This is a genomic window from Streptomyces ferrugineus, from assembly GCF_015160855.1.
Lineage (GTDB): Bacteria > Actinomycetota > Actinomycetes > Streptomycetales > Streptomycetaceae > Streptomyces > Streptomyces ferrugineus.
Map to the genome: position 1 here is coordinate 7,475,428 of NZ_CP063373.1, position 57,671 is coordinate 7,533,098.

The 57,671-nt window shown below is 71.6% G+C and carries 46 protein-coding genes (2 of these 46 only partly in view); 25 read left to right on the plus strand and 21 right to left on the minus strand.

Annotation, left to right across the window (positions count from 1 at the left end):
• Positions 1 to 512, minus strand: the 5' portion of a protein-coding gene (locus tag IM697_RS33395) for an LLM class F420-dependent oxidoreductase (protein ID WP_194039812.1). 412 nt of this gene lie to the left of the window's left edge; the window shows 512 of its 924 coding nt (coding positions 1-512); the start codon lies at positions 510 to 512; its stop codon lies off the left edge, out of view.
• A 245-nt stretch (positions 513 to 757) separates the two neighbouring features.
• Between IM697_RS33395 and IM697_RS33400 the strand changes: the two genes are divergently transcribed.
• Positions 758 to 940 carry a hypothetical protein gene (locus tag IM697_RS33400; RefSeq protein ID WP_194039813.1) on the plus strand — a complete coding sequence of 61 codons (183 nt, stop codon included), beginning with the start codon at positions 758 to 760 and terminating at the stop codon, positions 938 to 940.
• Positions 941 to 1,049: 109 nt separating this feature from the next.
• Here the strand turns inward: IM697_RS33400 and IM697_RS33405 are convergent, their stop codons facing one another.
• The 4 genes from IM697_RS33405 to IM697_RS33420 all read right to left on the minus strand — a co-directional run bounded on the left by IM697_RS33405 (position 1,050) and on the right by IM697_RS33420 (position 3,726).
• The gene (locus IM697_RS33405) at positions 1,050 to 1,520 is read right to left on the minus strand and encodes a DUF6099 family protein (RefSeq protein WP_194039814.1); all 471 of its coding nucleotides are present in this window, start codon (positions 1,518 to 1,520) and stop codon (positions 1,050 to 1,052) included.
• Between the two features lie 252 nt (positions 1,521 to 1,772).
• On the minus strand, positions 1,773 to 2,099 hold the full coding sequence (locus tag IM697_RS33410; protein WP_194039815.1) for a nucleotide pyrophosphohydrolase: 327 nt from the start codon (positions 2,097 to 2,099) through the stop codon (positions 1,773 to 1,775).
• Positions 2,096 to 3,262: an AAA family ATPase gene (locus IM697_RS33415; RefSeq protein ID WP_194039816.1), complete on the minus strand. Its 1,167-nt coding sequence runs from the start codon at positions 3,260 to 3,262 to the stop codon at positions 2,096 to 2,098. Before IM697_RS33415 ends, IM697_RS33410 begins: the two co-directional genes overlap by 4 nt.
• A 74-nt stretch (positions 3,263 to 3,336) precedes the next feature.
• Entirely contained in the window at positions 3,337 to 3,726 is a 390-nt protein-coding gene (locus IM697_RS33420) for a cell division protein SepF (protein WP_194039817.1), read from the minus strand.
• Between the two features lie 233 nt (positions 3,727 to 3,959).
• Between IM697_RS33420 and IM697_RS33425 the strand changes: the two genes are divergently transcribed.
• The gene (locus IM697_RS33425; protein ID WP_194039818.1) at positions 3,960 to 8,006 is read left to right on the plus strand and encodes a bifunctional nitrate reductase/sulfite reductase flavoprotein subunit alpha; all 4,047 of its coding nucleotides are present in this window, start codon (positions 3,960 to 3,962) and stop codon (positions 8,004 to 8,006) included.
• A 24-nt stretch (positions 8,007 to 8,030) separates the two neighbouring features.
• Here the strand turns inward: IM697_RS33425 and IM697_RS33430 are convergent, their stop codons facing one another.
• A complete protein-coding gene (locus IM697_RS33430; protein ID WP_194039819.1) occupies positions 8,031 to 8,546 on the minus strand; it encodes a YceI family protein in 516 nt (171 codons plus the stop codon).
• Between the two features lie 107 nt (positions 8,547 to 8,653).
• Here IM697_RS33430 and IM697_RS33435 point away from each other — a divergent pair, with 107 nt between their 5' ends.
• Complete coding sequence (locus tag IM697_RS33435) at positions 8,654 to 9,136, plus strand: MarR family winged helix-turn-helix transcriptional regulator (RefSeq protein WP_194039820.1); 483 nt, start codon at positions 8,654 to 8,656, stop codon at positions 9,134 to 9,136.
• 59 nt (positions 9,137 to 9,195) lie between these two features.
• Positions 9,196 to 12,324, plus strand: coding sequence for an FAD-binding and (Fe-S)-binding domain-containing protein (locus tag IM697_RS33440; RefSeq protein WP_194039821.1), 3,129 nt, complete (start codon positions 9,196 to 9,198; stop codon positions 12,322 to 12,324).
• A gap of 190 nt (positions 12,325 to 12,514) precedes the next feature.
• Here IM697_RS33440 and IM697_RS33445 read toward each other — a convergent pair whose 3' ends face one another.
• Complete coding sequence (locus tag IM697_RS33445) at positions 12,515 to 13,282, minus strand: carbonic anhydrase (protein ID WP_194039822.1); 768 nt, start codon at positions 13,280 to 13,282, stop codon at positions 12,515 to 12,517.
• 237 nt (positions 13,283 to 13,519) lie between these two features.
• On the opposite strand from IM697_RS33445, the gene IM697_RS33450 reads away from it, so the two are divergent.
• Positions 13,520 to 14,173, plus strand: a complete 654-nt coding sequence (locus IM697_RS33450) for a maleylpyruvate isomerase family mycothiol-dependent enzyme (protein WP_194039823.1) — start codon at positions 13,520 to 13,522, stop codon at positions 14,171 to 14,173.
• A gap of 121 nt (positions 14,174 to 14,294) precedes the next feature.
• Here IM697_RS33450 and IM697_RS33455 read toward each other — a convergent pair whose 3' ends face one another.
• The 6 genes from IM697_RS33455 to IM697_RS33480 all read right to left on the minus strand — a co-directional run bounded on the left by IM697_RS33455 (position 14,295) and on the right by IM697_RS33480 (position 21,184).
• On the minus strand, positions 14,295 to 14,978 hold the full coding sequence (locus tag IM697_RS33455) for an SDR family oxidoreductase (RefSeq protein ID WP_194049992.1): 684 nt from the start codon (positions 14,976 to 14,978) through the stop codon (positions 14,295 to 14,297).
• 319 nt (positions 14,979 to 15,297) lie between these two features.
• Positions 15,298 to 15,510 (minus strand): ferredoxin, encoded by a 213-nt coding sequence (locus IM697_RS33460; protein ID WP_194049993.1) that lies wholly within the window; start codon positions 15,508 to 15,510, stop codon positions 15,298 to 15,300.
• A 5-nt stretch (positions 15,511 to 15,515) separates the two neighbouring features.
• Positions 15,516 to 16,715: a cytochrome P450 gene (locus IM697_RS33465; protein WP_194039824.1), complete on the minus strand. Its 1,200-nt coding sequence runs from the start codon at positions 16,713 to 16,715 to the stop codon at positions 15,516 to 15,518.
• Between the two features lie 205 nt (positions 16,716 to 16,920).
• On the minus strand, positions 16,921 to 18,261 hold the full coding sequence (locus IM697_RS33470; protein ID WP_228044280.1) for a PP2C family protein-serine/threonine phosphatase: 1,341 nt from the start codon (positions 18,259 to 18,261) through the stop codon (positions 16,921 to 16,923).
• 230 nt (positions 18,262 to 18,491) lie between these two features.
• The gene (locus IM697_RS33475) at positions 18,492 to 20,741 is read right to left on the minus strand and encodes a caspase, EACC1-associated type (RefSeq protein WP_228044281.1); all 2,250 of its coding nucleotides are present in this window, start codon (positions 20,739 to 20,741) and stop codon (positions 18,492 to 18,494) included.
• Positions 20,742 to 20,782: 41 nt separating this feature from the next.
• Positions 20,783 to 21,184: a hypothetical protein gene (locus IM697_RS33480; RefSeq protein ID WP_194039825.1), complete on the minus strand. Its 402-nt coding sequence runs from the start codon at positions 21,182 to 21,184 to the stop codon at positions 20,783 to 20,785.
• A gap of 233 nt (positions 21,185 to 21,417) precedes the next feature.
• On the opposite strand from IM697_RS33480, the gene IM697_RS33485 reads away from it, so the two are divergent.
• Positions 21,418 to 22,068: a DUF1707 SHOCT-like domain-containing protein gene (locus tag IM697_RS33485; RefSeq protein ID WP_194039826.1), complete on the plus strand. Its 651-nt coding sequence runs from the start codon at positions 21,418 to 21,420 to the stop codon at positions 22,066 to 22,068.
• A 1-nt stretch (position 22,069) separates the two neighbouring features.
• On the opposite strand, the gene IM697_RS33490 is transcribed toward IM697_RS33485, so the two are convergent.
• The 8 genes from IM697_RS33490 to kdpF form a co-directional block, all read right to left on the minus strand.
• Entirely contained in the window at positions 22,070 to 22,792 is a 723-nt protein-coding gene (locus IM697_RS33490) for a potassium channel family protein (protein WP_194039827.1), read from the minus strand.
• Positions 22,785 to 24,095, minus strand: coding sequence for a TrkH family potassium uptake protein (locus IM697_RS33495; RefSeq protein ID WP_228044282.1), 1,311 nt, complete (start codon positions 24,093 to 24,095; stop codon positions 22,785 to 22,787). Before IM697_RS33495 ends, IM697_RS33490 begins: the two co-directional genes overlap by 8 nt.
• A gap of 242 nt (positions 24,096 to 24,337) precedes the next feature.
• Complete coding sequence (locus IM697_RS33500) at positions 24,338 to 26,893, minus strand: sensor histidine kinase (RefSeq protein ID WP_194039829.1); 2,556 nt, start codon at positions 26,891 to 26,893, stop codon at positions 24,338 to 24,340.
• 48 nt (positions 26,894 to 26,941) lie between these two features.
• A complete protein-coding gene (locus IM697_RS33505; protein ID WP_194039830.1) occupies positions 26,942 to 27,625 on the minus strand; it encodes a response regulator in 684 nt (227 codons plus the stop codon).
• Positions 27,626 to 27,676: 51 nt separating this feature from the next.
• Positions 27,677 to 28,291: a potassium-transporting ATPase subunit KdpC gene (gene kdpC / locus IM697_RS33510; protein ID WP_194039831.1), complete on the minus strand. Its 615-nt coding sequence runs from the start codon at positions 28,289 to 28,291 to the stop codon at positions 27,677 to 27,679.
• A gap of 24 nt (positions 28,292 to 28,315) precedes the next feature.
• The gene (kdpB, locus tag IM697_RS33515) at positions 28,316 to 30,481 is read right to left on the minus strand and encodes a potassium-transporting ATPase subunit KdpB (protein WP_407699564.1); all 2,166 of its coding nucleotides are present in this window, start codon (positions 30,479 to 30,481) and stop codon (positions 28,316 to 28,318) included.
• Entirely contained in the window at positions 30,478 to 32,142 is a 1,665-nt protein-coding gene (gene kdpA / locus IM697_RS33520) for a potassium-transporting ATPase subunit KdpA (protein WP_194039832.1), read from the minus strand. The genes kdpB and kdpA overlap by 4 nt, the downstream gene beginning before the upstream one ends.
• Positions 32,143 to 32,150: 8 nt before the next feature.
• On the minus strand, positions 32,151 to 32,240 hold the full coding sequence (kdpF, locus tag IM697_RS33525; RefSeq protein ID WP_033264828.1) for a K(+)-transporting ATPase subunit F: 90 nt from the start codon (positions 32,238 to 32,240) through the stop codon (positions 32,151 to 32,153).
• A 597-nt stretch (positions 32,241 to 32,837) separates the two neighbouring features.
• Here kdpF and IM697_RS33530 point away from each other — a divergent pair.
• The 19 genes in view from IM697_RS33530 to IM697_RS33620 are tightly spaced (at most 24 nt apart) and all read left to right on the plus strand, a layout consistent with a single transcriptional unit that may run on beyond the window.
• The gene (locus tag IM697_RS33530; RefSeq protein ID WP_194039833.1) at positions 32,838 to 34,316 is read left to right on the plus strand and encodes a sugar transferase; all 1,479 of its coding nucleotides are present in this window, start codon (positions 32,838 to 32,840) and stop codon (positions 34,314 to 34,316) included.
• A gap of 20 nt (positions 34,317 to 34,336) precedes the next feature.
• On the plus strand, positions 34,337 to 35,662 hold the full coding sequence (locus IM697_RS33535) for a nucleotide sugar dehydrogenase (protein WP_194039834.1): 1,326 nt from the start codon (positions 34,337 to 34,339) through the stop codon (positions 35,660 to 35,662).
• Positions 35,652 to 36,932 (plus strand): glycosyltransferase family 4 protein, encoded by a 1,281-nt coding sequence (locus IM697_RS33540; protein WP_194039835.1) that lies wholly within the window; start codon positions 35,652 to 35,654, stop codon positions 36,930 to 36,932. Before IM697_RS33535 ends, IM697_RS33540 begins: the two co-directional genes overlap by 11 nt.
• Complete coding sequence (locus tag IM697_RS33545; RefSeq protein ID WP_194039836.1) at positions 36,929 to 38,287, plus strand: Wzz/FepE/Etk N-terminal domain-containing protein; 1,359 nt, start codon at positions 36,929 to 36,931, stop codon at positions 38,285 to 38,287. The genes IM697_RS33540 and IM697_RS33545 overlap by 4 nt, the downstream gene beginning before the upstream one ends.
• Positions 38,284 to 39,831 carry a Wzz/FepE/Etk N-terminal domain-containing protein gene (locus tag IM697_RS33550; protein WP_194039837.1) on the plus strand — a complete coding sequence of 516 codons (1,548 nt, stop codon included), beginning with the start codon at positions 38,284 to 38,286 and terminating at the stop codon, positions 39,829 to 39,831. The genes IM697_RS33545 and IM697_RS33550 overlap by 4 nt, the downstream gene beginning before the upstream one ends.
• A gap of 3 nt (positions 39,832 to 39,834) precedes the next feature.
• Positions 39,835 to 41,763 carry an asparagine synthase (glutamine-hydrolyzing) gene (gene asnB, locus IM697_RS33555; RefSeq protein WP_194039838.1) on the plus strand — a complete coding sequence of 643 codons (1,929 nt, stop codon included), beginning with the start codon at positions 39,835 to 39,837 and terminating at the stop codon, positions 41,761 to 41,763.
• 24 nt (positions 41,764 to 41,787) lie between these two features.
• Complete coding sequence (locus tag IM697_RS33560; protein ID WP_194039839.1) at positions 41,788 to 43,959, plus strand: bi-domain-containing oxidoreductase; 2,172 nt, start codon at positions 41,788 to 41,790, stop codon at positions 43,957 to 43,959.
• The gene (locus IM697_RS33565) at positions 43,956 to 45,893 is read left to right on the plus strand and encodes an alginate lyase family protein (protein WP_194039840.1); all 1,938 of its coding nucleotides are present in this window, start codon (positions 43,956 to 43,958) and stop codon (positions 45,891 to 45,893) included. Before IM697_RS33560 ends, IM697_RS33565 begins: the two co-directional genes overlap by 4 nt.
• Positions 45,894 to 45,901: 8 nt before the next feature.
• Entirely contained in the window at positions 45,902 to 47,431 is a 1,530-nt protein-coding gene (locus IM697_RS33570; protein WP_194039841.1) for a right-handed parallel beta-helix repeat-containing protein, read from the plus strand.
• 1 nt (position 47,432) lies between these two features.
• Positions 47,433 to 48,659: an O-antigen ligase domain-containing protein gene (locus IM697_RS33575; RefSeq protein WP_194039842.1), complete on the plus strand. Its 1,227-nt coding sequence runs from the start codon at positions 47,433 to 47,435 to the stop codon at positions 48,657 to 48,659.
• A gap of 8 nt (positions 48,660 to 48,667) precedes the next feature.
• Positions 48,668 to 49,891, plus strand: coding sequence for a glycosyltransferase family 4 protein (locus IM697_RS33580; RefSeq protein WP_194039843.1), 1,224 nt, complete (start codon positions 48,668 to 48,670; stop codon positions 49,889 to 49,891).
• On the plus strand, positions 49,892 to 51,142 hold the full coding sequence (locus IM697_RS33585; RefSeq protein ID WP_194039844.1) for a class I SAM-dependent methyltransferase: 1,251 nt from the start codon (positions 49,892 to 49,894) through the stop codon (positions 51,140 to 51,142).
• Positions 51,139 to 51,936, plus strand: coding sequence for a sugar phosphate nucleotidyltransferase (locus IM697_RS33590; RefSeq protein WP_194039845.1), 798 nt, complete (start codon positions 51,139 to 51,141; stop codon positions 51,934 to 51,936). Before IM697_RS33585 ends, IM697_RS33590 begins: the two co-directional genes overlap by 4 nt.
• On the plus strand, positions 51,933 to 52,580 hold the full coding sequence (locus tag IM697_RS33595) for a PIG-L deacetylase family protein (RefSeq protein ID WP_194039846.1): 648 nt from the start codon (positions 51,933 to 51,935) through the stop codon (positions 52,578 to 52,580). The genes IM697_RS33590 and IM697_RS33595 overlap by 4 nt, the downstream gene beginning before the upstream one ends.
• A 3-nt stretch (positions 52,581 to 52,583) precedes the next feature.
• A complete protein-coding gene (locus IM697_RS33600; protein ID WP_194039847.1) occupies positions 52,584 to 53,609 on the plus strand; it encodes an NAD-dependent epimerase/dehydratase family protein in 1,026 nt (341 codons plus the stop codon).
• 23 nt (positions 53,610 to 53,632) lie between these two features.
• Positions 53,633 to 54,886, plus strand: a complete 1,254-nt coding sequence (locus tag IM697_RS33605) for a DUF4910 domain-containing protein (RefSeq protein WP_194049997.1) — start codon at positions 53,633 to 53,635, stop codon at positions 54,884 to 54,886.
• A gap of 5 nt (positions 54,887 to 54,891) precedes the next feature.
• Positions 54,892 to 56,181: an MATE family efflux transporter gene (locus tag IM697_RS33610; RefSeq protein WP_194039848.1), complete on the plus strand. Its 1,290-nt coding sequence runs from the start codon at positions 54,892 to 54,894 to the stop codon at positions 56,179 to 56,181.
• Positions 56,178 to 57,125, plus strand: coding sequence for a glycosyltransferase family 2 protein (locus tag IM697_RS33615; protein WP_194039849.1), 948 nt, complete (start codon positions 56,178 to 56,180; stop codon positions 57,123 to 57,125). The genes IM697_RS33610 and IM697_RS33615 overlap by 4 nt, the downstream gene beginning before the upstream one ends.
• A protein-coding gene (locus IM697_RS33620; protein ID WP_194039850.1) for a polysaccharide pyruvyl transferase family protein crosses the window boundary here: on the plus strand, positions 57,122 to 57,671 show its 5' end (the start). The gene runs 650 nt beyond the window's last position; 550 of the gene's 1,200 nt are visible here — the first part of the coding sequence; it begins with the start codon at positions 57,122 to 57,124; the stop codon falls past the right edge of the window. The genes IM697_RS33615 and IM697_RS33620 overlap by 4 nt, the downstream gene beginning before the upstream one ends.

Sequence of the window (57,671 nt, forward strand, 5' to 3'; positions counted from 1 at the left end):
GGGATCCTGTCCTGGGCGGGCTTGGGCAGGGCGGGCGAACCGGTCAGGTCGTAGTGGGTCCCGTGGAAGTCGAAGGTCTGGCCGGCCTCGGTCGCCCACAGCCCGGTGACGATGGCGAGCTGCTCCTCCAGACGTGCGAACTTCTCCTTCGGGAACGGGATGCCGTACGCCTTGTGCTCCTCCTCGAACCAGCCCGCGCCCAGGCCGAGTTCGACCCGGCCGCCGGACATCTGGTCGACCTGGGCGACCTGGATGGCGAGGACGCCGGGCAGCCGGAACGTGCCGGCGGTCATCAGGGTGCCGAGGCGGATCCGCCGAGTCTCCCGGGCGAGGCCGGCGAGCGTGATCCAGGCATCGGTGGGGCCGGGAAGGCCGTCCCCGGAACCCATCTTCAGATAGTGGTCGGATCGGAAGAATGCATCGAATCCAAGGTCCTCGGTGGCCTTCGCCACTCGGAGCAAGGTCTCGTAGGTGGCCCCCTGCTGGGGCTCGGTGAAGATGCGAAGATCCATGCCTCCATCCTGCCTGCCGCGACGCCGGTCGACCGCACCGGTCCCCTCGGCCCCGACGGCCCCGGTCGGGTGAATTCCGTCAACGTCACGGCCGTCGTCACCCCGGGCCAGTGACCGCCCCCGACGGTGATCGTTGGCTCGGTCGGAGCCGGACCGCCCGGCTTCCGCCCCGGCCTGTCAGACGCCGGAGCGTCATCGTGTCGGCCCACTGCCACTGGGGGGGCCGGAGGCCCGAGGAGGCCGTCATGTCCGAGGAATCCATGCCACAGCAGAGCGCCGGCACCGGCCGGCCGAAGGGGCTGCTCCAGCAGATGGAGGAGCTGATGGCGGCGCTCAACGCGGACCTGTCGGCCCTGGACGCGGACCTGCAGTCGACCGGAGGGACGGCGCGGGGCGCTCGCGCTCAGCAGGAGGGGGAGGCCGGCTGACACGTCCCCGGCGTCACGGCTGGGGGCCTGCGGCCCCCAGACCCCCGCTTCGGCCCTGAACGGGCCTCGTCCTCAAACGCCGGACGGGCTGAATTTCCCTGACCGGCGGCTATCCCGCTTCGCGCTCCGCCAGCACCTCGTCCCGGTCCGCCAGCCTGCGCAGCATCTCCCGCACCCGGTCCCGGGACTCGTCCGCCGCGTCGATGGCCTCCATGCACTGCCAGTACGTCGTCTCGTCGTCCGCGGCGCTGGCGATGCCGACGAGCGCGATCCCGGCCTCCCCCAGCAGGCTCCCCAGATGCATCAGTGCCTGGCGCGCATCGCCCAGCTCCGTGAGCTGGGCCGCGCGTAACTCCCCGGCCCCGAGGTCCGGTGTGTCCAGGACGCCGCAGCCGCGTCCCGCGAGCTCCGTCAACCCCAGCGCCTCGCCGCGCAGTTCGGGTGGTCCGAAGACCGCCAGTCTGCTGCCGATCGCCTGAGCCAGGGCCTGCGCCTGCCACACCTCGGTCATGGTTTCCGGCGCGCCCCCGCTGCCCGCCAGCGCACGCCTGCTAGTCACGATGAGCCGCACCGCGTCCATCCGCAGTCCCCGTCTGTCCCGACGCGCTGCCCACGCGTCCGCCCGAACTCCCTTGTTCACTACCCAGCGTGAAGGGCTCTGAGACGAAAAGCCAGAGGAAGACCGAAATCTGTGGACAACTTTTCGGTTGCGGTCAGCTGAATTGATACGGAGAGTGAAAGCGGACGGCGTCCCTCCCTGGCGCCTCCCCGGCGCCGTCCCCGCCCGTCCCCCGCCGGTTCCCGCGCGCCCCCCGCGCCTTCCTACGCCTTCCTACGGCGCCGGGAACCTCCGCTCGTTCCGGTCGATCTTCGCGTCCAGCGCGGCCAGCGCGTCGATGCCGAGCACCTCGCACAGCTGCAACAGGTACGCCAGCACGTCCGCGACCTCGTCCGTCACCCGCGCCGCGGTGTCCTTGTCGGCCATGACCCGCGCCGACTCCTCCGGCGTCAACCACTGGAAGATCTCGACGAGTTCGGACGCCTCGACGCTCAGCGCCGCGACGAGGTTCTTCGGCGTGTGATACGGCTGCCAGTTGCGTGCGGCGGCGAACTCGGCCAGCCGGCGCTGCAGCTTGGCGACATCAAGAGGTTCGGTCACGGCTCCAGGTGTACCACCGTCAGCCCGGGCACCCCCGCCACACCTGACGCGTCACTCACGGCCCCGACCACCCGGATGTGCCCCCGCTCGCACATCCGCGCCGCCAGCGCGGCCAACTCCCCGCGCTGCACCGGGTCCAGCCCCCGGTCGAGCCCGTCCGCCAGCACGGTCAGCGTCTGCATGGCCTCGGGCACCTCGCCCGCCGGGTCGACCTCCAGCACCCCGGGCCCGGTCAGCAGCACCAGCGACAGCGCGAGATACCGCAGCTCGCCGTCCCCGAGCCGGCCGAGTTCCGTGCGCACCCCGTCCCCCCGGTCGAGCACGCCCCGTACCGTCCCGTCCCCCAGCACCTCGCCGACGACATCGGCCACCGCCCCCGCGCACCCCGCCCGCGCCGCGGCCACGAGCCGCGTATGCCGCTGTCCGCACTCGGCGCGGGTCCGCCACAGCACCTCGGCCAGGTTGTCGCACCCCGCGAGCAGCCGCCCGGACCCGACCGGCACCGCCTCGCGCATCCGCTCGGGCCGCGGATCACAGGCGAAGACCGACCGCAGCGCCACCACCATCTGCTCGGCGGCGGCCAGCACCCGCCGCTGTCCGTCCGTCTTGCCGGCCACCCGCAACGGCAGCAGCGCGGTGCCGAGCCGGTCGTCGGGCAGCGGCGCCCGGGTCACCGGCGCCTGCCCGGCCGTGTGCCAGGCGGCCTGCACAAAGGGGCGGCTCGGGTCGCGCAGGGCCGTCTCCAGGAGCACGAGGCCTCCGGCGCTGAGCCGCTCCCCGACGATCCGCAGTCCGGGCTCGGCCTGCACGGCGACATCGAGACGGACGGGGCCCTCGGGGCCGTCGGCCGTGCAGCCGATCCGGAAGCCGCGCCGCCGCTGGGCGTCGGGCCGCGCCCGCTCCGGAACGCAGGCCGCCGGGTCCGGGAACACCTCCCCGACCCCGGCGCCCCCGCCGAGCCGCGCCAGCGCCTCGTACGCCCGCAACGCGCTGGTCTTCCCGCACCCGCTGGGCCCGGCGAAGAGCGTGAACGCCCCCAGCGCGAGCGCGGCCCGCCGGTGCCCGGCGAACGCGGACAGCCGCAGTTCGGTGAGCCGGGGCCGGCAGGTTCGGGGCTCCTGAGGTGGAGGGGACACGGCAGCAGACACACACGACACGCCCATGTCCGGACCGTAGGCCCCCTACCGGCGGGCGAACCGTTCCACCCCGGAGCCCTTCCTACGATCGGGCGAGAGCCTCACGTGCCGGGAACTCCGGCGCCCTCCATCAGTCCGCTCACCTCGGTCCCGGGCGGCGTCAGCAGGAACACGTTCCGGTCCACCCGGTGCATCCCGCTGCCCAGTCCGAAGACGACGCCGGTGCTGAAGTCCAGGACCCGCTTGGCGACCTCGTTCTCCGCGCCGGTCAGGTCCAGCAGCACGGGAATCCCGGCCATCAGTGTCTCGGCGACCTCGCGGGCGTCCCCGAACACATTGACCCGCAGCACGACGAAGCGACGGCGGGGCTCTGTCTCCGCTTCCGGCATCGCACGGTGATCCACCGACGACGGCCAGGCGTCGCGACCGCGCAGCGGCACGACCTGGGCGAGCCCTTCCCATTGTTCATCGGTGACGTCGTGGCTGTTCACCGGCTCCCCCCGCCTTGACTCGCCTTCAATGCCTGCACCGGCCAATTCTTACGCCAAGTCACCCGTTCGGCCCAACAGCGACACGGTGCGCGACCGCCCGACACCCCCCTCACATCGCTCTTCGGGCGGCTGTGTGTCCTACGTAACTCCTCATGATCAAGGGATGTGACATCGACGTAACGGGCAATTCGTACGCTCCAGACACCACCCCGACCGCCGGAGAAGGGCAGCGCGTGACCTCGACCACCTCCACGACTCAGGTCCGGTCGGTCTGCACGTACTGCGGAGTCGGCTGCGGAATCCTGCTGGACGTCGGGACGGGGCCGGACGGGCGGCGTACGGTGCTGAAGGCCTCCGGCGACAAGGCGCACCCGGCGAACGCGGGCCGGCTGTGCACGAAGGGCGCGACGACCGCCGAGATGCTCGCCGCGCCGGGGCGGCTGACCACCGCGCTGGTCAGGGGCGACCGGGGCGAGGAGCCGGTGCCCGCCCCCACCGCCGACGCGATCGCCGAGACGGCCCGCCGGCTGCGCGCGATCATCGACGAGCACGGGCCGGACGCGGTCGCCTTCTATGTCTCCGGGCAGCTGAGCCTGGAGGCGCAGTATCTGGCGAACAAGCTGGCCAAGGGGTTCGTGCGGACGAACCAGATCGAGTCGAACTCCCGGCTGTGCATGGCCAGCGCGGGAGCCGGATACAAGCTGTCGCTCGGGGCGGACGGGCCGCCCGGGTCGTACGAGGACTTCGACAAGGCCGATGTCTTCCTGGTCATCGGCTCGAACATGGCCGACTGCCATCCCATCCTCTTCCTGCGGATGATGGAGCGGGTCAAGGCCGGGGCGAAACTGATCGTCGTCGATCCGCGGCGCACCGCCACCGCCGCCAAGGCCGATCTGTTCCTGCAGATCAGGCCGGGCACCGACCTCGCCCTCCTCAACGGGCTGCTGCGTCTGCTCGTCGAGAACGGCCACACCGACCCCGACTTCATCACCGCCCACACCGAGGGCTGGGAGGCGATGCCCGAGTTCCTCGCCGACTATCCGCCGGAGGCCGTCGCCGAGATCACCGGGCTCGCCGAGGACGACCTGCGCACCGCGGCCCGGCTGATCGGCGAGGCGGGCGAGTGGACGAGCTGCTGGACGATGGGGCTCAACCAGTCCACGCACGGCACCTGGAACACGAACGCCCTGGTCAACCTGCATCTGGCCACCGGCGCCATCTGCCGCCCGGGCTCCGGTCCCTTCTCCCTCACCGGGCAGCCCAATGCCATGGGCGGGCGCGAGATGGGCTACATGGGCCCGGGGCTGCCGGGGCAGCGGTCCGTCCTCGTCGACGCCGAGCGGGCCTTCGTCGAGGAGCTGTGGGAGCTGCCGCCGGGGACGGTGCGCGCCGACGGGGTCGGCAAGGGAACCGTCGAGATGTTCCGGAAGATGGCCGACGGCGAGATCAGGGCCTGCTGGATCATCTGCACCAACCCCGTCGCCTCCGTCGCCAACCGCCGTACCGTCATCGAGGGCCTGGAGGCCGCCGAGTTCGTCGTCACCCAGGACGTCTTCGGCGAGACCGAGACCAACGCGTACGCCGATGTCGTGCTGCCCGGCGCCATGTGGACCGAGGGCGAGGGCGTCTTCGTCAACAGCGAGCGCAATCTCACGCTGACCCGGGCGGTGGCCGACCCGCCGGGCGAGGCGATGGCGGACTGGCGGATCATCGCGGCCGTCGCCTGTGCGATGGGGTACGAGAAGGGGTTCTCGTACGACAGTGCCGAGGACGTCTTCGAGGAGATACGGCGGGCCTGGAACCCGGTGACCGGCTGGGATCTGCGCGGGGTGAGCTACGAGCGGCTGCGGGACACGCCCGTGCAGTGGCCGGCCGCCGAGGTGGACGGGCCCGAGCGCAATCCGATCCGGTACGTCGACGCGGACGGCGGGCTGCGGTTCCCGACCGCGAGCGGTCGGGCCGTCTTCCACGCCCGGCCGCACATGCCGGCCGCCGAGATGCCGGACGACGACTATCCCTTCGTGCTGAACACCGGGCGGGTGCAGCACCAGTGGCACACGCTGACCAAGACCGCGAAGGTGGCCAAGCTCAACAAGCTGAACCCAGGGCCGTTCGTGGAGGTGCATCCGCGGGACGCGCGTGAGCTGGGGATCGCCGACGGGGACCGGGTGGAGGTCGCCTCGCGGCGGGGGCGGGCGGTGTTGCCGGCCGTGGTGACCGAGCGGGTGCGGCCGGGGGGCGCCTTCGCGCCGTTCCACTGGAACGATCTGTTCGGGGAGTATCTGAGCGTCAACGCGGTGACGAGCGACGCGGTGGACCCGATCTCCTTCCAGCCGGAGTTCAAGGTGTGCGCCGTGTCGCTGGCGAAGGTGCACGAGCCGGCGCCGGCCGGCGAGGTGATCGTGCCGGCGTCCGTCACTCCGGCCTCCGTCACCCCGGCGTCCGTCACCCCGGCGTCCGTCACCCCGGGCGGCGACCCCTTCGGGCTCGACCCCGCCCCGCCGCCCGTCCTGACCGCTCAGGAACGCCTCTACCTCACCGGCTTCCTCGCCGGTATCGAGACCGGCGCGCCCGGCATCCCCGTCCTGCCGCCGGACGCGCCCTTCAGCCCCGAGCACGCGACGTGGGTCAACGGCGTCCTCGCCGGCATGTACTCGCGGGCGGCGCAGCCGGCTCAGCGGCCGGGCCGTGAGGTGGTCGTGCTGTGGGCCTCGCAGACCGGCAACGCCGAGGACTTCGCCTCCGCCACCGCCGAGCGGCTGGGCGCGGCCGGGCACCGGGCCTCGCTGGTCGGCATGGACGAGGCCGATGTCGGCGCCCTCGCCCGCACGGCCGACCTGCTCTTCATCACCAGCACGTTCGGCGACGGCGACGCACCCGACAACGGGTCGGGCCTGTGGGACTCACTGTCCGATCAGGGGGCGCCCCGGCTGGACGGGGTGCGGTACGCCGTGCTCGCCTTCGGCGACTCGTCGTACGACGACTTCTGCGGGCACGGGCGCCGGCTCGACGCGCGGCTGGACGAGCTGGGCGCGGTGCGGCTGGCGCCCCGCACGGACTGCGAACCGGACTACGAGCCGTCCGCCGGGGCGTGGCTCGACCAGGTGCTCACCGCGCTGGGCGGTGCGCCGGCGCCGACTGCCGAGGAGCCGAAGGACCGGGCCAGGCCCGCCGCGGCCACCGCCCGCCTCGTCGGCAACCGGCTGCTGAGCCGGCCGGGGGCGGGCAAGGAGGTGCGGCGGTTCACCTTCGACACGAGCGGGACCTCGCTGACGTACGAGGCGGGCGACGCGCTCGGTATCCGGCCGGTCAACTCGGCCGCGCTGGTGGCGGAGTGGCTGGCGGTCACCGGGGTCGACGGGTCGACGGCCGTGGCGATCGACGACGTCGGGGAGACCTCCTTCGCCGAGGCCCTGCACCGCCACCTCGACATCACGCGGATCACCCCGGACCTGCTGCGCTTCGTCGCCGAACGCGTCCGGGACGACCGGGAGTTGCGCCGGCTGCTGCGGCCCGACAACAAGGACGGTCTTGCGCAGTGGAGTTGGGGGCGGCAGGCCGTGGACGTGCTCGCCGAGCACCCGGTGCGGGCGGGGGCGAAGGAGTGGGCGGGGGTGCTGAAGAAGCTCCAGCCGCGTCTGTACTCCATATCGTCCAGCCCGCTGGTCGACCCGCACAGCGTCTCGCTGACGGTCTCCGTGGTGCGGTACGAGAACCTGCACGGCCGGCCGCGCGGCGGGGTCTGCTCGCCCTTCCTCGCCGACGCCGAGCCGGACGCCGAGGTGCCGGTCTTCGTGCAGCGCTCCCCCGGCTTCCGGCCGCCCGCCGACGCCTCGACGCCGATGGTGATGGTCGGCCCGGGCACGGGGGTCGCGCCCTTCGTCGGCTTCCTCCAGGAGCGGCGCGCGCTCGGGCACGGGGCGCCCAACTGGCTGTTCTTCGGCGAGCAGCACCGGGCCAGCGACTTCTACTACGAGGAGGAGCTGACGGCGCTGCTCGACGAGGGCGTGCTCGACCGCCTCGACACCGCCTTCTCCCGCGACCAGCGCAACAAGGTGTACGTCCAGGACCGGATGCGCGAGCACGGCCCGGAGCTGTGGCGCTGGCTGCGGGACGGCGCCCACTTCTACGTCTGCGGGGACGCCTCGCGCATGGCCAAGGACGTGGACCGGGCGCTCAGGGACATCGCGGTCACGCACGGCGGGCTGGACGAGGCCGAGGCGTCGGCGTACGTGAAGCAGCTCGCGGCGGCGAAGCGGTACGTGCGGGACGTGTACTGATCCGCAGGAGAACGCCGGCCGGGGTCAGGCTGCGGTGCGGGTGAAGCGGAGGCTGGCGGCGACCGTGGTGAGGCCGCGCATCATGCCGAGCTGGTTCCAGCCCATGGCGAACTGCTCGCGGTCCACGGTGAACTCGGCGTCCAGGGTGAGCGCCCGGTCGTCCGCGCCGACCAGGCGGGCGGTGACGGACTGGGGGCGGCTGATGCCCCGGACGGTGAGCTGACCGACGACGTGCACCTCGTCGCCGGCGCGCAGCTCGGCGCTGCGGACCGCGAAGGTGATCTCGGGGTGGTTGGCGGCGTCGAAGAAGTCGGCGGAGCGCAGGTGCTCGTCGCGCTTGGCGTTGCGGGTGTCCAGGGAGGCGGGGTCCACGGTGATCGTGCCGACGGCGGAGCCGTCGGGCCGCACCTCACCGTCGCCGGTGACGGCGGTGAAGGCGCCCTTGACGGTGACCAGGCCCCAGAACGTCTTGTGCCGGACGGCGACGGTGGAGGCGGCGGTGTCGAGCTGCCAGGTTCCGGTTTCGACGGCGACGGTCATGATCTTTCACTCCTGGGCATCGGATGGGCATCGGATCTGTAATCCAAATTTGGACGACATCACGCTAGCCGATACTCCAAATTTGAACAACAGATACACTCGAATTCATGGCCGACCTCTCCGACTGCCCCTCCGCCTCCGGCGACGGACTGCTGCCCGCCGAGCTGCACGCCTGGATGCTGATGCTGGCCGCGACCGGAGCCGTCGAGCAGGAGCTGCGCACCGTCGTCAAGGAGCGGCTGGACGTCTCGCACGACGAGTTCCTGGTCCTGTGCCTGCTCGCCGCGGACCCCGGCGAGGCACTGCGCATGACACGGATCGCCGAACTCCTGGGCCGCCCCAAGACCCGCCTGACCTACCAGATCGCCTGCCTCCAGCACGCCGGCCTGGTCACCCGCAAGTCGGTCTGCGGTGACAAGCGCGGCGTCGAGGTCGCCCTCACCGAGAAGGCACGGGGCCTGCTCAAGGAGGCCTCCGGCCTCCTCGCCGAGACGGTCAAGGAGGCCCTGGCCCGGTTCATGGGGCCCACCCAGCGCCAGGCGATGTGCGCGCTGATGCCCGACTTCGCTGCAGAGGCGACGCCCGAGTAGTCGCCGGTGCGGTCGCGGGTACCCGGGGCGGTGCCCGCACCGACATCCAGGAGGCGTTCATGGGCATCTCGGATCTGCCCGCTCCCGTCGTACGGCAGGAAGCGGCACGCCCGTCCGATCCGGCCGCGCTGGAGGCCGCGCTGCGTGAGCGCGTCGACGGGGAGGTCCGGTTCGACGCCGGGAGCCGGGCCGCGTACTCCACCGACGCCTCGAACTTCCGGCAGACCCCGATCGGCGTGGTCGTACCGCACACCCCCGAGGCCGCCGCGGAGGCTGTGGCCGTCGCCCGGGAGCACGACGCGCCGGTGCTGTCGCGGGGCGGCGGGACCTCGCTGGCCGGGCAGTGCACCAACACGGCCGTCGTCATCGACTGGTCGAAGTACTGCACGGAGCTGGAGTCGGTCGATACCGAGGCGCACACCTGCGTCGTCCAGCCGGGCATCGTGCTCGACGAGCTCAACCGGCGGCTCGCCCCGACCGGGCTGTGCTTCGGCCCCGAGCCCGCCACCCACGCCAACTGCACGATCGGCGGCATGATCGGCAACAACTCCTGCGGCGCCACCGCGCAGGCGACCGGCAAGGTCGTCGACAACATCGCCCGCCTGGAGGTGCTGCTCTACGACGGCACCCGCTTCTGGTGCGGGGAGACCGGCGACGAGGAGTACGCCGAGATCGAGCGGCACGGCGATCTGCGGGCGTCCGTGTACCGGCGGCTGCGTGCCCTGCGCGACGGCCACGCCGACGAGATCCGCCGCCGCTTCCCGGCCATCCCCCGCCGAGTCTCCGGCTACAACCTCGACTCGCTGCTGCCCGAGCACGGCTTCGACGTCGCCGGGCTGCTGGTCGGCAGCGAGTCGACGCTGGTCACGGTCCTGCGGGCGGAGCTGGAGCTGGTGCCGGTGGTCAAGGAACGCACGCTGGTGGTGCTGGGGTTCGAGGACGTCGCGGCCGCCGCGGACGCCGTACCGGCGATCCTGCCGTACGAGCCGGTCGCGCTGGAGGGCGTCGACCGCCATCTCGTCCACGACGAACGGCTCAAGCACCTCAACCGCAGGGCCATCGACCAACTGCCCGAGGGCAACGCCTACTTGATGGTGCAGTTCGGCGGCGAGACCGTCGAGGAGGCCGACGAGTGGGCGCACCGGATGCTGGACGGGCTGCACGAGTCCGAGCACGACGCCGAGGTCGCCTTCCTGGACGATCCCGCCCACGAGGAACAGCTCTGGCAGGTCCGCGAGGCCGGTCTCGGCGCCACCGCGCACGTCCCCGGCCATCCCGACACCTGGGAGGGCTGGGAGGACTCGGCGGTGGCGCCGGAGCGGCTGGGCGAGTATCTGCGGCGGCTGCGCGGTCTGTTCGAGGAGTTCGGGTACCAGAGCGACGCCGGGCCGAGCCTCTACGGCCACTTCGGGCAGGGGTGCGTGCACACGCGGATCCCCTTCGACCTGTACAGCGCGCAGGGGGTGGCCGGCTACCGGCGGTTCATGGAGCGGGCGGCCGATCTCGTGGTCGAGTTCGGCGGGTCCTTCTCCGGCGAGCACGGGGACGGGCAGAGCCGGGGCGAGCTGCTGCCGCGGATGTTCGGCCAGGAGCTGGTGGCGGCCTTCGGCCGGCTCAAGGCCGTGTTCGACCCGGGCGACCGGATGAACCCCGGCAAGGTGGTGGCGCCGTACCGGCTCGACGAGAACCTGCGCATCGGCGCCGACTGGGCCCCGTACGCCCCGCGCGACCTGCACTTCCGCTTCCCGCACGACGACGGGTCCTTCGCCCGGGCCGCCAACCGGTGTGTGGGCGTGGGCAAATGCCGGCGCCTGGACACCGAGGACGACGGGGTGATGTGCCCGTCCTACCAGGTCACGCTGGAGGAGGAGCACTCCACGCGGGGCCGGGCCCGGCTGCTGTTCGAGATGCTCGACGGGCACGGCGACAGCGCGATCCGCGACGGCTGGCGTTCGCGGGCGGTCAAGGACGCGCTCGATCTGTGCCTGGCCTGCAAGGGCTGCAAGAGCGACTGTCCGGCCGATGTCGACATGGCGACCTACAAGGCGGAGTTCCTCTCCCACCACTACGCGGGCCGGCCCTGGCTGAGGCCCCGCTCCGATCTGTCGATGGGCTGGCTGCCGGCCGTCGCCCAGGCCGTGGGCCGCGCCGGGCTCTCTCCGGTGGTCAACGCCCTCACCCACACCCCGCCGCTGTCGCGGGCGGCGCTCGCGGTGGCCGGGGTCGAGGACCGGGAAGTGCCGCTGTTCGCACGGCAGTCGTTGCAGAGCTGGTTCGCCGGCCGGTCCGGCTCCGGCAGCGGCGCGCGCGGCACGGTGCTGCTGTGGCCGGACACCTTCACCAACTTCTTCCAGCCGCACGTGGGCCAGGCGGCGGTGCAGCTGCTGGAGCACGCGGGCTGGCGCGTGACGATGCCCCGCGAGCCGCTGTGCTGCGGGCTGACCTGGATCTCCACCGGCCAACTCGGCGTCGCCGAACGCGTCCTGACCCGGACCGTGCGCCGCCTCGCCGGTCACCTGCACGACGGCGGCCTGGTGGTCGGTCTGGAACCGAGCTGCACCACCGTATTCCGATCGGACGCCGAGGAGTTGTTCCCGGACGACCGGGATGTGCGCAGGCTGGCGGAGCAGACGGTGACCCTGGCCGAGTTGCTCACCGGGCACAGCCCCGGCTACGAGCCGCCGCAGGTGCCCGACCGCAGCGCCCGCGCCCTGGCCCAGGTGCACTGCCACCAGCACGCCGTACTGGGCTGGGAGTCCGACGAGGAACTGCTGCGCGCCGCCGGGGTCGACGTCGAGCGGCTGTCGTCCGGCTGCTGCGGCCTCGCCGGCAACTTCGGTTTCGAGCGGGGCCACTTGGAGGTCAGCCGGGCCTGCGCGGAACGCGTCCTGCTGCCCCGGCTCCGGCAGGAGGACCCCGCCGGCGTGGTCCTCGCGGACGGCTTCAGCTGCCGCACCCAGATCCACGAGTTCGACAGCGGCGGCCACGAGGGAGTCCATCTGGCCGAACTACTGGCCTCGGCGCTGCCCACGTCCGAGGTGGCGGCGAGTGCGTACGGAGTTGCTCCGGGGGCGCGACCGACACCCCCGGGGCGTACGGCACGGGCTCTCGCGCTGGCCTCGGCGGGGCTGGCGGCGGGCGGGGCGGCCGCGGGGCTGGTGCGGATGGTCCGGGGCCCGCGCGGCTGAACCGCCGCACGGCGCGGGCGGCAGGCGGGGCGCGTACCGGAGGCCCGCCGAGGTCGCTGCCCGGCTTCCCGCGACCCCGACCGGTGGCCGGGCCCCCGGCGCGCAGCGCTGCGGCGACCCGGTCCGCGACCGCCGACCGCTGTGCCTCGCCCTGCCCCCGGCCCTCCCGTCCACCACCGCCTCACCGCCATCAGGCCGCGGGCGCCCCGTCGAGGACCTCCACCCGGCCCGTGTCCAGCGAGTAGTAGGCGCTGACGACGGCCAGGGCACCCTTCTTCACCAGGGGCGCGAGGGCGGGGTCGCGGCGCAGGCCGGCCGCCGTCTGCCTGGCGTGGGTGCGGACCATGGCGTCGACCGGGTCATCGTGCTTCGCCTTGGCTATGGCCTCGTACGCCGGGCGGACGGCCTCGGCGATCGACTGCAGGTCGCCCGGCAGCGGCTTGCGCTCCTTCAGGGCCTTGTACGACGCCTTGACCGCGCCGCAGCGCTGGTGCCCGAGCACGACGATGAGCGGGGTTCCGGAGGTCACCGGCCCGTACTCGATGGAACCGGTGACCACCGGGGCGACCACCTGGCCGCCGGTGCGTATCGCGAACAGGTCGCCGATGCCGGTGTCGAAGACCATCTCCGGCGGGACCCGGGAGTCGATGCACGAGACGACGACGCCGTAGGGGTCCTGCTCCTCGTCGACGGCCTCGCGCCGGTCGACACCCTGGTTGGGGCGCTGGAGGGAGCCCTTCACCCAGCGCTCGTTGCCCTCCAGCAGGCGCTTGAGCACCGCGGAGGGCGTCTCGGGGGGTGCGGCCGCGGACGCCGAGGGGCTCGCCGCCGCGACCGGCGACGCCTTCGAAGCCGCGCCGTTGTCCGTCTTCGTCGAACAGCCCGTGATCACGGCCGCGGTCGCCACGAGCCCTCCGGTGAGTACGGCTCGGCGCTGCGGTTGCGAGACACTGCCCATGGCACGCTTCCCTTCTGGTGTTCCCCCTGGTGGGGCGGGTGGTGCCACTGTTGCGAAGGGGCGGTTAGCGCCCGTACAGCGCTGATGCAGCGCACTGGAAGCGCACGTCCAAATCACGGAGCGTCGCCCGGCGGTACCGGAGTTGCGGCGCCGTGTCCGTGGCCGCCCGCGCGGTCGCCGCCGGCGGGCACGCGTTCCTCGGCGATGACTTTGCGCCGGAGCGGGAGTCTGCCTCGCATGACTGATCCGGAACTGACAGCGGACCGCGGCCACCGGACCGGGGTCTGGCCCTTGATTCATGCCGAGCGTGCGGCTCTGGCGGCCGATCTCGAAGGGCTGGCGGACGAGCGATGGGCTACGCCGTCCCTCTGCGCGGGACTGACGGTGCGTGAGGTGCTGGCGCATCTCACCGCGGCCGCGAGTCTCAATGGCCCGCGCTGGCTGGCGGGTGTGATCCGCTGCCGGTTCGACTTCGACAAGCAGGTGGCCATGCGCCTGGCCGAGCAGTTGGGGGCGACTCCGCAGGAGACCCTTGCGCGGTTCCGGCGGATCGTGCCGAGCGAGACCAAGCCTCCCCTGCCCACGATCGCCATGCTGGGCGAGACGATCGTGCACGGGGAGGACATCCGGCGTCCGCTGGGCATCCGCCGTGACCTTCCGATCGAGGTCGTCACACGGGTCGCCGAGTACTACCGGGGCTCGGACCTCGTGGTCGTCGCCAAGGGGCGCGTCGGCGGCCTGGAACTGGTCGCCGACGACGGCCCTTTCAGGACCGGTTCCGGGCCGCTGGTGTCCGGCCCGACCCTGGCGCTGGTGATGGCCATGACCGGACGCACGGCGTACTGCGACGACCTCGAGGGCGACGGTGTGGAGGTGCTCCGCCAGCGCTGAAAGGGCCGACCAGCCCTCCGTGAGGCGCTCCGGAGCGCTTCTGGTCGACACAGCACGCGTTTCGACCAGGCGGCCAAGGGTGGGCGACGACGTCGCGTTCATCGCCCACGAACGTCCGAGGTCAGCCGGCCTGGCCGGACGGCCGCAGGGTGAGCTGGTTGATGTCCACGCCTTCGGGCTGGTTGATCGCGAAAACGATCACGTCCGCGATCTGCTCGGCGGTCATCGCCGGTGCCGCCTCGGGCACTCCGCCGCGCCTGTCCCAGAACGGGGTGTCCACGACCCCGGGGGCGACGACGGTGACGCCCACTCCGTCCTTGCCGACCAGGAGCCGGGTGTTCTCGGCCAGTGCGTGCGCGGCCCACTTGGTGACCGAGTACAGGTTGCCGGGCGTGTTCCGGACCCCGGCGACCGAACCGACGATCACGATCCGGCCCTTGGACTGCCTGAGGTGCGGCAGCGTCTCCCGCACCAACAGGGCCGGGCCGAGGACGTTGGTGAGCACCATGGCGCGCATCGCCTCGGGCTCGTGGTCCTCCAGGGTGCCGGGCAGCGAGAACCCGGCGTTGGCGATGACCGTGTCCAGCCGGCCCCACCTGCCCACGATGTCACGCACCGCGGCGGCGACATGGCTCTCGTCGCTGGTGTCACCGGTGAGCGTCAGCAGCCGCTCCCCCGCCCCGACGGAAGCGGCGAAGGCGGCCAGCCGGTCGGCGTCGCGACCGGTGACGGCCACGCGGTGCCCCTGCTTGATCAGGGCGCGGGCGGTGGCGGCACCGATACCGGTCGAGCCGCCGGTGATCATCGTGACGGGTTCCAAGGGACGGCCTCCTCATCGGTGGCGGGCACGGGCGGCCCGCCGGGGTTCGAGCTGTCGATGGACACGGGCCCGAACGCGAGTTACCGGCCGACTCCAGGTTGCCGCCGCTCCCGACACGCGGTGATGGACGAACGCCCCCTCCCGCACCGGCGGTTGGCCGACTCCGCCGACCGGCCGACCGGCGTTCGGCCGCTCGTTCGTGGCCTCGATGTCCGTACTGTAGCCGGACCTTGTGGCGGAGTCCGCGTGCCGTCGGTGACCTGGCGGGATGCCGGGTGGGGCGGTGGCCGAAAGGGACTGCCCGTCAAGGGCCGCCAGACTGCGGCTCGTTGAAGGTGATCGCTCCGGAGGGGCAGACACCGACGGCCATCCGAGCGGCCGCGCGATGGACGGCGGACGGCTCGGCGTCCAGCAGGAGCACCCGACCGTCGTCGGCATCCTGGTCGAAGACCTCGGGGGCGGTCAGTGCGCACATCCCGGCGCCGATGCAGCGCTCACGGTCGACGCGCAGCCGCATCGATGTCACGACTCCTCCTCGTCCCAGGTGACCGGGAGGCTCTTGACCCCGAAGATGTCCGCGAACTCCGGGCGCAGCTCGACCTCCTCGGGCGGTACGGCCAGACGCAGCGCGGGAAAGCGGTCGAACAACGCGGGAAGCGCGACCCGCAGCTCGACGCGGGCGAGCTGCTGGCCCAGGCACTGGTGGATGCCGTGTCCGAAGGCCAGGTGCCCGACGCTCTGCCTGCCGATGTCGAGCACCTGGGGGTCGGCGAAGCGCTCGGGGTCGCGGTTGGCGGTGTGGTACGACAGGACGACCGTCGTGCCGGCCTCGATGGTCTGGCCGCCCAGCTCGACGTCCTCCAGCGCCGTCCTCATGAACGACTTGGCGACCGTCAGATACCGCAGCAGCTCCTCCACGGCCCGGTCGGCGAGCGCGGGATCGGCGCGCAGCGCGGCCAGTTGGGCCGGGTTCCGCAGCAGCGCGAAGGTGCCGAGGGACAGCATGTTCGCGGTGGTGTCGAGTCCGGCCGCCAGCAGGGTGAGGCCGACGCCCTGCAGTTCCTCGTCGGTCAGATCGCTGTCGGTGAGCTCGCTGAGCACGTCGTCGGTGGGGTGCGCGCGCTTGGCGGCCACCAGCCGCGCGACGTACTCCTGGACCGCGGTGTAGGCCGCGATCAGCTCCTCCTCGGTCGGCTCCCCGCTCATCAGCGCTTCGGTCTGCCGCTGGAAGGAGTCCCGTTCCTCGTACGGCACGCCCAGCAGCTCACAGATGATGACGGCGGGAATGGGCCTGGCGAACGAGGCCACCAGATCCGCCGACGGCCCGGCCTCCTCCATGGCGTCCAGGCAGGCGGCGGTGACCTGCTCGACCCGCTCGGTGAGCAGCCGCATCCGCCGCACCGTGAACCTGCCGACCAGCGGCTTCCGGTAGCGGCTGTGCTGCGGTTCGTCCGTGAGCAGGAACTCGCCGGGCGACGCCGGGGGAAGCTCGAAGTCGACCACGTTCATCAGCTCCTTGCGTGAGCTGAACCGCGGGTCGGCCAGGACCGACCTGACCAGGTCGTATCCGGTGATCAGCCAGCCGGGTCTCCCACCGGGGTGGGTGTAGCGGCTGATGGGGCCGTGCCGGCGGGCGTCCAGTAACTCGGCCGGCGGGTCGAAGGGGCAGCCGGGCTGACGCGTCGTCGGCAGCGTCGTGACGGTGTGCGGGGATTCGGCCATGACGATTCCTCATCTCGCGATAGTACGCGTTTGACGTGTCACGAAAGCTATGTTGCATTCACATCTACGTCAATCAATGGAACAGCATTTACCCAGCTAGATGGCGCTAAATTGATGCAATGACCCTGCGGTCGAATGCAACGTCACGTTGCAATGAACCCGCGATGAAGGCAACCGGGGCACTCCCGGTCGGGGCGGCCGAGCCTCAGTCGTGCGGGGTGCGCAGGGCCAGCAGGGCCATGTCGTCGTGGCCGTCGCCGGGGTGGTGGTCGGCGAGGAACCGCACGAAGTCGTCCGGCGGCAGGTCGACGTGGCTCGCGGCGAGTTCGGCGAGCCGGGCGAGGCCGTGGTCGATGGGGTGGTCGGGGTGTTCGACGAGCCCGTCGGTGAAGAAGAGCACGGTGGCCCCGGCGGGCATGGGACGGGTGTGGTCGGGACGGTCCTGGCCAAGGTCGACGCCGAGCGGCAGGCCGGGCTCGGCGTGGAGATACGCCACGTGCCGGTCGGGGCCGATCAGCAGCGGGGGAAGGTGGCCGGCCGTGCTCCAGTGCAGCCTCCAGCCGTCCTCCGCGGGCTCGATGCGGGCGAGGCAGGAGGTGGTGACCGGGAGATCGGTGATGGCGTGCAGAGTGCGGTCGAGCTGGGTGAGGACGCCGCTGGGCGGCGTGAAGCGGTCGAACAGCAGGGCGCGCAGCATGCTGCGGGTCTGGGCCATGGCGGCGGCCGCGCGCGTGTCGTGGCCGACGACGTCGCCGATCACGACGGCGCAGGCGTTGTCGGGCAGCCAGAGGGCGTCGTACCAGTCGCCGCCGAGGTGCCCGGGAGCGAGAGCCGGGCGGTAGATGGCCGCGGCGGTGAAGGGGTGCAGATCAGGCAGGGTGGGCAACAGAAGCCGCTGGAAGTGTTCGGCACTGTCGCGGATCTGCTCGAACAGGCGGACGTTCTCGATCGCGATGCCGGCGGCGCCGGCCAGGGCGACGACGATGTCCTCGTCGTCGCGGTCGAAGGGCCGGCCGTCACGGCGTTCGGACAGGTAGAGGTCTCCGTAGATGGTGCCGCGCACGCTGATGGCGACGCCCAGCAGGGTGCGCATACGGGGGTGTCCGGGCGGGAACCCGGTGGAGGCGGGGTGGGAGGGGATGTCGTCGACGCGCAAGGGCTCGGGGTGGTGGATCAGATGCCCCAGGACTCCGCGGCCCCGGGGGAAGTCGATGCCGGCCAGGTCACCGCGCTCGGACTCCGACAGGCCCGCCGTGATGAACTGCGCGAGCTGCCCACCGGATTCGTCCAGCACCCCCAGCGCCCCGTAGCGTGCGCCGACCAGGTCCATGGCGGTGGTGACGATGCGGTGCAGCACCGCGGGCAGATCCGTCTCCTGACTGATCGCCAGCACCGCGTCCAGCAGTCCCTGCAGCCGGTCCTTGGCGGTGGCAAGCTCCCGCAACTGCGCGGCGATCTGCTCCAGCTCGACGCCCGGCCGCGGCGTGGCTCCGGAGTCCGGCGGCCGTCCCGGTCCCCCTCCCTCGCCGCCCGCCGTCATGGACATCCGACGATCTCGGCGGCCGCGGCGGCACCGGCGGTCCCGCCGGGGGTCATCCGCCCGTGCCATTCGTCGTCCGCACGCGATCTGTGCACCCCCAGCCTCCCGACAGGACCGTGACCAACCCGCACAGGGTGGCGCAGCCAGACGGTCCAACCAGCCCATTACTCCGCAAGCGGCATGTTCCCCACCGTCATACGAGGTGGCGGGATCCGTTCCCCGGCCCGACGCACGTCTCACCCGAAGCGGTCGCCCCGTCGCGTCCGGACACGGGTGGTGACCGCCGCCAAGTACGCGGCGTATGTCTCCCGCTGGTTCCACGAAAACATGACGGTACGAGAGTTGTTCGCCATGGACTTCTGCGCCTGGCCGCTCGCGAAACGGAGCGGCTCCTGGTCCTGCGCGGTGGCGAGCTGTACATATCCGTTGACGAGACGGCTGGGCTCCTTGGACCGAACCGTGACGACATCGGCGAGGGGGATCACACAGTCCCTGGCGCCGCCGGCCTTCCCCATGAGCTTGCGCTTGATCTCGGCACGATCGGCATGGAGCGTCACGGTCGCGGTGTACCCCTTGAACACAAGTGGTCCGAGGTCCCACTCCTGGAGGGCGAGTCGCCCGGTCCATTGGGCGACCACGGCGGCGATCTCCTCCTGGGTCACGAAGGCGCCCTGCAGCCGGACGGGCTCGTTCGCGTCCGTCGGCAGGAAGAGCCCGTCGCCGCGGCCCATGAGCTTCTCGGCACCCGGCCGGTCGAGGATGATCTGCGAGTCGACGAGCGAGGAGGTGCCGAACGCGAGCCGCGAGGACAGCTTCGCCCTGATCAGATCGGTGACGACACCGGTCGCGGGCTCTTGCGTGGCGAGCACCAGATGGATGCCGACCGTGTGTGCGAGCCGCGCGATGGGCACGATCGCGTCCTCGACCTTGCGCGGCGGGGCCGTCATCAGGTCGGCGAGTTCGTGGACGACGACCAGAAGGTACGGGTGCGGCCGCACCCGCTGCCGATCGCCCTCGGGGGCGCTGACGCTCCCCTCGCGCGCAGCCCGGTTGAAGTCGTCGATGTGCCGGTAGCCGTACGTCGCCAGATCGTCGTAGCGAAGATCCATTTCGCGCACGATCCACTGGAGCGCTTCGACGACCCGGTTTCCGTCGGTGATGACCGGCGTGATGAGGTGCGGGATGTCCTTGTACGCCGTCAACGCGACGCGCTGGGGGTCGACGAGCATCATGCGGACGTCCTCCGGGGTCGCCCGCATCATGATCGATGTGATCAGGCAGTGGATCAGTGATGTCTTGCCCGACCCCGTGGCACCCGCGACGAGCAGATGCGGCAGCTTCGTCAGGTTGGCCAGCACGTAGCCGCCCTCGACGTCCTTGCCGAGCGCGACCAGCATCGGATGCTCGTCGCCGACCGCCTCGGCCACACGGAGCACGTCACCGAGGGCGACCAACTCCCGTTCGGTGTTCGGGACTTCGATACCGACCGCCGTACCGCCGGGAATCGGCAAGGTGACCCGCACGTCCGGGCTGGCGACCGCGTACGCGATGTTCCTCGTCAACGCGATGATCCGCTCGGCCCTTACGGCGGGGCCGAGCTCGACCTCGTAGCGTGTCACCGTCGGCCCGCGCGTGAAGCCGGTGACGGCTGCGTCGATCTTGAACCCGGAGAACACGTCGTTGAGCGCGGCGAGCACCGCGCCGTCGTCGAGGGGCGTCGGCCGCGTGTTCCCCGTCTCCCGGGCCGCTTTGACGGCCCGGGCAATGGTCACCCGGTATTCGAGCGCGCTCCAGAGCTGCGGTCGCTGTTTCACACCGGCGGCGAGGACTCGTTCGTAGACGTAGTCGTACAGCTCATGGACGCTGACGACGCCGTCCTGGTCCCGGTCCGCGTCTCCGGTCCGAAGGCCGTCGATGACGGCACCGGTGAACCTCGAGGGTTCGGGTGCCATCTCCGTGAGGTGGTCGCCTTCCCACGCGTACTCGGTGCGGTTCGTCGCCGTGAGAATGGCCCGGCCGTGGCCTGCCAGTTCTTCTGTCACATGCACTGCCGTGTCGCCCTTGGCGCCGGGCAGAAACGCACCGCTGTAGCAGCAGTCGAGGAGCACGACGATCGACTTCGCACGGCAGCGGCGCATCTGGTCATGGACGAACGCCGCGGACACCGCGGTCGAGGCCAGGAGCCTGCGGTCGGTGTCCCGTGCGGCGAAGTGGAGCAGCCCGTTGTCGTCCTTGACGCCGTGGCACGAAAGGTGAAGGAGCAGTACGTCGTCCCGGCTTCGGTCCAGGAAGAAGGTCTCCAGGCGGCGGTTCACTTCGTGGTGGGGTCGGTCGATCACCTGGGTGACGTCGAACGCACCGATCTGGGGATCCTGAAGCACTTCCGCGAGCCCGGCGGCGTCCCGGGCGGGTGAGCGGAGCCGTCTCAGCGCGGGATTCTCGTACTCACCCGTGGCGACGAGCAGGGCGTCGCGGCTACCGGGCACGACCGCCGGCCATGTGTCCCTGCTCGGCGGAGCAGGCCGTTTCAGGCACCGGAGGAGCCCGTTCCGCCCCCCGGCTCCGCGGGCGGGACGGGCTGATGAGCCACGATGAAGGCGTCCACGAGCCGCCGCTGGTCCTCCGCCGAAGCGTCTTCCAGGTCGATGCTGTCGTCGCCGAACACAACCCGTACCTTCCGAACGGGACGGTTCGTCATCCACGTTTCCAGTAGCCGGACCACCCCTCGCAACGCGATGGGCGACAGCGTCACGGCGAGCACCCCGAGGGCGACCGCGTCGCCGGGCTTGGAACCCACGGGAGTGTCGTCGATACGCACCGGATCCACGCGGTCAACATCCAGCTCGAGCAGCTCGCCCCTCAACTGGAAGGTGAGTTCGTCGAGTTCGGCCGGGTCGCTGTCAGGTGCTCCCTCAAGCGTGACGGTCATCGAGTTCGCTTTGGTCACAACACCCCCAGAGAGCTACGTGCGCGGACGAGCATATCGCCAACCTCCCCTGGGGTAGGGGACGTTGTAGTGTCCTCGCGAGCGGGCGCGGGAGGCGGTTGTTGTTGCTGCCTGGCCGGGCCCGGCCAGGACGTATGTCGCGATATAGCGTTAGTCTTCTACTCGCGCCGCTGCCCGCGTCGCGCGGAGACGTTCGACAGGAGCAGGACGGAAGCATGTCGGGAGAGATTTCACCCACCGGGAAGCGCTCCGACCCCGGCTCGTCGCCCGGGCTGCGAGCCTCTCATGCGGACCGGGACCGGGTCGTGGATGTGCTGCGGATCGCGGCGGGGGACGGCCTGCTGACCGCGGACGAGTTGGACGAGCGTCTGGAAGCCGCCCTGTCGGCACGGACTCTGGGCGAACTGAGCGTGCTCACCGCTGATCTGCCGCCCGTATCGGCCACGGCCGGCGCGGCGGTGACCGACGTCAAGGACGTGGTCCGGATCGAGCAGGTGCACAGCGGCGCGGTCGAGCGGGCGGGGCGCTGGGTGGTGCCGCGGAAGCTGGAACTCGCGGTGTACTGGTGCGAGGTGACCCTCGACTTCACCGAGGCCGTGATCACCCAGGACACCCTGCGGATCGACGTCGACATGGCGGGGAAGACCCTGACGCTGATCACACGGCCCGGCATCGTGGTCGACACCGATGGACTGCGGCTGGTCCACAGCAAGGTCACGCACCGGCAGGCCGCGACGGCCCCTGATGCGCCGGTCACTCTGCGAGTGGAGCTGGTCGGTCAGAAGGCCCACGGCCGTGTGGTGGTGCGACCCCCACGTCGGACGTTCCGGCAGTGGCTGCTGCGCAGGCCCAGGTCCCTTTCGTGAGTCAGTCGCGTTCGGTGAAGGACTCCACGGCCTGGGTCTTGCCGGTGACGATGATGACGTCGCCCTTGGCGATGACGGTCTCGGCGGTGGCGTATGTGAAGCCCTCGCCCGGCCGCTTGATGCCGACGACCGTCACCCCGTACTTGGATCGGACCCCGCTCTCGCCCAGCGCCACCCCGGTGGCCACTTCCGGCGCGACGGTCTTCACCAGGGCGTAGTCGTCGTCGAACTCGATGAAGTCCAGCATCCGGCCGGTCACCAGGTGCGCGACGCGCTCCCCCATCTCGTGCTCCGGCAGCACCACGTGGTGCACGCCGAGGCGCTCCAGGATCTGGCCGTGCTGGCGGCTGATGGCCTTGGCCCAGATGTTGGGGACCTCGGCCTCCAGCAGGTTGGTCGAGATGAGGATGGATGCCTCTATGTCGGTGCCGATGCCGACGACGGCGCTGGTGAACTCGTGCACGCCGAGCTGGCGCAGTACCTCGGGGTCGGTGCAGTCGGCGGCGGCGGTGTGGGTGAGGTCGTCGCTCAGGCGCTGCACGATCTGGGGATCGGAGTCGACGCCGAGGACGTCCCAGCCGCGGCGCATCAGCTCGTTGGCGAGCGAACTGCCGAAGCGGCCCAGGCCGATGACGGCGACGCGCTGGTCGCCGTGGGGGTTGGCGTACTGGGTGGCGAGCTGCTTGGCGCGGCGGCGGCGCAGGTTGTGCAGGTAGTTAGCCAATGACGGGTCGCTCCTCGGGTAGCTGGTAGCGGCGGGTGCGCTCGCGCAGGGCCAGCGCGGAGACGAGGGTGACCGGTCCGAGTCGGCCGACGAACATGAGCACGATGACGATCAGGCGTCCGACGGTCGGCAGGTCAGCGGTGATGCCGGTGGACAGGCCCACGGTGCCGAAGGCGGACACCGCCTCGAAGAGCACCTGCTCGAAGGGCTTGTCGACCACCACGAGGAGCGCGAGGGTCGCGGTCATCACGAACCCGACGCCGGCGAGGGCCACGGTCAGGGCCTGGCGCAGGACGTGCGGGGCGAGCTTGCGGCCCATCACGCCGGAGTGCGGCTCGCCGCGCACCTCGGCCAGCATGGCCGCGCCCAGCACGGCGAAGGTGGAGACCTTGATGCCGCCCGCGGTGCCCGCACTGCCGCCGCCCACGAACATCAGCATGCACGTCATCAGCAGCGTCGCATCCGTCATCGCGCCGATGTCGACGCTGTTGAACCCGGCGGTGCGGGACATGGCGGAGTGGAAGAACCCGGCGAGGATCTTCTTGTGCCAGTCGAAGGGGCCGAGGGTGCCGTCGTTGCCCCACTCCAGGGCACAGGTCAGCACGGTGCCGAGGGCGAGCAGGATGGCGGTGGTGAGCACCGTGAGGCGGAAGTGCAGCGACCAGCGGCGCCGGCCGGTGAGCTGCCTGCGGCGGCGGTGGCGCAGCAGCTCGAGCAGCACGGGGAAGCCGATGCCGCCGAGGATCACCGCGACGGCGACCGGCAGGGTCACCCACGGGTCCTGGGCGTACCGGGTGAGGCTGTCGGCGTGCAGACCGAACCCGGCGTTGTTGAACGCCGACACCGCATGGAAGAACCCCAGGTAGGAGGCATCCCAGATGGACTCGCCGTAGCCGAAGCGCAGCCGCAGCGCGAGTACGGCGCCGACGGCCAGCTCGACCATCAGGGTGCAGCCGGCCACGCCGAGCAGCACCTTGCGGACATCGCCGATGCCCAGGCTCTTGGTCTCGGCCTGCGCGGTGAGCTGCATCCGCAGCCCGAGCTTGCCGGAGATCAGCAGGCCCAGCAGCGAGGCCATGGTCATGATCCCGAAGCCGCCGACCTGGAACAGGGCGAGGACGACGCCCTCGCCGAAGCCGCTCCAGTACGTGCCGGTGTCCACGACCACCAGGCCGGTGACACACACCGCCGACGTCGACGTGAACAGCGCCGTCACGAAGTCGGCCGAGGAGCCGTCCTCGCTGGCGGCGGGGAGCATCAGCAGGACGGTGCCGAGCAGGATCACCGCGCTGAAGCCCGTCACGACTGTGCGCGCGGGGTGCGCCGTGAAGAGCGACTGCCATCCCCGCGCAGCTCTGGAAGGGCGCGTCGCCTTCGTCGGTCGCGCCGCTGCCGCACGTCCGGTCACGCCTCGGCTCCTCCACCTGTCGTATCCCGCCAGGACATCGTCAAGGATCCGACAGGTCTGCGCCAAGATCCCGGCGGCACACCCTAACCGAACGTGTAACCGAAGAAAGCATCCGCCTCACGCACGGGGGCGTAGCTCTACGTCATCGTCGTGGTCGGCAGTTCGGGCTGCGCCCGCGGCCGGCCCGGGGCCGTGCGGAGCGTGAGGACCATGGTGAGGCCGCCGCCGGGGGTGTCCTCGGCGTCGAGGGTGCCGCCCATGGCCTCGGCGAAGCCGCGGGCGACCGCGAGGCCGAGGCCGACACCGGCGCCGCGCGGGGCGTCGCCGTAGCGCTGGAACGGCTCGAAGATGCGCTCCTTGGCGTCGTCGGGCACGCCGGGTCCGCGGTCCGCGACCCGCAGTTCGACGCGGTCGCCGAGGGCGCTGGCGGATACGTGGACGGGTGACGCGGACGGGCCGTCGGGGCTGTACTTGACGGCGTTCTCCACGACGTTGGCGACCGCGCGCTCCAGCAGCCCCTTGTCGACGGCGACCATGGGCAGCGTCTCGGGGATGTCGAGGTGGACGCTGTCCTCGGGCACCCCCACGAGGGCCATCGGGACCACCTCGTCGAGGTCGATCTCCCGGATCAGCGGCGTGACGGTGCCGGTCTGCAGCCGGGACATGTCCAGCAGGTTGTCCACCAGCCCGCCGAGCCGGTCGGCGCCCTCCTCGATGCTCTCCAGCAGCTCCGCCTGGTCCTCCTCCGACCAGGCCACGTCGTCGGAGCGCAGCGAGGAGACGGACGCCTTGATGGCCGCGAGCGGGGTGCGCAGGTCGTGGCTGACGGCGGCGAGCAGCGCGGTGCGGATGCGGTTGCCCTCGGCCAGCTCCTTGGCCCGGTCGGCCTGCAGCTGCAGCCGCTGGCGGTCCAGTACGACGGCGGCCTGGGCGGCGAAGGCGGCCAGCACCCGCCGGTCCTCGGCCGGCAGGACGCGGCCGGACAGGGCGAGCGCCATGTGGTCGCCGACCGGCATGTCGACGTCGGCGTCCTCGGGCCGCTCGATGGCGCCGGGGTCTCCGACCCGGCCCGCGCAGGTCCACGGGTCGACGTCGGTCTCCCGCTCCAGCAGGGCCGCCGACTCCATGGCGAAGGTCTCCCGGACGCGCTCCAGCAACGCGTCCAGGCTGGTCTCCCCGCGCAGCACACTGCCGGCCAGCAGGGAGAGGATCTCCGACTCGGCGCGCAGCCGGGCCGCCTGGTGGGTGCGGCGGGCGGCCAGGTCCACGACGGAGGCGACGGAGACGGCGACCGCGAAGAACACCGCGATGGCGACGACGTCCTCCGGTTCCGCGATGATCCAGGTGTGGACCGGCGGGGTGAAGAAGTAGTTCAGCAGCGCCGATCCGACGGTCGCCGAGGCGAGCGCCGGCCGCAGACCGCCGAGCAGCGCCGCGGCGACCGTCAGCATCAGGAACAGCAGCACGTTGTTCGTCAGGTCCGGGCCCACGTCGGCTCGGGTGAGAGCGAGGGTGAGCAGCAGCGGGCCGGCCACGCCGACCAGCCAGCCCCAGATGATCCGCGAGCGGCCCAGCCGGGTACCCCGGGCGAGGGGCAGCCCGCGGCCCTTGCCCGCCTCGTCGTGGGTGATCAGGTGGACGTCCAGGTCGGGTCCGGACTCGCGGGCGACGGTGGCGCCGACGCCGGGTCCGAAGACGTACTGCCAGCTCTTGCGCCGGGAGACGCCCAGGACGATCTGGGTGGCGTTGACGCCGCGCGAGAAGTCCAGCAGCGCGGTCGGGACGTCGTCGCCGATGACGTGGTGGAAGGTGCCGCCGAGGTCCTCGACCAGGGTGCGCTGGACGGCGAGCTCCTTCGGTGAGGCGGAGGCCAGTCCGTCGCTGCGGGCGATGTAGACGGCGATGACCTCGCCTCCGGCGCCCTTCTCGGCGAGCCGTGCCGCCCTCCGTATGAGCGTGCGCCCCTCCGGGCCGCCGGTCAGGCCGACCACGATCCGCTCGCGGGCCTGCCAGGTGGAGCGGATGTCGTGCTCCCCCCGGTACTGCTGGAGGTACTCGTCGACCCGGTCCGCCACCCACAGCAGGGCCAGCTCGCGCAGGGCGGTCAGGTTGCCGGGGCGGAAGTAGTTCGACAGGGCCGCGTCGACCTTGTCCGGCTGGTAGATGTTGCCGTGCGCCATGCGGCGGCGCAGGGCCTGCGGCGACATGTCGACAAGCTCGATCTGGTCGGCGCGGCGGACCACCTCGTCGGGAACGGTCTCCTGCTGCCGGATCCCGGTGATCGTCTCGACGACGTCGCCGAGCGACTCCAGGTGCTGGATGTTCACCGTGGATATCACGTCGATGCCGGCCGCCAGCAGCTCCTCCACGTCCTGCCAGCGCTTGGCGTTGCGGGAGCCGGGCACGTTGGTGTGCGCGAGCTCGTCGACCAGGGCCACCCGGGGGCGGCGCGCGAGGACCGCGTCGACGTCCATCTCCGTGAACGTCGTGCCGCGGTACTCGATCTCGCGGCGCGGGACGAGTTCCAGGCCGTGCAGCATCACCTCGGTGCGCGGCCGGTCGTGGTGCTCCACGAAACCGACCACGCAGTCGGTGCCGCGCTCCACGCGCCGGTGGGCCTCGGAGAGCATCGCGTAGGTCTTCCCGACGCCCGGCGCCGCGCCGAGGTAGATCCTTAGCCTGCCGCGTCCCATGTGGTTCTCGGTTCTCGTCTCTGTGCGGTCGGTCGTGTGCGGGCGGGCTCACCCCTCGAAGCGGTATCCCATCCCAGGTTCGGTGATGAGATAGCGCGGGTGCGAGGGATCCGCTTCGAGTTTGCGGCGCAGCTGGGCCATGTACACCCGCAGATAGTTCGTCTTGTTGCTCTGGGACGCTCCCCAGACCTCGCGCAGGAGCTGTTTCTGTGTGACGAGGCGCCCGGGGTGCGTGACCAGGATCTCCAGTAACTCCCATTCGGTCGGGGTCAGCCGGATGTCGTGCCCGCCGCGGTTGACCTTCTTCGCGACCAGGTCGACGGTGAACGCGTCCGTCTTCACCAGCGTCGTCTCCAGGGCGACCGGCCCGCTCTCGGCGCGGCGGACCGCGGCGCGCAGGCGGGCGAGCAGTTCGTCCATGCTGAACGGCTTGGTGACGTAGTCGTCGGCGCCCGCGTCCAGCGCCGTGACCTTCTCGTCGGACGCCCGCCGGGCGGAGAGCACGAGTATCGGCACCCGGGTCCGGCCGCGCAGGGCCTTGATGACGTCGACGCCGTCCATGTCCGGCAGGCCCAGGTCGACGACGACCACGTCGGGCCGGCGGGCGGCCGCCAGCCGCAGGGCGGTCGTGCCGTCCGGGGCCGCGTCGACGCCGTAGTGGCGGGCCTGCATGTTGATGACGAGCGCGCGTACGAGCTGGGGGTCGTCCTCCACGACCAGCACCCGGGTCATCGGTGCGCCCCTTCCTGTCGTGTCCTGTCGTGCGCCGTGCGGACAGCCCCGTCAGCTCTTCGCCGCGAGTTCCCTGAGCGCGATGTTGAGTTCGAGGACGTTGACGTGCGGCTCGCCCATGAAGCCGAGGGTCCGGCCGTCCGTATGCGCGTCGACCAGCTTCTGCACTTGGGCGACGGTCAGCCCGTTGTGCTCGGCGACCCGCCTGACCTGGATGCCGGCGTACGCCGGGGAGATGTCCGGGTCGACGGCGGAGGCCGAGCCGGTGACGGCGTCCTTCGGCACCTCGGACTCGGGTACGCCGTTGAAGGCGGCGACCTGCTTCTTGGCCGCCCTGACGTCCTTGACGAGCGTCGGGTCGCTGGCGCCGAGCTGGCTGGAGCCGGTGGACAGGGGGTCGTAGCCGCTGTTGGAGGGGCGCCCCTGGAACCACTTCGGGTCGGGCCTGTCGGTGCCGGGCAGGTTCCAGCTCTGGCCGATCAGCCGGGAGCCGACCTCCTTGCCGTCGACCTTCACGATCGAGCCGCCCGCCTTGTCGTGGAAGGCCAGTTGGCCGACGCCGGTGACGACGAGCGGGTAGACGATGCCGGTCACGACGGTGAGGACGAGCAGCATGCGCAGGGCGGCCCAGGCCATGCGGCCGGTGTTCACTACAGAGGTGTTCATGTGCTTCACCACGCCTTTGAGAAATTACAGCCCGGGGATGAGCGAGATGAGCAGGTCGATGATCTTGATGCCGATGAACGGGGCGATCAGCCCGCCGAGGCCGTAGATCCCGAGGTTCCGGCGCAGCATGCGATCCGCGCTGACCGGCCGGTACTGCACGCCCTTCAGGGCGAGCGGCACGAGCGCGATGATGATCAGGGCGTTGAAGATGACCGCCGACAGGATGGCGGAGTCCGGTGAGGACAGCGCCATGATGTTGAGCTTGTCCAGGCCCGGGTAGACCGCCGCGAACAGCGCCGGGATGATCGCGAAGTACTTCGCGACGTCGTTGGCGATGGAGAACGTGGTCAACGCGCCCCGGGTGATCAGCAGTTGCTTGCCGATCTCGACGATCTCGATCAGCTTGGTCGGGTTGGAGTCGAGGTCGACCATGTTGCCGGCCTCCTTGGCGGCCGACGTACCGGTGTTCATCGCCACGCCGACGTCCGCCTGGGCGAGCGCGGGGGCGTCGTTGGTGCCGTCGCCGGTCATCGCGACCAGCTTGCCGCCGGCCTGCTCCCGCTTGATGAGCGCCATCTTGTCCTCGGGAGTGGCCTCCGCGAGGAAGTCGTCCACGCCCGCCTCCTCGGCGATCGCCTTGGCGGTCAGCGGGTTGTCACCGGTGATCATGACGGTCTTGATGCCCATGCGGCGCAGTTCCTCGAACCGCTCGCGCATGCCGTCCTTGACTACGTCCTTGAGGTGGATGACGCCCAGGACGCGGGCGCCCTTGTCATCCCTCGCGGCGACCAGCAGCGGGGTACCGCCCGCCTCGGAGATGCGGCCCGCGATGGTGTCGGCGTCCTCGGCGACGGTGCCGCCCTGCTCGCGCACCCAGGCGATGACGGAGGCGGTGGCGCCCTTGCGGACCTTGCGCCCGTCGACGTCCACGCCCGACATACGGGTCTGCGCGGTGAACTCGATCCACTCGGCGTGCGCCAACTCGCCCTGGTGCCGCTCGCGCAGGCCGTACTTCTCCTTCGCCAGTACGACGACGGAGCGGCCCTCGGGCGTCTCGTCGGCCAGCGACGACAGCTGGGCGGCATCGGCCACCTCGGCCTCCGTCGTGCCACGCACCGGCACGAACTCGGCGGCCTGGCGGTTGCCCAGCGTGATGGTGCCGGTCTTGTCGAGCAGCAGCGTGGAGACGTCACCGGCGGCCTCGACCGCCCTGCCGGACATGGCGAGTACGTTGCGCTGCACCAGCCGGTCCATACCCGCGATACCGATGGCGGACAGCAGCGCGCCGATCGTCGTCGGGATCAGACAGACCAGCAACGCCACCAGCACGACCATCGTCAGATGGGAGCCCGCGTAGTCCGCGAACGGCGGCAGGGTCGCCACAGCCAGCAGGAAGACGATCGTCAGCGAGGCCAGCAGGATGTTCAGCGCGATCTCGTTCGGCGTCTTCTGCCGTGCCGCGCCCTCGACCAGATTGATCATCCGGTCGATGAAGGTCTCACCGGGCTTCGTCGTGATCTTGACGACGATCCGGTCGGACAGCACCTTCGTACCGCCGGTCACCGCGGACCGGTCACCGCCGGACTCCCGGATGACCGGAGCCGACTCACCGGTGATCGCCGACTCGTCGACGCTCGCCACGCCCTCGACGACGTCACCGTCGCCGGGGATGACGTCGCCGGCCTCGCAGACGACGAGGTCACCGATCTTCAGGTCGGTACCCGGAACCCGCTCCTCGGAGCCGTCCTTGAGCAGTCGGCGCGCGACCGTGTCGGTCTTGGCCTTGCGCAGCGTGTCGGCCTGGGCCTTGCCGCGGCCCTCGGCGACGGCCTCCGCGAGGTTGGCGAAGATCACCGTCAGCCAGAGCCAGGCGCTGATGGTCCAGCCGAACCAGTCGCCCGGGTCCGTGAAGGAGAAGACGGTGGTCAGCACGGAGCCGATCAACACGACGAACATCACGGGCGACTTGACCAGCACCCGCGGGTCGAGCTTGCGGAAGGCGTCCGGCAGCGACTTGACGAGCTGCTCAGGTTCGAACAGTCCCCCGCCGACCCGCCCGTCGGGCTTGTGCCCGGTGGGCGCGTCCTGGTGCGGCGCGAGGGTGGGAGTGGACATCGTGTCCTGCTTCTCTGCGTCGGTACTCTGCGTGTCGGTGTTCTGGCTGTCGGCGTTCTGCGTGTTGGTGGTCATGCCGCGAGCCCTTCCGCGAGCGGGCCGAGCGCTAGCGCCGGGAAGAACGTCAGGCCGGTGATGATCAGGATCGCCCCCACGAGAAGGCCGGTGAACAGCGGCTTCTCGGTGCGCAGGGTGCCTGCCGTGGCCGGGACCGGCCGCTGCTCGGCGAGCGAGCCGGCCAGCGCGAGGACGAACACCATCGGCAGGAAGCGGCCCAGCAGCATGCACAGGCCGAGCATCGTGTTGTGGTACTCCGTGTTCGCGCCGAACCCGGCGAAGGCGGACCCGTTGTTGTTGCTGGCCGAGGTGTAGGCGTACAGCACCTCGGAGAAGCCGTGCGCCCCGACGTTCGTCATGGACGACTCGCCCTTGCCCAGCGCCATCGCCAGCGCGGTGCCGATCAGCACCAGCGCCGGGGTGATCAGGATGTAGCAGGCGGCCAGCTTGATCTCGCGGGTGCCGATCTTCTTGCCCAGGTACTCGGGCGTACGGCCCACCATCAGACCGGCGATGAACACCGCGATGATCGCCATGATCAGCATGCCGTACAGACCGGAGCCCACCCCGCCGGGCGCGATCTCGCCGAGCATCATGCCGAGCAGCAGCACCCCGCCCGACAGTCCGCTGAAGGAGTCGTGGAAGGAGTTCACCGACCCGGTCGAGGTCATGGTCGTGGACACCGCGAACAGCGAGGACGGGCCCTCGCCGAAACGCTGCTCCTTGCCCTCCATCGCGCCGCCCGCGAGCTGGGAGGCGGTGCCCGGGTGGGCGTACTCGGTGATGGTCACCGCGACGACGCCGAGGAACCAGATGACGGCCATCGCGGCGAGGACGGCGTACCCCTGCTTGACGTTGCCGACCAGCTTGCCGAAGGTGCGCGGCAGTGAGAACGGGATCACCAGCAGCAGGAAGATCTCCAGCAGGTTGGTGAAGCCGTTGGGGTTCTCGAACGGGTGCGAGGAGTTGGCGTTGAAGAAGCCGCCTCCGTTGGTGCCGAGGTCCTTGATGGCCTCCTGGGAGGCCACCGCACCGGGGCTGATGGCCTGCTTGTCGCCGGTCAGCGTGGTGACGGTGTGGATGTCGCCGAAGTTCTGGATCGCACCGCAGGCGATCAGGACCAGCGCCGCGACCACGGAGATCGGGATCAGGATGCGGACGACGCCACGCACCAGGTCCGCCCAGAAGTTGCCCAGCTCACCGGTCCGGGACCGGGCGAAGCCGCGCACCAGCGCCACCGCGACCGCGATGCCGACCGCCGCGGAGACGAAGTTCTGCACCGCCAGGCCCATCGTCTGGGTGACGTGGCTCATCGCCGACTCACCCGAGTACGACTGCCAGTTCGTGTTGGACACGAAGGAGGCGGCCGTGTTGAACGCCTGGTCCGGCGTGATCGCCTTGAAGCCCAGCGACAGCGGCAGCGTGTCCTGCACCCGCTGGAGCAGATACAGGAACAACACGCCCACCGCGGAGAAGAACAGCACGCCGCGCAGATACGCCGGCCAGCGCATCTGCGCGTCCGGATCGGCACCGACGGACCGGTAGATCCACCTCTCGAGGCGCAGGTGTTTCTTCGAGCTGTACACGGCGGCCATGTAGTCGCCGAAGGGACGGTGCACCAGGGCGAGCGCGCCGATCAGCGCGGTCACCAGGAGCACGTCAGCAAGTACGGGACCCATGCCTGATCTCAGAACCTCTCCGGGAACACGAGGGCGAGGACGAGATAGCCCAGCAGGGCGACGGCCACCACGAGGCCGACGATGTTCTCGGCGGTCACAGCTTGCCCACCCCCCGGGCGATGAGCGCCACGAGCACGAACACCGCGACCGTGGTGAGGACGAAGGCCACGTCGGCCATCGCGATCTCCTAGTGAGGTTCGAATGAGAATCGGACGAATCGAGGAAAGCGCCTCTGTGACCGGATTCGGCCGCCGTTGACAGCCCTCTTACGGCGGCCGTGCCGCCCTTGACGCATCTCTAACGCCCGTCCGGCCCGGTGTGATCAGGGCCGCGTCGGTCTTCTCCGACGCACGGGGCTCGACACGGCTCTCGCGCCCCGATCGTTTCGGCCAGCTGGAGGAGGTCATCGATCGGTGAATCAAGTCTCAAAGCTTGAACACAAATCACACACATCCCCTCTACACACCCCGACCTGATGGTCTAGATTGACCGTGCTTCAGCGGTTCGGACCCGAAGCGACCAAAATGATCTATGGTCCCGGGCGCCGGACGTGGGGGTTCGCAGCCGGATTGGCATGCGCGGGAGGCGGGGGCCTCCCGAGGGGAGGAACGGCGCTACGCGGGGGGCGGGGGGCGTCTCTCGGCGAAAACAGTGTGCGGCGAACACGTCGAACCACTGGTGACCTGGGGGGTCCTGTGCAGCAGGGGGAGTTAGTCGATCCGTTTCGGTCGGCGCGCGGGCGTCTGGCGAACGGGACGATCGGCCGGCCCGCGATCGACTGGGAGCAGCGATACCGCCGTGCCGTGATCATCAGCGACACCGTGGCCACCGCCTTCGTGGTGGCGGCGATCGGTGGCTTCTTCGGGGCCCGGGACGCGGCCAACTGGCACGAGAAGTGGGGAATTCTGGCGTTCGGCACCGAACTGCTGGTGCTGGGAACGCTCGCGGTGAGCCGTTCGTGGGCTCCGGCCGTGCTCGGCCAGGGCGCCGAGGAATTCCGCAGGCTCGGACGCTCACTGTTCACAGCGGTCGTCGTGCTGGCGCTCGGCGGGATCGCCCTCACCTCGCGCAACATCAAGCTCTGGATCTTCGTCGCGATCCCGGCGATCGCGCTCACCACCATGACCGCGCGCTATCTGCTGCGCCTCTGGCTGCACAGACAGCGGAAGGAAGGGCGGTGCCTGAGACCGGTGCTCGCCGCCGGGAGCCCGGCCACCCTGCGCGACCTGATCAGCCGGACCCGTCGGTTCCCGCACCTCGGCTGGCGGGTGGACGCGGTGTGCACGGCGGACGGGCTGGGGCTCGACGGTGACCAACTGGACGGAGTGCCGGTCGTCGGACGGCTGGCGGACGTCGCGGGTCACGTCCGCCGCGACGGCTACCGCGTCGTCGCGGTCACACCGGACCCGCACTGGTCACCGGACCGGCTGCAGCGGCTGGCCTGGAACCTCGAGGGCAGCGACGCCGAGATGGTCGTGGCGCCCGTGCTGATGGAGGTGGCGGGCCCGCGGCTGCATGTCGACGCGGTGCTCGGGATCCCGCTGCTGCGGGTCAGCATGCCGGCCTTCACCGGGGGCCGCCGGGCGGTCAAGGAGGTCGTCGACCGGCTGGGTGCGGCGATCCTGCTGGTCCTGTTCGCGCCGCTGATGGTGCTCGTCGCGCTGCTCGTGCTGGCGGACAGCCGGGGTGGGGCGCTCTACCGGCAGCGCAGAGTCGGCAAGGACGGCCGCGAGTTCACCATCTTCAAGTTCCGCACCATGGTCGCCGGGGCCCACGGCGCACGTGCCGGGCTGGCCGACCGCAACGAGGGCGCGGGCCTGCTGTTCAAGCTCCACCGGGACCCGCGGGTGACCCGGGTGGGAGCGGTGCTGCGCCGGTACTCGATCGACGAACTCCCGCAGCTGTTCAACGTACTCACCGGATCGATGTCGCTCGTCGGTCCGCGGCCGCCGCTGCCGGAGGAGTCCGCCGCGTACGGCCCGGACATCCGGCGGCGGCTGCTGGTCAAGCCCGGGCTCACCGGCCTGTGGCAGATCAGCGGACGCAGCGACCTGCCGTGGGAGGAGGCGGTCCGGCTGGACCTGCGGTACGTGGAGGACTGGTCGCTCGCCCTCGACACAGTGATCTTGTGGAAGACGCTGCGTGCGGTGATCCACGGACAGGGGGCCTACTGATGCGCGGGAGGAACGGGGTCATGCGAATAAGCGTCCTGGGGCTCGGCTATGTGGGCTGTGTGTCGGCCGCGTGCCTGGCGAGCCAAGGTCACGAGGTCATCGGCGTGGACGTCAACCAGGTGAAGGTCGACCTGGTCAACGAGGGCAAGGCCCCGGTGGTCGAGGAGCGGATCGGCGAGCTCGTCGCCGAGGCCGTGCGGGCCGGGGCGTTGCGCGCCACCCGCGACGTCCGTGAGGCGATCATGGGAAGCGAGGTGTCGCTGGTCTGCGTGGGCACGCCGTCGGAGCCCAACGGCAGCCTGTGCACCACGTACTTGGAGCGGGTCACCGAGCAGATCGGCGCCGCGCTGGCCGAGCGGGCCGAGCAGGGGGGCCGGCACACCGTCGTGTTCCGCAGCACCATGCTCCCCGGCACCTGCCTGAACCTGCTGGTGCCGATCCTGCAGAAGTACGTCGGCGGCACGGCCGGGGTGGACTTCGGGGTCGCGGTCAACCCGGAGTTCCTGCGCGAGGGCACGAGCGTGCGGGACTTCTTCGACCCGCCCAAGACCGTCATCGGCGAACTCGACCCGGCGAGCGGCGACGCGGTGGCGGCGCTGTACGACGGACTGCCCGGCGAGGTGTTCCGGGTGCCGGTCCCGACGGCCGAGGCGATCAAGTACGCCGACAACGCGTTCCACGGCCTCAAGATCGGCTTCGCGAACGAGCTGGGCGCGGTGTGCCAGGCGCTCGGGGTGGACTCGCACCAGGTGATGGACGTGTTCCTGGCCGACCGCAAGCTGAACATCAGCCCCGCCTATCTGCGGCCCGGCTTCGCCTTCGGTGGCTCCTGCCTCCCCAAGGACCTGCGCAGCCTGGTCCACGCGGCGCGACGGGCCGACGTCTCGGTGCCCATCCTCTCCCATGTGCTGCCCTCCAACTCCGACCATCTGCAGCGCGCGGTGGAGCTGGTCGAGCGCACCGGCAAGCGCCGGGTGGGGCTGTTCGGGCTGTCCTTCAAACCCGGCACCGACGACCTCCGCGAGAGCCCGCTCGTCGAGCTCGCGGAGAGGCTGCACGGCAAGGGCTACGACCTGCGGATCCACGACGCCAACGTGAGCCTGTCCCGGCTGATCGGCGCGAACCGCGAGTACATCGAGACCCGGCTGCCGCACCTCGCTCAGTTACTGGCCGACTCCGTCGACGAAGTGCTCGAACACGCCGAGGTGTGCCTGGTCGGGACCAGGGATCCGGACGTGCTCTCGGCGCTGCCCCACGGCGACGGCCCGGTGATCGTCGACCTCGTCCGCCTTCCCGACGCCGAAGCGCGCCGGGCCGAACCGGGATACATGGGCCTTGCTTGGTGACACGTCTTTTGATGACAGAGCCGGCGGCGACCGGCCGGACCGGCGCGCGCTGATCCTGGTGGAGAACCTGTCGGTGCCGTTCGACCGGCGGGTGTGGCAGGAGTGCACGACGCTGCGCGACGCGGGCTGGGAGGTGCACGTCATCTGCCCCCGGGGGAGCAAGCGGGACACGGAGCCGGAGGCCGTGATCGACGGGGTGCGGATCCACCGCTACCCGTTGCGCGCGGCCACCGGAGGGCCGGCCGGCTATCTGCGGGAGTACGGATCGGCGTTGTGGCACACGGCCCGGCTGGCCCGGAAGGTCGGCCCGGTCGACGTGGTCCACGCCTGCAACCCGCCCGACCTGCTGTTCCTGCCGGCCCTGTGGCTGAAGCGGCGCGGCGCGCGGTTCGTCTTCGACCAGCACGACCTGGTGCCCGAGCTGTACCTCTCCCGGTTCGGCCGCGGAAAGGACCTGCTCTACCGCGGCGTGTGCGCGCTGGAACGGCTGACCTACCGGACCGCGGACGTCGTGCTCGCCACGAACGAGAGCTACCGGGACGTCGCGGTGCACCGTGGCGGCCGGCGGCCGGAGGACGTCTTCGTGGTGCGCAGCGCGCCCGACGTCGACCGGTTCCATCCCGTGCCGCCCGAGCCGGAGTTGAAGCGCGGCAAGCCCCATCTGCTGTGCTACCTCGGCGTCATGGGCCCGCAGGACGGCGTCGACTACGCCTTGCGGGCCCTGGCGAAGCTGCGCGACGAACTCGGCCGGAGCGACTGGCACGCGGTGTTCGTCGGTGGCGGCGACACCTTCGAGGCGATGGTGGAGCTGTCCCGGCGGCTCGGGCTCTCGGAGCAGGTGCAGTTCACCGGGCGCATCCCGGACGCCGACCTGGTGCGCTACCTGTCCACCGCGGACGTGTGCCTCTCCCCCGACCCGCGCAATCCGCTCAACGACGTGTCGACCATGAACAAGGTCCTCGAGTACATGGTGATGGGCCGGCCCATCGTCTCCTTCGACCTGAAGGAGGCGCGCGTCTCCGCCTGTGACGCCGCCGTCTACGCGCCCGCCAACGACGAGGCCGAGTTCGCCAAGCTCATCACGGTGCTGCTGGACGATCCGCAGCAGCGGGCCCGGATGGGCAGGACCGGCCAGGAGCGGATCGGCGGGCCGCTGTCCTGGCGGAACTCGCAGGCGTCGCTGCTCGCCGCCTACGCCGCCGCCTGCCGTGACCAAGCCCCGGTGTCGGCGGACGGCCCGGACCAGGCAAGGAGGAGGCCGCACCATTGAGCGACGACACGATACGCCTGGTCACGATCGGCAGGATCGTCCGGCGGCGCCGGCGGCTTCTCACCGTCCTCGCCCTGGTGGGCGCGCTCGTCGGCTACGGCGCCTCCGTGCTCTTTCCACCGCGCTACACGACGTCGGCATCGGTACTGCTGCCGGGCGCGTGGGAGGAGCGCGAGCTGCTGACCCAGGCGGAGATCGCGACCAGTTCGGTCGTGGTCGACCGGGTGGCCGCCACGCTCGACTGGTCCGGGGTCGGCGGCGGCGAGCTGCGGGATCGGGTGAGCGCCGAGGCCGCCGACGGGAACATCATCAAGATCTCGGGCACGGCCGAGACCCCGAAGCGCGCCCAGCGGCTCTCCGACGAGGTGGCCCAGGAGTTCGTGGCATTCGCCGCACGGGTCGCGGGCGACGACACCGACCCCGAAGCGGCGGCGCGGCCCGAGGAGCTGCGGCAGTTGGTGGTGCAGACCAGCCGCCGCATCACCGAGCTGGCCGATGCGGCCGATCCGGGGCAGACCGTGGAGAGCGTGCAGACCCGCACCGAACTCGCGAAGCTGCGCACCACGCTGCAGGAGGCCATCAACAAGCTGGACCAGGCCGACTCGGCCGCCGCCAAGGCCAACATGGTCGTCATGGGCCCGGCGGCCCGGCCGACCGGCGAGGCACCGCCGACGCGGGTGCAGCTCATCGTCGCCGGAGCGCTGCTGTTCTTCCTGCTCGCGGTCGTCGGCCATCTCACCTCCGCACGGATGAGTCGCCGGCCGCGCACCGAGCCGGAGATCGCCGCGGCGCTGGGCTCGGTGCTGCTGGGGACCGTCGACGTACCCGGTGAACGCCCCGCGCACCGGCCGGAAGGCCGCGGCCCGCGGGCCCGGATCCGCCGGCTGCTGGGCCTCGACGTCCGGTGGGACATACCGACCCCGCGGGCATCCGGCGACGAGGCCGGCCGGCAGATCCGCTACCGGCGGGTGTGCGCCCGGCTCCGGGAACACCGGCGGCTGCTGGTGGTCGTCCCGGACGGCGACGAGATCGCCCGCCGGGCCGCCGGGCAGCTCGTCGCCGAGGCCGGGAGCGATCCGCTGCTGCGGGTGGTGGGGGTCTCGGTGTCCCGGCCGCTGGTGCCGGACCGCGACGACGAGTCCGGTGCCCTGGTCGTGCTCAGCGCGGGCAGCCGGACCGCCGGGGAGCTCGCCGGCATCGCCGAGGCGTGTGCGGACGCGGGGCACGAGGTCGTCGGCGTAGTCCTCGCCGCCACGGTCCGGGCCCGTCCCGAGCGGCCCGCCGGCCGTCCTCGGCAGACCGCCGCCGTGCCGGCGCTCGCGGTGGGCGACGACCCGACGGGAGGTTCAAGGTGACGCATACGACTTCGGAGTCGTCGGCCGCCGCTCCGCTCCTCGATCTGCACGCGCTGGTGGTGGCGGTGCGCAGACGGCGCCGCCTCTGGTGCTCGGTGGCGCTGCTGGGGCTCCTCGCCAGCGCGGCCGTCGCGGTCCTCATGCCACCGCCGCCGACCGCGGTGACCAAGGTGCTGGTCGCGCACCAGGACGACCAGCCGAACGACCCCGGAACGCTGATCCGCACCGACGTCGCGCTGCTGCACACCACGCGGATCGCCGGTCGGGCCCTGCAGTCCCTCAAGTCCCCGGAGAAGCCGGAGGACTTCATGAAGGACTACGGGGGCACCGGGCTGACCAACAACCTGCTCCAGATCGACGTCTCCGGTGACAGCGAGGCGGAGGCGGTGGCGCGCGCCAAGGCACTGGCCGACGCGTTCGTCGCGGACCATGTGAAGCGGATACAGGAGGCCGCGGACGCCGAGGCCAAGACCCTGCTCGACCAGCGTGAGCGGATGCGGGACGAACTCGCCGAGGTCAACGAGGAGATCGGGGAGGGACCGCCGGAGAGCGGGCCGGAGGCGTCGGCGAACATGGAGTCGCTCTTCGCCCGCCGGGCCGAACTCACCTCGCGGATCTCCGACTTCGGCCAGCGCGCCGCGGAGGCGCGCACCGGTACGCCCCAGCTCATCGCCCGCACACAGATCGTGGACGCTCCGCGCGCGGTGGAGCACTCCCTGCCCAGGACCGCTGCCACCAACGCCGGTATCGGGCTGGTCCTCGGGCTGGTCCTCGGGCTCGCCGTGGCCGCGGTCGGCGCGGTCGTGGCGGACCGTCCCGTGCTGCGCCGGGAGATCGCGGCGAACCTCGGCGCCTCGGTCATCGCGGAACTGCCCCGCAGGACGGCCGTGCTGTGGCGGCGCCGACGGACCCGGGCGGCACGCGAACGGCTCACGGTGATGCTGGCCCGCACCGTGCGCGGCTCCGCGGAACCGGTGTCGCTGCTGGAACTGGGCTGTGCGCGCAGTGCGAGCGTGATCGCCCTCGACCTCGGCAGAGCACTGGCGGCGGACGGGCCCGTGGTGATCATCGACGGTCTGCCCGGCCCACAGCTCGCACGCCGCCGGAAGCCGGGAGACCCGGCCGTGGTCGGCGGCGAGCGTGCCGCGGCCCTGCCGCATCAGGAGCGCCGGCTCGGCGTCGGCTCGGTCGCGCCCGGCGCGGCCTGGACCGACCTGCAGTACCTCGGCACCCAGACCGTGCTCGTCGTGCGTGCCGGGCACGGCAGCGCCGCGTGGCTGCACACCGTGGCACGGCAGCTCGCGGACCTGAACATCCCGGTGATCGGTGTGGTGCTCATCGACCCCGATCCGCGTGACCGGACCGACGGCACGCTGTGGGACGGGCTGCACACCGCGCTGCGCGGCCACAACGAGCGGCTGGCCCGGCAGAACGGTGGGGGTACCTCCCACGCCGTTCAGACAGCGGGGCAGGGCCGCCCGCGCACGGAGCGGCAGCCGATGTGGGCGGGACGGGGCCCGGACAGCGACCAGGAGGCGCGGTAGTACATGTGTGGCATCGCAGGCACGTACCGATGGCCGGACGGGAAGGTCGTGACCGACCGGCTCACCGAGACCCTCGTCCACCGCGGCCCGGACGGGGCGGGCCGGTACGGCCACCGGGCCGGTGACGGCGAAGTGCAGCTCGGGCACCGCCGGCTGGCCATCATCGACCTGTCCGAGACCGGCGCCCAGCCGATGGTCTCGGACGGCCTCGCCCTCTCCTACAACGGCGAGCTGTACAACGCGCCCGAGCTGCGCGCCGAACTGGCGGCCGCCGGGGTGCGCTTCCGCGGCACTTCCGACACCGAGGTGCTCCTGGAGGCCTGGCGGCGCTGGGGCACGGACTGCCTGCCCCGGCTGCGCGGCATGTTCGCGTTGGCGGTCTTCGACGAGCGGACCGGTGAGCTGGTGCTCGCCCGCGACCAGCTCGGCATCAAACCGCTGTTCCTGCTCCGGCGCGGCGAGGGCCTGGTGTTCGCCTCCGAGCTCAAGGCGCTCGCCGCCGTGACCGGCGGATCGCTGGAGGTGGACCACGCGGCGCTGGTGGCCTCGCTGCTGTACTACTGGGTGCCGGACTCGCGCTGTGCGTTCCGCGAGGCGGAGAAGCTGCCGCCGGGCAGCTGGCTCAGGTGCCGGCCCGACGGCCGGGTGGAGCGCGGCCGGTTCTGGCACCTGAAGGACGTCGCCGCCGAGGGCCGGGAGCGGGCCCGCGGCGGCGAGCGGCCGGACCTGGCCGCCATCGTCGAGGAGTCGACCCGGCGCCACCTGCTCTCCGACGTACCCGTGGCGACCTTCCTCTCCGGCGGCCTCGACTCCAGCTACCTGACCGCGCTGGCGGCCCGCCACCGGCCCGGGATCTCCGCCTACACGATCGGATTCCGCGCCGAGGACGCCAAGTTCGAGGCGATGCCGGACGACCTGCGCTACGCCCGGCAGGTGGCCGAGCGGTTCGGCGTCGACCTGCACGAGATCGAGATCGCCCCGAACGTGCTCGACCTGCTGCCGCGGATGACGTACCACCTGGACGAGCCGATCGGCGACCCCGCCGCGATCAACACCTTCCTGATCTGCTCGGCCGCCCGGGAGGCCGGGGTCAAGGTGATGCTCTCCGGGATGGGCGCCGACGAGCTGTTCGCCGGGTACCGCAAGCACCTGGCCAACCTGCTCGCGCTGCGCTACCAGCGCGTCCCGCGCCCCCTGCGGCGCGGTGTGTCCGCGGCCGTGGACCGGCTGCCGGTCGCCACGTCCCGCCGGGGGTACCGGTCGGTGCGCTTCGCGAAGCGGTTCCTCTCCTTCGCCGATCTGCCGGAGGAGACCGCGTTCCGGCGCAGCTACACCATGTACGACCAGGACGAGCTGCTCGCCCTGATCGATCCGGACCTGGCCGGGACGGTCGAGGACGTGCTGACCGAACACGCGGACGTCTACCGGGACAACGACCTCGACGACTTCGTCAACCGCATGTGCCTGGGCGACGCCCGGATGTTCCTGCCGGGCCTGAACCTCACGTACACGGACCGCTCCAGCATGGCCGCGTCGACCGAGGTGCGGGTGCCGTACGTGGACGTCGAGGTGGTCAAGGCGGCGTTCGCCGTACCCGGCGACCGCAAGATCGTCGGACGGCAGGGCAAGGCCGTCCTCAAGGAGGCGGCCACCTCGATCCTGCCCCGGGAGATCGTCTACCGCCCCAAGGGCCTGTTCAGCGCCCCGCTGCGGGCCTGGATGAGCCGGGATCTGGCACCGCTGGTGCGCGAGGTGATCAACGACGGCGAGCTCGTCCGCTCCGGGTTCCTGCGCCGCGACGCGCTTCAGCGGCTCGTCGCCGAGGACGCCTCCGGACAGCGGGACTTCTCCAAGCATCTGTGGCACGTGCTGACCCTCGAGTACTGGTATCGCGACGCGACCTCTGGCTCCGGCCAGAGGCAGGCGGCCTGACGGCGTAGAAACAAGGAGACCTTGGTGAAACAGGTTGTGCAGAACTACAAGAGCGGCGAGCTGGCGCTGCTCGACGTGCCGGTGCCGGGGTGCAAGCCGGGCGGTGTGCTGGTCCGCACCGCCTACTCGCTGATCTCCACCGGGACCGAGCTGATGAAGGTCTCCGAGGCCGGCATGTCGATGGTGGGCAAGGCCCGCTCCCGGCCGGACCAGGTGGCCAAGGTCATGCAGAGCGTCGCCACCAACGGGGTGCCCGCCACCTACCGCAAGGTGATGGGCAAGCTGGACTCCTACACGCCGCTGGGCTACTCGCTGTGCGGGGTGGTCGAGCAGGTCGGCGCCGGCATCGACGACGTGAAGGTCGGCGACCTCGTGGCCTGCGCCGGCAACGAGCACGCGCTGCACGCCGAGCTGAACTGGGTGCCGAAGAACCTCTACACGCCGGTGCCGGACGGACTCGCGCCGCGGCACGCCGCCTTCGGCACCGTCGGGTCGATCGCGCTGCAGGGCGTCCGCCAGGGCGAGTCACAGCTGGGCGAAGTGGCACTGGTCATCGGCCTCGGGCTGATCGGGCAGCTGGTGGTGCAACTGCTGGCCGCTTCGGGCGTCCAGGTCATCGGGGCCGACCCCGACCCGGTGCGCTGCGAGCTCGCCGAGCGCCTGGGCGCGGCGGCCTGCGGCGATCCCTCCTCCGCCGCCGTGGAGAACGCCGTCGCCGAACTCACCGGCGGCCACGGCGTGGACCAGGTGTACCTGGCCGCCGGCGGCGGCAGCAACCAGCCCGTGGAGCTGGCCGCCCGGCTGAGCCGGGACCGCGGCCGGGTCGTCGACATCGGCAAGTGCCGACTGGACCTGCCGTGGAACGCGTACTACGAGAAGGAACTCGACGTCCGGTTCTCCCGCAGTTACGGCCCCGGGCGCTACGACCCGGAGTACGAGCTCCAGGGGCGGGACTACCCGATCGGCTACGTGCGCTGGACCGAGCGCCGCAATCTGGCGTGCTTCCTCGACCTCGTCGCCCGGGGCCGCGTCGACGTGGAGCCCCTGGTCTCCCACATAGCCGACTTCGACGACGCCGTCGAGACGTACCAGAGCCTGAAGGACGGCGATCTCAAGGCCGTGGCCGTGCTGTTCCGCTACCCCCGGCAGACGGGGGAGGCGCAGGCCCCGGCAGTGGCCGTGCTGGCGGTGAGCGTGCGGCCGGGTCCGGTCCGGGCCGCCGGGACTCCGGTGCGGCTCGCGTTCGTCGGCGCGGGGAACTACGCGACGTCGATGCTGCTGCCGCACCTGGCGCAGCGCGACGGCGTCGAGTTGGCGACAGCCGTCACCACGACGGCGCTGTCCGCGGCCAACGCGCAGCGGAAGTTCGGCTTCGCCGAGGCGACCACCGATCTGGACGCCGTGCTCGGCGACAAGTCCATCGACGCGGTCTTCGTGGTCACCCGCCACAGCTCGCACGCCGAACTGACCCGCAGGGCGCTGCTGGCCGGCAAGGCGGTGTTCGTGGAGAAGCCGTTGGCGCTCACCGAGGACGAGCTGGCCGGTGTGCTCGCGGCGGTGGAGGAGTCCGGCAACGACCGGCTCCAGGTGGGCTTCAACCGCCGGTTCGCGCCGCTGCTGCGGGAGGCCAGGCAGCGGTTCGGCGCCCGGACCGGTCCGGCGAGCCTGCGCTACCTGGTCAACGCGGGCCGGCTGCAGCACGGCAGCTGGTACCTCCAACAGGGCACCGAGGGCTCGCGGTTCGCCGGCGAGGGCGGGCACTTCATCGACACGGCGAGCTGGCTGCTGGGGGCCGACCCGGTCTCGGTGTACGCGGTCGGCACCTCCGGACACGAGGACCTCCAGGTCGTACTGCGCTACCCGGACGGGTCCACCGCCACCATCAGCTACGTCACCACGGGCGCGCCCGGCTTCCCCAAGGAGACGCTGGACATGGTCGCGGACGGCAAGGTGCTGCGGCTCGACGACTTCGTCCGAGCGTCGGTGTACGACCGTAAGCGGTGGGTCAGTTCGCGGTTGCCCAAGGCCCGGGACAAGGGCCAGAACGCCGAGCTGGCCGCGTTCGTCAAGGCCGTGCGGACCGGCGGGCCGATGCCGGTGCCGCTGCGGTCGCTGGTCGCCACCACGGCGGCCACCCTGGCCGTGCAGACCGGCCTGGCGGGCGGGGCGCCGGTGACGTTGGCGGGCGCACGATGACCATGAGCGCGGGCTGGTACCTGCGGCGGCTGTCCCGGATGGGGCCGCGGGAGGTCGGCGGCCGGGTGGGCGACGCGGTGCGCAGACGGCGGTGGCGGTCGGCGCGGCCGGACTGCCCGAGCGTGACCGGCGCCCGGTTCACCGCGGTACTGCCCGCGGGGACGATCGCCGCGGTGCCGCCGGACGCCGCGAAACGTCTCGTCGCCGAGGCGGACCGGCTGGTGGACGGGCACGCCGAGTACTTCGGGGTGGTCCGCGACGACCTGGCCGACCCGGACTGGTGGTACGACCCGAAGACCGGGCGCCGGGCTCCGGGCGGCTACGCCTTCGACGTGCCGTACCGGAACGAGGACGTGGTCGGGGACATCAAGCAGATCTGGGAGCCGTCCCGGCATCAGTACCTCACCGTGCTCGCCGCCGCCTACGCGGTCACCGGGAACGAGCGGTACGCCGAGCGCGTGGCCGAGCACCTGCGGTCGTGGTGGGCGGCCAACCCACCGCTGCGCGGGGTGCACTGGATCAGCGGCATCGAGCTGGGCATCCGGCTGCTGTCCTGGGTGTGGATCCGCCGGCTGCTCGACGGCTGGCCGGGCGCGGCCGGGCTGTTCGAGGACAACCCGGTGGCGCACAACCAGATCTGGCACCACCAGCGCTGGCTGGCCGCCTTCCCCAGCCGGGGGTCGTCCGCGAACAACCACGTCATCGCCGAGGCCGCCGGGCAGTTGGCGGCGGCCTGCGCGTTCGGATGGTTCCCGTCCTCGGCGCGTTGGCGGGCCGACGCCCTGCGGTCGCTGGAGCGGCATCTGCGCGGCAACACCTTCCGCTCCGGCCTCAACCGCGAGCTGGCCACCGAGTATCACGGACTGGTGCTGGAGCTCGGCCTGGCGGCGGTGGCCGAGGCGGATGCCGCCGGTGTGCCGGTCCCCGCGTCGGTCCGGCTGGTGCTGCTGCGGATGACCGACGCGCTCGCGGCCGTCGTGGACAGCCGGTTGCGGCCGCCGCGCCAGGGGGACGCGGACGACGGGCACGGTCTGGTCGTGGACGGCGCGGGCGCCGACCGCTGGGGCTCGCTGCTGGCCACCGGGGACGCCGTGTTCGGCCGGCTCGCCTGGTGGCCGGAGGTGACCGGCACCGATGCGCGCACCCCGCTGCTGGCCGCGCTGATCAAGCCCGTTGAACTGTCCGTGACCCGCCCGGAGAGCCGGCCGGCCCACTTCGCCGACGCGGGGCTGACGATCCTGCGCGGTCCGGGGGAGATCTGGTGCCGCTGCGACGGCGGCCCGCACGGCTTCCTGTCCATCGCCGCGCACGCCCACGCGGACGCGCTGTCCGTGGAGGTCCGGCACGACGGGGTCGATGTGCTCGCCGACCCGGGGACGTACTGCTACCACGGGCAGCCCGAGTGGCGGCGGTACTTCCGGTCGACCCTGGGCCACAACACCCTGCAGCTGGACGGCGACGACCAGTCCGTCTCCGGTGGCCCGTTCCTGTGGACCCGGCATGCCAGAAGCCGCGTCCTGGTCGCGGACACCTCCCGCTGGTGCGCCGAGCACGACGGCTACCGGCCCTGGGTACATCGTCGCCGGGTGGAGCTGACGGCCGCGAGCCGGGAGCTGCGGGTGGTCGACGAGGTCCGCGGCCGACACAGCCCGCGCCGGGCCGTGCGGCTGGCGTTCCACCTCGGCCCGGCGATCACCGCCGATCTGACGGGCCATCGCGCACGGCTCACCTGGACCCGGGACGGTGAGGACCGCTCCGCGGTGCTCGACCTGCCCGGTGAGCTGTCCTGGCGGGCGCATCGCGGCGAGACCGAACCGCCGCTGGGCTGGTACTCCGCCGGGTTCGGGCGCAAGGAACCCGCCACGACGCTGGTCGGCACCGGCTTCACCGACGGCGCGGAGGGCTTCGTCACCGTCCTCAGGTTCCGCGGCTAGGGGGGCGTGTGGGGATCCGGAAACGGCACTGGGCGTGGGCGGCGGCACCGCTGGCGCTGGCCCTGCTGACGACGACCGGCTGCGAGGACACGAGCACGCCGGACGCCGGGGCGAAGCCGAGCGCCGCGCCGTCGTCCACGCCCGTGGCCCGGGTGTGCGCCAAGCCGGCGGCCGGGCCGGCGAAGGCGCCGGCGGGCGCGGTGACCGTCGATCCCGCGGTGGTCGGTGATCTGGCCGCGAAGACCAGGAGCAACCCCCCGAACACCACGTTCTGGCTTCGACCGGGCACGCACAGGCTCAAGCCGGACCGCTACGCCCAGGTCGTCCCCAAGGAGGGGAACCGCTACCTCGGCGCGCCGGGCGCGGTGCTCGACGGCGGGAAGAAGAACCAGTACGCGTTCGGCGGCAGTGCCGGCCACGTCACCATCCGCCATCTGACCGTGCGGCGCTTCGTCGCGCCGCCGGACGAGGGCGTGGTCAACCATGACTCGGCCGACGGGTGGGTGATCGAGCACGCCACGATCCGGGACAACTCCGGTGCCGGCCTGATGGCCGGCGCCCGCCAGCAGGTCCGCGCCAGTTGCCTGCGCGACAACGGCCAGTACGGCATGAACGCCTACAAGGCCGGCGGCCGTATCACCGGCCTGGTGGTCGAGGGCAACGAGATCGTGGGCAACAACACCGACGACTGGGAGCGGCGGCGGGAGGGCTGCGGCTGCACCGGAGGCATCAAGTTCTGGGCCGTCGACGGCGCCGACGTGCGCGGCAACTGGGTGCACGACAACCGCGGGACCGGGTTGTGGGCGGACACCAACAACAACGACTTCCGCATCGAGGACAACGTGCTCGAGGCCAACGACGGTGCCGCCCTGATCTACGAGACCAGCTACAACGCGGTCATCCGGGACAACACGATCCGGCGCAACAACTGGGTCGAGGGCCGCGAGCGGGCCGACCGCGGCGACAACTTCCCGTTCGCGACGGTCTATCTGTCCGAGTCCGGCGGCGAACCCCGGATCAAGGCCCGCACCGACAAGATCGAGGTCTACCGGAACGTGCTGGAGGACAACTGGTCCGGGATCACCCTGTGGGAGAACGCCGACCGGTTCTGCAACAGCCCGGCCAACACCTCGTCCGGTGACTGCACGTTGCTGGTGGAGAACACCGACCGCTGCGTGCGGCCGGCGATCGCCACCGCACCGCTCTACGCCGACTGCCGGTGGAAGACCCAGCGGGTGGACATCCACGACAACCGCTTCGTGCTGGACAAGTCCGTCGTCGACTGCACGGTGAAGTGCGACCGCATGGCGGTGCTGTCCAACTACGGCACCTATCCGGACTGGTCGCCCTACCAGGGCGAGCGGGTGGCCGAGGCGATCACCCGCGAGCAGCACAACCGCTGGCACGACAACGTCTACGTCGGGCCATGGAAGTTCGTGGCCCACGACCCGAGCCGGGTGCTCGACTTCGGGCAGTGGCAGTCCGCGCCGTACCGGCAGGACGCGGGCAGCACCTTCCGCGCACGGGACGGTGGTTGAGATGGGCGGGGAGCACACACCGAAGATCGTCGGAACGGTCTGGGGGCTGCTGGTCCTCAACACCCTCGGCTCCGCCGGGGCGAAGACCATCGTCCCGCTGCCCCGCTCCCTCATCCAGATGGTCACCATGGGCGCGCTGGTCGCCGCGTTCACGCTGGCGCTCGCCGTCAATCTCCGGCTGCGCATCCGGGCCAGCGCCTTCCTGCTCCTGCTCACCCTGCTGCTGGTGCCGAGCGTGATCTCCAGCGCGAACCTGGAGTCCGGGTTCGGCGCGCTGTTCCGCTGCGCCCGGCTGGCGCTCTTCGTCGGCACCCTGTGGCTGCTCAGCCGCTGGTGGGACGGCGGCCTGACCTTCGTACGGCACCACATCCGGATGTACTTCGCGGTGCTCGGGTCGGTGGCCGCCGGCCTGGTCATCTCGCCGGGCGCGGCCCTGCCCGAGCTGTACGGCGGACGCCTGGTCGGCGCGCTGTGGCCGCTCACCCCGCCGCAGATCGGACAGTACGCCGCGGTGATCACCGGGCTCGCCGTCCTGCTCGTACTGGGCCGCCGGACCGACCGGGGCAGCGCGGCGGTGGTCGTCGTGCCGTCGCTCGTCCTGCTCGCGCTGACCCATACCCGGACGGCCACGCTCGGCCTGCTCATCGGGTTGACGCTGGCGATCGGCTCGCTCGTCCTGACCAGCGCCGCCGCCCGCCGGTTCTTCGCCTGGACGGTGGTGTGCGCCGCCGTGGCCGCGGTGGGGTTCGGCTCCGCGCTGCGGGGGTGGTTCCTGCGCGGACAGAGCCAGGAGAACTTCACCAGCCTCACCGGCCGGGCCAAGGTCTGGGACGCCCTGCTGGCCGCGCCCCGGACGACCTCGGAGCAGTTGTTCGGGATGGGGCTGGGCGACAAGTCGTTCGGCGGGCTGCCGATCGACAACAGCTGGCTGGCCGTCTACCACGAACAGGGTCTGACCGGCACCGTCATCGTGGCGGCGTTCGTCATCGTGCTGGGCGGTGTCGCGCTGCTGCGCCCGCCGTCGCTGCCGAGGGCCTGCGCGATCTTCCTGATCGGCTACTGCGCCATCGCGTCGTACACCGAGGCCGGGCTGGGCGACGCCTCGCCGTATCTGCTGCATCTGGCCGTGGCCGCCTCACTGCTGGCGGCGCCGGCCGCGGCCACGCCCCTTCCGACGCCCGTGACCCCTCAACGACGTGTCCCGCGCTGGGCCCAGGATCGGAGGTGACCTGAAGCATGCATGTCCTCGTGGTGCACAACCGCTACGCCTCGGCGCAGCCGAGCGGGGAGAACAGGGTCGTCGACCAGGAGGTGGAACTGCTGCGCGCGGCCGGCCACCGGGTCGAGGTGTTCGAGCGGCGCAGCGACGACATCGCCGCCCGGTCCCTGCCCGGCAAGGTCGCGGTGCCGCTGCTCGTGCCGTGGCACCCGGGGGTCCGCAAGGAGCTCGCGGCCCGGCTCCGGGCCGAGCGGCCGGACGTGGTGCACGTCCACAACGTCTTCCCGCTCCTGTCGCCCGCGGTCCTGGCCGCCTGCGCCGACGCCGGCGTACCCGCCGTCGCCACGCTGCACAACTACACCCAGGTCTGCCCGCCCGGCACCCTGCGGCGGGACGGCCGGCCGTGCACCGAGTGCGTCGGGGCGGCGGCGCCGCTGCCCGCCGTCCGGCACGGCTGCTACCGGAACTCCCGCCTGGCGACGGTGCCGCTCGCGGTCAGCCTGTCGGTCAACCGGCGGCGGTGGTGGTCCGGCGTGGAGCGGTTCCTCTGCATCTCCGCGGCGCAGCGCGACGTCCTGGTGCGGTCCGGCATGCCGGCCGAGCGGCTGGCGGTCAAGCACAACTTCGTGCCCGACCCGGACGACCGCAGGACGGGCGCCGGCGAGCATCTGCTCTACCTCGGCCGGCTCGCGGAGGCCAAGGGCGTACGGCTGCTCATGGCCGCGTGGGACGAGCTCGCCGCGGACGGCGGGGTGGGCGTGCCGCTCGTGATCGCCGGCGCCGGGCCGCTGGAGCGAGAGGTGACCGCCTGGGCGGCGGGCCGGGACGACGTGCGCTGCGTCGGTCTGCTGGACCCGGCGGAGAGCCGCAAGGCCCTCGCGCGGTCGGTCGCCGTGGTGGCTCCCTCGACGTGGCTGGAGGCGTTCGGGCTGGTGGTCGTGGAGGCGATGGCGGCCGGGGTCCCGACCGTCGCGGCCGGGCACGGCGCCTTCGTGGAACTCGTCGAGGACGGGACGACCGGGCTGCTGCACCGGCCGGGCGACTCCGCCTCGCTCGCGTCCCGCATACGCCGGATCGCGGCCGAGCCGGGCCGCAACCGGGAGATGGGCCAGGCGGCCCGGCGCCGTTACGAGCGGGGTTTCAGCCCGGCCGTCGGCCTGGAGCGCCTGGTGGAGGAGTACCGCACCGCGATCGCGGGGCGGACGCAATCGATGGGGGACGGAATCAATGGGGGGCACTAGATGACACGATGCCGACTCTGCGGCTCGGCGGCGCTGGCGAGCGTCGTCGACCTCGGGGCGACGCCACCGTGTGAGAGCTTTCTCGCCGCGGACCGACTGGACCAGCCGGAGCCGGCGTACCCGCTGCACCTGCGGGTCTGCACGGACTGCTGGCTCGCGCAGCTCCCGCCGCTGATCACGCCGGAGGAGACGTTCACGCAGTACGCGTACTTCTCCTCCTACTCGACCTCCTGGGTGGAGCACGCGCGCACCTTCGTCGCCGGCGCCGTGCAGCGGGTGGGCCTCGGCCCCGACGCCTTCGTGGTCGAGGTCGCGAGCAACGACGGGTACCTGCTGAAGCACGTGGTGGACCGGGGGATCCGCTGTCTGGGCATCGAGCCGTCGGTGAACGTGGGCGCCGCGGCACGGGACGCGGGGGTGCCCACGCTCACGGAGTTCCTGACCCCGGACACCGGCTCGGGCGTCCGCGCCGAACACGGCCCGGCGGACCTGGTCGTGGCCAACAACGTGTACGCGCACATCCCCGACGTGGTCGGCTTCACCCAGGGGCTGCGCGCCCTGGTCGCCGACGACGGCTGGGTCTCCGTCGAGGTGCAGCACCTGCTGACCCTGATCGAGCGGAACCAGTACGACACGATCTACCACGAGCACTTCCAGTACTACACGGTGGCGTCCGCGATCCGAGCTCTCGCGAGCGGCGGACTCGCGCTCGTGGACGTCGAGTTGCTGCCGACGCACGGCGGCTCCATCCGGCTGTGGGCCCGGCCGGCCGAGGCGGCCGGTGAGCCGACCCGGCGGGTGGCCGACGTGCTGGCCCGGGAGAAGGCCGCCGGGCTGCAGGAGCTGTCCGGGTACACCGAGTTCTCCGCCCGGGTGGCCAAGGTGCGCCGGGACCTGCTGAAGTTCCTCATCGAGGCGGCCGAGCGCGGCGAGACGGTCGTCGGCTACGGCGCCCCCGGCAAGGGCAACACCCTGCTCAACCACTGCGGCATCCGCCCCGACCTGCTCCCGTACACGGTCGACCGCAACCCCTACAAGCACGGCAGGTTCACCCCGGGCACCCGCATCCCGATCCTGCCGCCCGAGCAGATAGCCGCCGACCGACCGGACTACGTCCTCGTCCTCCCGTGGAACCTCCGGGACGAACTGGTCGAGCAACTGTCCTTCATCCACGACTGGGGCGGCCGGCTGGTCTTCCCCATCCCGGAACTGAGCGTTGTCGAGGTCGCATCTGGAAAGGGCACAGCATGAAGGTCGTTCTGTTCTGCGGCGGTTACGGGATGCGGATGCGCAACGGAACCGCCGACGACGTGCCCAAGCCGATGGCGATGGTCGGCCCCCGGCCGCTGATCTGGCACGTCATGCGCTACTACGCGCACTACGGGCACCGGGAGTTCATCCTGTGCCTCGGGTACGGGGCCCACCACATCAAGGACTTCTTCCTCAACTACGAGGAGACGACGTCCAACGACTTCGTGCTGCGCAACGGGCAGACCGAGTTGCTGTCCACCGACATCTCGGACTGGACGATCACGTTCGCTCAGACCGGCGTCGAGTCACCCATCGGGGAACGGCTGCGCCGGGTGCGGCACCACCTGGACGGCGACGAGATGTTCCTCGCCAACTACGCCGACGTGCTCACCGACGCCCCGCTGCCGGAGATGATCGACCGGTTCGCCCGGCGCGACGCCGGCGCCTCGATGATGGTGGTGCCGCCGCAGTCCTCGTTCCACTGCGTGGACCTGGGCGAGGACGGCCTGGTGGGCGGCATCACCGCGGTGAGCGAACTGCCGCTGTGGGAGAACGGCGGCTACTTCGTGCTGCGCCAGGAGGTCTTCGACCACATACCTCAGGGCGGGGACCTGGTCGCCGACGGATGCGCCCAACTGGCCAAGCGCGGCCGCCTGGTGGCGCACCGGCACCGCGGCTTCTGGAAGCCGACCGACACCGTGAAGGAGCGGGCCGCGCTGGACGCCGCCTACGCCCGGGGCGAGCGCCCGTGGGCCGTGTGGGAGCGGGACGACATCACGGGGGTACGGGCGTGATCCGGCTCGGGGCCGGGCCCCTGGAGCGGATCGTCGCGGTGGGCGCGCACTGCGACGACATCGCCATCGGCGCGGGCGGCACGCTGCTGACGCTGTGCCTGGCACGGCCGGGCATCCGCGTCGACGCGCTGGTGCTCTCCGGCGGCGGCAGCGAGCGGGAGCGGGAGGAGCAGGCCGCGCTCGCCGCCTTCTGCCCGGGCGCCGACCTGCGGCTGACCGTGCTCAAGCTGCCGGACGGCCGGATGCCCGCGCACTGGGACGAGGCCAAGTCCGCGGTCGAGGAACTGCGGATGCGGACCGAGCCGGATCTCGTGCTGGCCCCGCGCACCGATGACGCGCACCAGGACCACCGCGGCCTGGCGAAGCTGATGACCACCGGATTCCGCGACCACCTCGTGCTCGGCTACGAGATCGTCAAGTGGGACGGCGATCTCGGCCGGCCGGCGGCGTACCAGCCGCTGTCACCGGAGATCGCCGAACAGAAGGTGCGGCTGCTGCAGGAGCACTACCCCTCGCAGCGGCACCGGCCCTGGTACGACCGGGAGGCCTTCCTCGGCCTCGCACGGATCCGCGGCATCGAATGCCACGAGCGCTACGCCGAGGCGTTCGCCGCCACCAAACTCACGCTCAACCTGGGGGGTTGAACCTTGCGCGTACTACTGACCGGACACCAGGGCTATCTGGGCACCGTGATGGCCCCGGTCCTCGCCGCCGCCGGACACGAGGTCGTCGGCCTCGACGCCGGCCTGTTCGCCGACTGCGTCCTCGGCCCGCCGCCCGCGGACCCGCCGGGGCACCGGGTGGACCTGCGCGACGTCACGGCCGAACACGTGGCCGGCGTGGACGCCGTGATCCACCTGGCCGCGCTGTCCAACGACCCGCTGGGATCGCTGGCGCCGGAGCTCACCTACGACATCAACCACCACGCGTCCGTACGGCTGGCCCGGCTGGCCCGCGACGCCGGAGTGCGGCGCTTCCTGTACGCCTCCACCTGCTCGGTCTACGGCGCCGCCGGCGGCGACGACCTGGTGGCCGAGGACGCCCCGCTGCGCCCGGTGACGCCGTACGCGGAGTCCAAGGTGCGGGTCGAGGACGATCTGCACGCGCTGGCCGACGGCGACTTCACCCCGGTGTTCATGCGCAACGCCACCGCCTTCGGCCACTCGCCCCGGCTGCGCGCCGACATCGTGCTGAACAACCTGGTGGGCCACGCGCTGCTGTCCGGCGAGGTCCTCGTGCTCTCCGACGGCACCCCCTGGCGGCCGCTGGTGCACGCCGCCGACATCGCGCGGGCCTTCACGGCCGCGCTGACCGCGCCGCGCGACGCGGTGCACGACCGGGCGTTCAACATCGGCAGCGAGATCAACAACGTCACCGTCGCCGAGATCGCCGGGCAGGTCGCCGAGGCGGTGTCCGGCGCGAAGGTGGTGATCACCGGCGAGACCGGTGCCGATCCGCGGTCGTACCGGGTGGACTTCTCCCGGTTCCGCGCCGCGGTGCCCGGCTTCGACTGCGAGTGGACGGTGAAGCAGGGCGCGCTCGAACTCGCCGACGCCTACCGCGAACACGGGCTGACCCGGGAGGACTTCGACCGGCGCTTCACCCGCCTCGCCGTGCTGCGCGCGGCGTCCGACGCCGGCACCGTCGACGACACCCTGCGGCGGCGCCGGTGACCGCGGCCTGCTCCGGCGAGGAGATGTACGCGCTGGTGGAGCGGATGTACCCGCTCTGCCGGTCGATCACGGGCGACGGCGTGCGCGCCACCCTCGACATCGTGGGCGAGTACATCCCGCTCCAGGTGCACGAGGTGCCGACCGGGACCCAGGTGCTGGACTGGACGGTGCCGCAGGAGTGGAACATCCGGGACGCGTACATCGCCGACGCCGCCGGCCACCGGGTCGTCGACTTCGCCGCGTCCAGCCTGCACGTGCTCGGCTACAGCGTGCCGGTGTCGCGAACCATGCCCCTGTCCGAGCTGCGCGCGCACCTGCACACCCTGCCGGACCGCCCGTCCTGGGTGCCGTACCGCACCAGCTACTACCAGCCGGAATGGGGGTTCTGCCTGGCCCAGGAGACCCTGGACGCGCTGCCGGACGGCGACTACGAGGTGTGCGTCGACTCCACCCTCGCGGACGGCCACCTCACCTACGCCGAGCATGTGATCCCCGGTCAGGTCCCCGACGAGGTGATCGTCTCCAGCCACGTCTGCCACCCTTCGCTGGCCAACGACAACCTGGCCGGCATCGCGGTGGCGACGTTCCTGGCCAGGGCGCTGGCGGAGCAGACGCCGTACTACACCTACCGGTTCCTCTTCGCGCCCGGCACCATCGGGGCGATCACCTGGCTGGCCCGCAACAAGGAGCGGGTGGAGCGGGTCAAGCACGGGCTGGTGCTGGCCTGTGCGGGCGACCGGGGCTCGCTGACGTACAAGCAGAGCAGGCGCGGCGACGCGGAGATCGACCGGGTGCTGCGGCATGTGCTGACCGCCTCCGAACGCCCGCACCGCATCGCCGAGTTCACTCCGTACGGCTACGACGAGCGGCAGTTCTGCTCCCCCGGGTTCGATCTCGGCGTGGGCTCGCTCAGCCGGACCCCGTACGCGGGTTACCCCGAGTACCACACCTCGGCGGACAACCTGGACTTCGTCTCCCCGGAGGCGATGGCGGACACCCTCGCGGTCTGCCGCGAGGCGTTCGCCGTCCTCGACCGCAACCGGCGGTACCTCAACCTCAGCCCCTACGGCGAACCACAGCTGGGCCGACGTGGGCTGTACGACGCGCTCGGCGGCCGCAGCGACACCAAGCAGGCGCAGCTGGCCATGCTCTGGGTGCTCAACCTCTCCGACGGCGAGCACAGTCTGCTGGAAGTCGCCGAGCGCTCCGGGCTGCCGTTCAGCGCCGTCGCCGCCGCGGCCGACGCCCTGCACGGCGCCGGGCTCGTCAAGGCGTGACGCCGATGACCACCGAGGAGGAGAAGACCAGGCCGACGGCAGCGAGGGCCAGGCGGGCCGTCGTCGGCAGGCTGTCCTGGGGACTGGCCGACCAGGCGGCCTCCAGCATCGGCAACTTCCTGGTGGGGATGTACGTGGCACGCTCGCTGGGGCTGGCCGCGTTCGGCGCGTTCACCCTGGTCTGGGTGACCTACGGCGTGGTGCTGAACGTCTCCCGCGGGCTCGCCTCCGATCCGCTCGTGGTGCGCTTCAGCGGCGTGCCGGACGCGTCCTGGCGTGCGGCGACGGCCCGGGCGTCGGGTACCGCGCTGGGCGTCGGTGCCGTCATCGGCGTGGTGTCCGTGGCGGTCGGGCTGAGTCTCGGAGGCCGGTTGGGGGGAGCGTTCGTCGGCCTCGCCATCGTGCTGCCGGGGCTGCTCCTGCAGGACGCCTGGCGATTTGCGTTCTTCGCCGCGGGCGCCGGGCGGAAGGCGTTCGTCAACGACGTCGTGTGGGGCGTCGCGCTCGTCCCTGCCTTGGTGATGGCGGCCAAGGCAGGCAGCGTGGCGGGCTTCGTGCTCGCCTGGGGCGGGTCCGCCGCGGTGGCCGCGGGGTACGGCTGCTTCCAGTCCGGTATCCGGCCCAGGCCGGCCCTGGCGCGGGCGTGGCTGCGCGAGCAGCGCGACCTCGGCTACCGGTACCTGGTCGAGAACGTCAGCCTCAGCGGGGCGAGCCAGCTGCGGGCGTACGGGCTCGGCGCGATCGCCGGGGTCGGCGCGGTGGGTGCGGTCCGGGGCGCCGAACTCCTGCTCGGCCCGTTCCTCGCCGTGCTGATGGGCCTTTCGCTCGTCACCGTACCGGAGGCGGCACGGGTGCTGCGGCAGGCCCCGCACAAGCTGGGCAGGTTCTGCGGTCTGCTCTCCGGCGCGCTGGCCGCCGCCGCGCTGCTGTGGGGCGGCGCGCTGCTCCTGGTGCCGGACTGGGCCGGCGAGCACCTGCTCGGCCAGGTCTGGGACTCCGCCGCCCAGCTCATCGTGCCGATCTCGCTCGGCGTCTGTGCCGTCAGCTTCGGCGTCGGCGCGGCGGCAGGGCTGCGCGCGCTCGCCGCGGCCGAGCGCAGCCTGCGCTGCCAGCTGTTCGCCTCCGCCTGCTACGTCGGCGGCGGCCTCGCCGGGGCGGCCGCGGCCGGCGCGGTCGGCTCGGCCTGGGGCGTCGCCGCCGCGAACGCCTGCGGCTCCGCCGTGTGGTGGCTGCATCTGCGGGCCGCCCTGCGCGAGCGCCACCACAACTCCGTTCCCGAAGTGAGGACTTCATGACCGCGCAACCCAGGCTGAGCATCGGCCTGCCCGTCTACAACGGCGAGGAGTACCTCGCCGAGTCGCTCGACGCCCTGCTCGGCCAGACCTACGAGGACTTCGAGCTGGTCATCTCCGACAACGCCTCGACCGACGGGACCCAGGAGATCTGCCGCAAGTACGCAGCCCAGGACCCCCGCATCCGGTACATCCGGCTGGCCCGGAACATCGGTGCCGCGCCCAACCACAACTACGTGTTCACCGAGTGCCGCGGCGAGCTGTTCAAGTGGGCCTCGCACGACGACCTGTACGCCCGGGACCTGCTGCGGCGCTGCGTCGAGGCGCTGGACGAGCGGCCGGACGTAGTCCTCGCCCACGCCGACCAGGCGGTCATCGACGGCGACGGCAAGGTGAAAGTCCCGTACGACTACACGCTCGCCACCGCCTCCCCGCACGCGCCGGAGCGCTTCCGCAGCTTCCTGTTCGAGCCCGGCGGCGACGACTTCTACGGCGTGCTGCGGGCCGACATGCTGCGCAAGGTCAGGCCGCACGACAGCTACCACCACGCGGACCGCACGTTCGTCGCCCAGATCGTCCTGCAAGGCCCCTTCCACCAGGTGCCGGAGCTGCTGTACTTCCGCCGCGACCACCCCACCCGCGCCGAGCGGGCGAACCCGTCCAAGCGCTCCCGGTGCGTCAACCTGGACCCGCGCCGGGCAGGCCCGCTGCACCCGACGCCCCGGTTGCTCGCCGAGTACGTCTGGGGTTTCGTCTCGGTGATCCGGCGGGCGCCGTTGTCCCCGACCGACCGGCGCGCGTGCTACCGCCACCTGGCCTCATGGATGGCCAGCCGGGTCCGGCCGGGCGCCGGCGAGCGGGTCGAGGACCGCGCCCCGGTCGACCCGGGTCGACTCACCGTCTCCGTCGACGCCCTCGTCGCCGGCCGTGAAGGGAGGCAGGCGTGAGGACTCCGGTACGCGTCGGGCTGTTCGGCCTGCTCGGCTCCGGCAACCTCGGCAACGACGGCTCGCTCGAGGCCGTGCTCGGGTACCTCCGCGCCGAGCACCCGGAGGCGGTCGTGGACGCGCTGTGCGGCGGACCCGAGGTCGTATCGGCCCGGTACGGCATCCCCGCGACGCGGCTGAACTGGTACAGCGGCGAGTACCGGACCGCGTCGAGCGTGGGCGCGATCGCCGGGAAGGGTCTGGGCAAACTCGTCGACGCCGTCCGCACCGCAGCCTGGGTGCGCCGGCACGACGTGGTGATCGTGCCGGGCATGGGCGTCCTGGAGGCCACGCTGCCGCTGCGCCCGTGGGGCTTCCCGTACTCGCTGTTCCTGCTCTGCGCGAGCGGCCGGGTGTTTCGCACCCGGGTCGCGCTGGTCAGCGTCGGCGCCTCCGCGATCAGCCACCGGGCGACCCGAGCCCTGGTGCGCTGGTCGGCGCGGCTGGCCACGTACAGGTCGTTCCGGGGCGCCATGTCCCGCGACGCGATCCGGGCGATGGGCGTGG

What these genes read in the sequence shown, in the direction of transcription:
- IM697_RS33470 (WP_228044280.1), bottom strand. Translation starts at nt 18,261, where the DNA reads ATGTCCATGACGGCGGGCGGCGAGGGAGGGGGACCGGGACGGCCGCCG.
- IM697_RS33465 (WP_194039824.1), bottom strand. Translation starts at nt 16,715, where the DNA reads ATGGCCGAATCCCCGCACACCGTCACGACGCTGCCGACGACGCGTCAG.
- IM697_RS33415 (WP_194039816.1), bottom strand. Translation starts at nt 3,262, where the DNA reads ATGGGCGTGTCGTGTGTGTCTGCTGCCGTGTCCCCTCCACCTCAGGAG.
- IM697_RS33455 (WP_194049992.1), bottom strand. Translation starts at nt 14,978, where the DNA reads ATGATCACCGGCGGCTCGACCGGTATCGGTGCCGCCACCGCCCGCGCC.
- IM697_RS33480 (WP_194039825.1), bottom strand. Translation starts at nt 21,184, where the DNA reads ATGACCGTCACGCTTGAGGGAGCACCTGACAGCGACCCGGCCGAACTC.
- IM697_RS33590 (WP_194039845.1), top strand. Translation starts at nt 51,139, where the DNA reads ATGAAGGTCGTTCTGTTCTGCGGCGGTTACGGGATGCGGATGCGCAAC.
- IM697_RS33605 (WP_194049997.1), top strand. Translation starts at nt 53,633, where the DNA reads ATGTACGCGCTGGTGGAGCGGATGTACCCGCTCTGCCGGTCGATCACG.
- IM697_RS33400 (WP_194039813.1), top strand. Translation starts at nt 758, where the DNA reads ATGTCCGAGGAATCCATGCCACAGCAGAGCGCCGGCACCGGCCGGCCG.
- IM697_RS33575 (WP_194039842.1), top strand. Translation starts at nt 47,433, where the DNA reads ATGGGCGGGGAGCACACACCGAAGATCGTCGGAACGGTCTGGGGGCTG.
- IM697_RS33445 (WP_194039822.1), bottom strand. Translation starts at nt 13,282, where the DNA reads ATGGGCAGTGTCTCGCAACCGCAGCGCCGAGCCGTACTCACCGGAGGG.
- kdpB (WP_407699564.1), bottom strand. Translation starts at nt 30,481, where the DNA reads ATGACCACCAACACGCAGAACGCCGACAGCCAGAACACCGACACGCAG.
- IM697_RS33450 (WP_194039823.1), top strand. Translation starts at nt 13,520, where the DNA reads ATGACTGATCCGGAACTGACAGCGGACCGCGGCCACCGGACCGGGGTC.
- IM697_RS33535 (WP_194039834.1), top strand. Translation starts at nt 34,337, where the DNA reads ATGCGAATAAGCGTCCTGGGGCTCGGCTATGTGGGCTGTGTGTCGGCC.
- IM697_RS33430 (WP_194039819.1), bottom strand. Translation starts at nt 8,546, where the DNA reads ATGACCGTCGCCGTCGAAACCGGAACCTGGCAGCTCGACACCGCCGCC.
- IM697_RS33460 (WP_194049993.1), bottom strand. Translation starts at nt 15,510, where the DNA reads ATGCGGCTGCGCGTCGACCGTGAGCGCTGCATCGGCGCCGGGATGTGC.
- IM697_RS33405 (WP_194039814.1), bottom strand. Translation starts at nt 1,520, where the DNA reads ATGGACGCGGTGCGGCTCATCGTGACTAGCAGGCGTGCGCTGGCGGGC.
- kdpC (WP_194039831.1), bottom strand. Translation starts at nt 28,291, where the DNA reads ATGAACACCTCTGTAGTGAACACCGGCCGCATGGCCTGGGCCGCCCTG.
- IM697_RS33435 (WP_194039820.1), top strand. Translation starts at nt 8,654, where the DNA reads ATGGCCGACCTCTCCGACTGCCCCTCCGCCTCCGGCGACGGACTGCTG.
- IM697_RS33505 (WP_194039830.1), bottom strand. Translation starts at nt 27,625, where the DNA reads ATGACCCGGGTGCTGGTCGTGGAGGACGACCCCCAGCTCGTACGCGCG.
- IM697_RS33610 (WP_194039848.1), top strand. Translation starts at nt 54,892, where the DNA reads ATGACCACCGAGGAGGAGAAGACCAGGCCGACGGCAGCGAGGGCCAGG.
- IM697_RS33440 (WP_194039821.1), top strand. Translation starts at nt 9,196, where the DNA reads ATGGGCATCTCGGATCTGCCCGCTCCCGTCGTACGGCAGGAAGCGGCA.
- kdpA (WP_194039832.1), bottom strand. Translation starts at nt 32,142, where the DNA reads ATGGGTCCCGTACTTGCTGACGTGCTCCTGGTGACCGCGCTGATCGGC.
- IM697_RS33500 (WP_194039829.1), bottom strand. Translation starts at nt 26,893, where the DNA reads ATGGGACGCGGCAGGCTAAGGATCTACCTCGGCGCGGCGCCGGGCGTC.
- IM697_RS33565 (WP_194039840.1), top strand. Translation starts at nt 43,956, where the DNA reads ATGACCATGAGCGCGGGCTGGTACCTGCGGCGGCTGTCCCGGATGGGG.
- IM697_RS33585 (WP_194039844.1), top strand. Translation starts at nt 49,892, where the DNA reads ATGACACGATGCCGACTCTGCGGCTCGGCGGCGCTGGCGAGCGTCGTC.
- IM697_RS33580 (WP_194039843.1), top strand. Translation starts at nt 48,668, where the DNA reads ATGCATGTCCTCGTGGTGCACAACCGCTACGCCTCGGCGCAGCCGAGC.
- IM697_RS33485 (WP_194039826.1), top strand. Translation starts at nt 21,418, where the DNA reads ATGTCGGGAGAGATTTCACCCACCGGGAAGCGCTCCGACCCCGGCTCG.
- IM697_RS33615 (WP_194039849.1), top strand. Translation starts at nt 56,178, where the DNA reads ATGACCGCGCAACCCAGGCTGAGCATCGGCCTGCCCGTCTACAACGGC.
- asnB (WP_194039838.1), top strand. Translation starts at nt 39,835, where the DNA reads ATGTGTGGCATCGCAGGCACGTACCGATGGCCGGACGGGAAGGTCGTG.